The organism is Pseudomonas sp. Fl5BN2 (genome assembly GCF_009908205.1).
Taxonomy (GTDB): Bacteria; Pseudomonadota; Gammaproteobacteria; order Pseudomonadales; family Pseudomonadaceae; genus Aquipseudomonas.
Window position 1 is genome coordinate 112356 of sequence record NZ_JAAARL010000019.1, and the last position, 45734, is coordinate 158089.

A 45734-nucleotide genomic window follows, 5' to 3' on the forward strand; every position below is an offset into this window, starting at 1 on the left:
CAAGGGATGCCGACCGGTCACGCCCTTGCTCACCGGCCCACTGAGGTCGCGCTCCAGATCGGCGAAATGCGCCCCGGCAATATGCCCTTCGGCATAGCTGCGCTGTCCGTAATCCGGGTCCTCCAGGGCAAAGCGACAATCCAGAAGCACCAGGCCGGGTTGCTGTTTCTTCTGGTCCAGGGCTAGCGGGCTGATCAACTGCGCGAGGGGCATGGCGGGCTCCTGTGAATAAGTTGGAGGTTGATCCTACTGCACTTCTTCCAGGGCTTGGGCCAGGGGCACGTAAAACTCTTCGAACAGGCCATTGACTGCCTCCCGGGCCTGATCGGTAACAAACCCGGCCTCCAGCACCAACACCTGATAGACGCCGCGCTTGATCGCTTCCTCGCTCAAGTGCGTGGAGCTCTCACGAGTGGTGCACAGAAAGCGCACCCAGGATGTGAGGATGATCCAGGCGTTGAGGGTCAGGGATTCGATCTGCACCTTGTCCATGGCAACGATCCCGGCCTCGACGAAGCGCCCGTAGATGGCCATGCCCTGGATCAGGCAGCGCTGGGAAAAGCGCCGATAGCGCGCCGCCAGTTCGGCGTCACTGTCCAGCAGGTGTTCCAGGTCGCGGTGCAGGAAACGGTAGCGCCACATGGCCGCCAGCAGCGCCTGCAGGTAGTAGCGCTTGTCTTCGACGGTGACCGCGCGCCCGGGTGGCGGGCGCAGGAAGCTGTCCACCAGGCTTTCATATTCGGCAAACAGCACGGCGATAATCGCCTGCTTGTTGGGGAAGTGGTAATACAGGTTGCCCGGAGAAATCTCCATGTGCGCCGCAATATGGTTGGTGCTGACGTTGCGTTCACCCTGCTGGTTGAAGAGCTCGAGGCTGAACTGAACGATGCGTTCGCGGGTTTTTATGCGTGGGGCCATGGGCTTGGGCTTTAATCAGAAGGCTGGCGTGCATCTTACGGTCTATCCCCCTGGGGATAAATCACGAGCGGCACAGGATGGCAATTGACAATTTAGAGCATAAGCTCTAAAAACTAGCCAGCCAATAAAAACCGGAGCCCGTCCATGTCTGCCGACATCGCTTACCTGCAGGATTCCCTTCAGCAACAGGACGCGCTACTGGAGCTGTTCGAAGCTCAACGCCGGGCCTTTGCCGCCCATCCGATGCCGCCTGCCGCGCAACGCCTGCAATGGCTCAAGTCATTGCAGGACTTGCTGAACAGCGAACGCCAGGCGCTGATCGACGCCATCAGCCAGGACTTCAGCAACCGCAGCGCCGACGAAACCCTGCTGGCAGAACTGATGCCGAGCCTGCATGGCATCCACTACGCGCGCAAACACCTGAAGGGCTGGATGAAGCCGTCGCGCCGCGCCGTGGGCCTGGCCTTCCAGCCGGCCTCGGCCAAGGTGGTCTATCAACCGCTGGGGGTGGTGGGCGTCATCGTGCCGTGGAACTACCCGCTGTACCTGTGCATGGGCCCGCTGGTGGGTGCGCTTGCCGCTGGTAATCGGGTGATGCTCAAGCTCAGCGAATCGACCCCGGCCACCGGCCAACTGCTGAAGCAGCTGCTGGCCCGGGTGTTCCCCGAGGACTTGGTGTGCGTGGTGCTCGGCGAGGCCGAAGTCGGCATGGCCTTCTCCAAGCTGCGCTTCGATCACCTGCTGTTCACCGGCGCCACCAGCATCGGCAAGCACGTGATGCGCGCCGCGGCAGAGAACCTGACCCCGGTGACCCTGGAGCTGGGCGGCAAGTCCCCGGCCATTGTCTCCAACACCGTGCCCCTGAAGGACGCCGCCGAACGCATCGCCTTCGGCAAGACCATGAATGCCGGGCAAACCTGCGTTGCCCCGGACTACGTACTGGTGCCGGAAGAGCGCGTCGGTTCATTTGTCGAAGCCTATCGCCAGGCCGTGCGCAGCTTCTTCCCGACCCTGGCCGACAACCCCGACTACACCGCGATCATCAACCAGCGCCAGTTGGTACGACTCAACAGCTACCTGAGCGACGCCACCAGCAAGGGTGCGCTGCTGGTACCGCTGTTCGAGCAGAGCCAGGAACGGCGCCTGGGCCATAGCCTGCTGCTGAATGTCAGCGACGATATGACCGTGATGCAGGACGAGATCTTCGGCCCGATCCTGCCCATCGTGCCCTACAAGACCCTGGACCAGGCCTTTGCCTACATCACCCAGCGACCGCGGCCGCTGGCGCTGTACTACTTCGGTTATGACAAGGCCGAGCAACAAAGGGTGCTCGACGAAACCCACTCCGGCGGCGTGTGCCTCAACGACACCCTGCTGCACGTAGCCCAGGACGACCTGCCGTTTGGCGGGATCGGCCCTTCCGGCATGGGTCACTACCATGGTCACGAAGGTTTCCTGACCTTCAGCAAGGCCAAAGGGGTATTCATCAAGCAGCGCTTCAACGCCGCCCGCCTGATCTACCCGCCTTATGGAAAATCGATCCAGAAACTCATCCAGAAGCTGTTCATTCGTTAACCAGTACATCGCCGGGTAATAACAATAATGACCCCTAGCCTGTCTGAAACACCTGCGCTGTCACGGCGCGGCCTGCTGAAAATCGGCCTCTGCGCCAGCGCTTTCCTGGCCACCGCCGGGCTCGGCGCGAGCCTCAGCGGTTGCTCCGCCAGTACTCCTGCCAGCGGTTTTGCCCTGCTGCGCAGCAATGACCTGCCGTTCCTGAGGGCGCTGATCCCGGTGATGCTCGAAGGGTCGGTGGCCGCGGGCAAGATGCCCGCTGCCGTCGCCGGTACCCTGGCCAACCTCGACAACGCGCTCAATCACCTGTCGCCGGAAATGTTCAAGCTCACTCAGCAGTTGTTCGATGTGCTCGGCATGGCGGTGACTCGCGGCCCGCTGACGGGGATCTGGGGCAGTTGGGAAAACGCCAGCGCGGACGACATCCGCAACTTCCTCAGCCGCTGGGAAAACAGCTACCTGTCACTGCTGCGCATGGGCCATGCCTCATTGCTGCAACTGGTGATGATGGCCTGGTACACCCGCGCCGAATCCTGGGCCCATTGCGGCTATCCCGGGCCACCCAAGGTCTGATCCGTATAGCCACTGGCGCAGGTTCCAAGGACTGCAAGAGCCCTGCTCCTTCGCAGGCCATCGCAGCCTGCGGCGGCTACAGTGCATTTGCGCCATGCCATCAATAACAAGAGAGCACCGAATATGCCCGTACCTGATCTGTTCCGCGAAGGCCTGAACCGTGGCTGGAAAACCTACAACGGCTCGCAGCTGGAGCAGGACCTGACCCTGGAAGCCGATGTCGCCATCATCGGCAGCGGTGCCGGGGGTGGCACCACCGCCGAGATCCTCAGCGCCGCGGGCTACAAGGTGCTGCTGATCGAAGAAGGCCCGCTCAAGACCAGCGACGACTTCAAGATGCTCGAGGACCAGGCCTACACCAGCCTCTATCAGGAAGGCATCGGGCGCATGAGCAAGGACGGCGCCATCACCATCCTCCAAGGCCGCGCCGTGGGCGGCACCACCTTGATCAACTGGACCTCGAGCTTTCGTACCCCCGACCCGACGCTGCAACACTGGGCCCGGGAACACGGAGTGGTGGGCCACAGCTCGACCGAGATGGCACCCTGGTTCGAGAAAATGGAGCAACGCCTGGGGGTCGCACCTTGGGCCATGCCACCCAACGCCAACAACGATGTGATCCGCAGGGGCTGTGAAACCCTGGGCTACAGCTGGCACGTGATTCCACGCAATGTGCGCGGCTGCTGGAACCTGGGCTACTGCGGCCTGGGCTGCCCGACCAACGCCAAGCAGTCGATGCTGGTGACCACCATCCCGGCGACCCTGGAGAAAGGCGGCGAGCTGCTGTACCTGGCCCGGGCCGATCGCCTGCAGTTCAAGGACGACAAGATCACCAGCCTGCAATGCGTGGCCATGGACGCCCGTTGCGTAGCCCCTACCGGACGCACGATCACGGTCAAGGCCAAGCATTACGTGCTGGCAGGTGGCGGTATCAACAGCCCCGCCCTGCTATTGCGCTCCGATGCCCCGGACCCGCACTCGCGCCTGGGCAAGCGCACCTTCCTGCACTTGGTGAACTTCTCTGCCGGGCAGTTCGATGAGGTGATCAACCCCTTCTACGGCGCGCCGCAGTCGATCTACTCCGACCATTTCCAATGGCAGGACGGCACCACCGGCAAGATGTCCTACAAACTCGAAGTACCGCCGTTGCAACCGGCCCTGGCCAGCACCCTGCTGGGTGGTTTCGGGCCGCAGAGCGGGTTATCCATGGAACAACTGCCCCATACCCACGCCATGATCGCCCTGCTGCGAGACGGTTTTCATCCCGACAGCATCGGCGGCAGCGTCGAGCTGCGCGGCGACGGTACGCCGGTACTCGACTATCAGGTCTCGCCCTACGCCTGGGATGGCCTGCGCCGGGCGTTCCACAGCATGGCGGAGATCCAGTTCGCCGGCGGTGCCAAGGCAGTCAAGCCGCTGCACAGCGACACCCGTTTCGCCAAGACCCTCAGCGAAGTCCGCGCGCAGATCGACGGCCTGGACCTGGCGCTGTACCGCACCCGCCTGGGCAGCGCCCACGTGATGGGCGGCTGTGCCATGGGCGAAGATCCGAAAAACGCGGTGACCGACAGCCTCGGGCGCCATCATCAACTGCACAATCTGTCGATTCACGACGGCTCGCTGTTCCCCACCAGCATCGGCGCCAACCCGCAGCTGTCGGTGTACGGCCTGACGGCACAGCTGGCCACAGCCCTGGCAGAGCGCTTGAAAACAGTGTGAAAAAGCGGGGTATTTTCGTCGTCTATCGTGCTTTCTTCCCTAAAAGTCGACTTGGCCGACCGGGATGGCTGCGATACCATCCGACTCCCCAACGGATTCCCGCCAGGACGACGCGATGAACCGAGTGTTGTACCCAGGTACCTTCGACCCTATTACCAAGGGCCATGGCGATCTGGTCGAGCGCGCCTCGCGGCTGTTCGACCACGTGATCATCGCCGTTGCCGCCAGCCCCAAGAAAAACCCGCTATTCCCCCTGGAACAGCGTGTGGAACTGGCGCGAGAGGTGACCAAGCATCTGCCTAACGTTGAAGTCGTCGGCTTCTCCACGCTGCTGGCGCATTTCGCCAAGGAGCAGAACGCCAACGTCTTCCTGCGGGGTCTGCGAGCCGTTTCTGACTTCGAGTACGAGTTCCAGCTGGCCAACATGAACCGCCAGCTGGCCCCGGACGTGGAAAGCCTGTTCCTCACCCCGTCCGAGCGCTACTCGTTCATTTCCTCGACGCTGGTCCGTGAAATCGCGGCCCTGGGCGGTGATATCACCAAGTTCGTGCACCCGGCGGTCGCCGACGCACTGACCCTGCGCTTCAAGAAATAAGCCCGCTGGCCCCGTTCAGGGGCCATTGCCCGGCGTCAGCCATCGCGCCCGCGTGCACTGCGGGCGTCAATACGGCACAATTGCGCGCATTCGTTTTTACATGCCCGGGCCTGCCGCCCAGGCCGGAGTACCCCATGTCCCTGATCATCACCGACGATTGCATCAACTGCGACGTCTGCGAACCCGAGTGCCCCAACGCGGCCATTTCCCAAGGCGAAGAGATCTACGTCATCGATCCGAACCTGTGCACCCAGTGCGTCGGCCACTACGACGAACCGCAGTGCCAGCAGGTGTGTCCGGTGGACTGCATCCCTCTGGACGAAGCGCGTCCAGAGACGGAAGAAGAATTGATGGCCAAGTACCGGAAGATTACCGGTAAGGCTTGAGTAGAGAGGGAGCGCCTATTCCGGCGCTTTCGCCCGCAAGCCGGCTCCTATGGGGCAATCCGTTATAGGAGCGACCGGGCGGCGTGCTGCTTGCCGGCGAAGCTTTTCAGCTCTGGCAACGTGGGCAGAACACACTGGCACGCTGGCCCAGCTTGACCTCGCGCAGTTCCGTGCCGCAGACCTTGCAATGCTCATAGCCGCGGCCGTAGACAAACAGTTCCTGCTGGAAATAGCCTGGCTGACCATCACCCCCGATAAAATCGCGCAAGGTGGTGCCGCCGCGCTCGATGGCGGCCGCCAGAATCCGTTTGATCTCGATCGCCAGCTTCAGATAACGCGCCCGGGAAATGCCCTTGGCTTCGCGGCGCGGGTCGATGCCCGCAGCGAACAGCGCTTCGGTCGCATAGATGTTGCCCACCCCCACCACCACCGCGTTGTCCATGATGAACGGCTTGACCGCCATGGAGCGCCCCCGGGACAGCTGGAACAGGCGCTCGCCATCGAATAGGTCGGTCAGCGGTTCCGGCCCCAGGCGTATCAACAGCTCATGGTTCAGTGGGTCGTGGCTCCAGAGCATGGCGCCAAAGCGGCGCGGGTCCGTGTAGCGCAGGGCCAGCCCCGACTCCAGTTCGATGTCCACATGTTCGTGCTTGGCCGCCGGCAGGCCGGCCTCCACCAGGCGCAGATTGCCCGACATGCCCAAGTGGCTGATCAAGGTGCCAACTTCAGCGTTGATCAACAGGTACTTGGCCCGCCGGTCTACCTTCACGATGCGCTGCCCGGACAGGCGCACATCCAGATCCTCGGGGATCGGCCAGCGCAGGCGCCGCTCGCGGACGATGACCCGACTGACCTTCTGGCCTTCCAGGTGCGGCGCGATCCCGCGCCGGGTGGTTTCGACTTCCGGTAACTCAGGCATCTTCGCCCCTGGTACTCATCGCGACATGAACAATCAGTGTGCGCCCAATTCGCGCACGGTTTCCTTGAGGCTCTCGAAGTCGTAATCCGACAGGCCGACATAGTCGAGAATCAGATGGCCAATGCTGTTCCATTCATGGTCTTCGACCTGGTTGCCCAGCACCCGGTAGGAAGCACAGATGTGTTCGGCCATCTTCAGGATCGCCAGCAGGTTCTTCAACTGGCTGTTGCGCGACGACTCGTCGCTGAAGATCGCCAAGGCATTGTGGTGATTGGCAATGGCGTTGGTCACGTGCTCCGGCAAACGCCAGGACTTGGCCGTGTAGTAGCCGACCACCGCATGGTTGGTATTGAACGCATGGTTTTCCGTGTCCACCACCCGCCGCTCCGGCCCCGCGTCGCCGTAGGCCTCCTCCAGTACTGCCATGTAGTTGGGGAAGCGCTTGAGCATCAGCGGCACCCCACAATCGTGGAACAGCCCCAGCGCATAGGCTTCATCGACCGCCTGGGAGCCGGTGCGCTTGGCCAGAGTCAGACAGGTCATGGCCACGTCCTGGGCGGTGTCCCAGAAGCGGTTGAGGGTGACGATGGTTTCGTCGCTCATCTCGCCCTTGATCGACTGCGCGTTGATCAGGTTGATGATCGAACGGCTGCCCAGCAGGTTCACCGCACGCTGGATCGAGGCGATCTTGTTGCTCAGGCCGTAATACGGCGAGTTGACGATCTTCAGCAGTGCGCCGGACAGGCCGGGGTCCTGGGATATCAGCTTGGCAATCACTTCCAGGTCGGGGTCGGGCATGTACTGCTCCATCTGCAAATCCACCATGATTTGCGGTTGGGGCGGCACGCTGATGCCTTGCAAGGCCTGTTGAATCTGTTCGGCTGATAGCTCTTGGGACATAAGTACACACTCTGGGTCAGGCGGCGATTCTAACCTTTAATGCGCCGATGTTGGCCAGACGGACAGGAACTTTACCCTGCACTGCTGGCCGCAGGTCCATTGGCCATCGCTGAAGTCTCGCGACGGGGTATAATCGCGCCCTTTTTTCCGGAGCGACGTCATGTCCCTGCCAAGCCTGCGCCTCAAAGCCAACGCCGATCGCCGCCTGCGCGCCGGCCACCTGTGGGTCTACAGCAACGAAATCGATGTAGCCGCCACCCCTCTGCACGGCTTCAAGGCAGGCGACCAGGCGGTACTGGAAGCCGCCGGCGGCAAGCCCCTGGGCATCGTCGCGATGAGCCCGAACAACCTGATCTGCGCGCGCCTGCTGTCTCGCGACATCAAGCTGCCCCTGGACAAGTCACTGCTGGTGCACCGCCTGAACGTCGCCCTGTCCCTGCGCGAGCGCCTGTTCGACAAGCCGTTCTACCGCTTGGTGTACGGCGACTCCGACCTGCTGCCAGGCCTGGTTGTCGACCGTTTCGGTGACATCCTGGTGGTGCAGATCGCCTCGGCGACCATGGAAGCTCATAAAGAAGACGTGATCGCGGCCCTGACCCAGGTGCTCAAGCCCAGCGGCATCCTGTTCAAGAACGACTCCGCGGCGCGCGATGCCGAAGGCCTCAACCGCTACGTGGAAACCGTGTTCGGCCTGGTGCCGGAGTGGGTTGCCCTGGAAGAAAACGGCGTGAAGTTCGAAGCCCCGGTGATCCAAGGCCAGAAAACCGGCTGGTTCTACGACCACCGCATGAACCGCGCCCGCCTGGCCCCTTATGCCAAGGGCAAGCGCGTACTCGACCTGTACAGCTACATCGGCGGCTGGGGCGTACAAGCCGCGGCCTTCGGCGCCAGTGAAGTGTTCTGCGTCGACGCCTCGGCCTTCGCCCTCGATGGCGTAGAGCGTAACGCCGCGCTGAACGGCTTCGCGGAAAAAATGACCTGCATCGAAGGCGACGTCTTCGAAGCGCTGAAAGAGCTGAAGGCCAGCGAAGAGCGCTTCGACGTGATCGTTGCCGATCCACCGGCCTTCATCAAACGCAAAAAAGACATGAAGAACGGCGAAGGCGCCTACCGCCGCCTGAACGAGCAAGCCATGCGCCTGCTGAGCAAGGACGGGATCCTGGTCAGTGCTTCGTGCTCCATGCACCTGCCGGAAGACGACCTGCAGAACATCCTGCTGACCAGCGCCCGTCATCTGGACCGCAATATCCAGATGCTCGAGCGTGGCGGCCAGGGCCCGGACCACCCGGTGCACCCGGCCATCGCGGAAACCCGCTACATCAAGAGCATCACCTGCCGCCTGCTGCCGAACAGCTGAGTGCAGTGAACAGAAAAATCCCGGCCATGTGCCGGGATTTTTGTTTCAGCCAATCATGGGTGCCGGTAGGCCCGCTGGAAGTCCAGCTCCACACCGTCGACCTTGAACGTCTTGTAGTGCTGGCGCACTGGCTTGATCTTGCCCTCGCGGATCTGCGCGATCAGCCCCGCAGCATCGTTGATACCGTTGAACTTGCCCGTGTAACGCCAGAGGATCTCGCCTTGCCCATCACGGGCAAAGAGCATCGCCGAAGACTCCCAGGCGTGCTTGCCGATCAGCAGCACTTCGTTGACACCGTCGTCATCCAGGTCCACCGCCCAGGCGAAACAACCGGGCGGCGTGCAGTCACTCCTGGTCGTCAGTACCTCGACCAATTGCGCGCTGTCATCCACCTCCGGGCCTAGCCATTGCACCTTGGCGCTCAGGTAATCGACGGACTGGCCATCCCGGGAAACCGATTCCAGCAGCTCGCGCAAGGTGGTCCGGTCCGGCTCCTGCAGAACCTGCCCCTGGCGCACCTGTTCGAGCAACGCATTGAACTGCGCCCGACCGGGCTCGCCCAAATGCCGGCGCAAGGTCCTGGCATCGAAGTCGGCCACTGGCGTACGCCCGCTCAGCAGGCGCTGTACCTGGTTGCTGGCACTCAGGGCCTGCGGGTCCAGCACTGGGGTGAAGAGCAACAACAGCGCGACGAAACTCAACAGGGCCAGCCACGGGTTGCTGCGGCTCAGGCTGGCGAGCCACACCGAGCGCCTGGCCAACACCGCCCAAAGCGCCGCCAGGCTATAGACCAGGGCCAGGACCATCAGGAACAGCGCCAGGAAGCGTGACGGCGTCAGGCCGTATTGATCAATCCGCAGCCAGCTCGAATAACCCGCCATCAGCACCAGCAACGGTAGGCAGCAGAGGCTGGCGTTGACCAGCAGCTTGAGCAACCTGGCATAACCGACATCGTGCTGGCCGTCCTGGAATACGCCGTTGAGCAGGAACAGATTGCTCGCCGTCAGGCACAACAGGATCTGCGACGAGTAACCGGTACTCCAGATCGGCTGCAACCCGGTGAACATCAACGCCAAGGTGAAAATCAGGGTAATCAGCGCGCAGAGCGGAAGCAGGTAGCGGCACACCGTCAACAGGAGACCGCGCAGCAGGCCGATGACCTTTTCGTTTTCCCGGCCCATGCGCATGCCCAGGGAGAAGAACAGCGGCTGGCTGAAGCAGAGGAAGTAGGAAGACGTGAACAGATCGCCCAGCAGGGGCATGCCGAGCATGCTGAACAACTTGCCGCACAGCCACAGCAACAGGCTGAAGGCCAGGTTCACCAACAGCGCCAGAAGTACGATGAAGGCGTTGTTCCAGGCATGCCGGAACAGGTCCTGGTAGCGCGGGCGGTTACCCTCGCGAGTTGGCCAGCTCATGACAAATGCGGTACCGATATACGCCAGCACTACCGCCACGAACGGCCAGAACTTCCACAACCAGTCGTAGGTATCACGCATGAACACCCAGATGGAAAACCCCGCCAGCAGCACACTCAGGCCCAGGACCAGGGCCCAGGTGCCACGCTCGCGCACCGCACTGCCGAGCAATTGCAGGTTGATGCCCGCCACCAGGGCCAGAGTGCAGGAACCGGCGGCCAGCGCCGGCTGGGGATAGACCAGGCCACTGACCAGCAACACCCCTTGTACCAAGGCGATGACGATATAGAACAACAGCGAGCGACTCAGCGCAGGCATGGCAAATCCTTTTATGAAAGTGCGGGGGCAAGATGACGCGGGCAAGCAGGCATGAGGATCACCCCGACACCGGGCTTCTGCGCCGCTGTAGCGCAACCAGGCACAGGCTGATCAGGAACAGGCCGATGGACAATGCCAGGGTCGGCCCGGCAAAAAACACCAGGGACAGCCAGCCATCCTTGAACGGATCGAGATGCTGGCTGGACGTCCAACGCTTGAACGCCGCCTGAGCGATCCACGGCATAGGCAGCGCCAGCAGCACCCACAGCACGTAGGTGCAGAAACGCCGTCCAAGGTCGGCGCGCCCGTGCAGCGCGGCAGCGCAAAAGACCGTCAACAGGATCAAGCCTGTCGCCACCCCACCCAGCACCTGGGAGGTCAACGGCAGCCCTCGACAGGCCATGACCAGCCCAGCGGTGACCAGGGCCAGGATCATCAGCGCCCACCAGGTGCGCCATTCACTCCGCCGCTCGGGCACCAACTGCAGCATGCCGCCGCCCATCAGCACCGCCGCACAGGCAGCGCCGATGGCAAGGTCCGACAACGCGCCGGAAAGCACCACACCCAGCAGCAGCGCGCCCTGCACCAGGCCCACGCAGAGGTAAAACCTCAAGGTTCGAAGTGTCGTGGCCATTCCAGTTCCATTGGCGAGCGGTCGAAGGGCGCGCAGTCTACCTCAGCCCCCCGAGTCCGGGCAGCGGGTACCGGGTAAAGACACTCTTCACGCCGTAGAGCGGCCCCGGCATTCCTTCCTGACGCCAGCGGTGTAGAATCGGCAGATTCATCGCCAGTCATCCCCCGGCGGGTTTATGAGCTCAGGCTGAGTCTCGCGGCGATCCCGCGGGGTCATCGGCAGCTTCGGACACACGGCCATTTCTGAGTGTTCCCGAGGTCAGTAGAAGCTCACTCCCCATTTGTCACCTGATTAGCCGCCCGGAGTGCTTCATGCCTGATTACCGTTCGAAAACGTCCACCCATGGCCGCAACATGGCCGGCGCCCGTGCCCTGTGGCGCGCCACGGGGATGAAAGATGACGACTTCAAGAAGCCGATCATCGCCATTGCCAACTCCTTCACCCAGTTCGTCCCGGGCCACGTGCACCTGAAGGACCTGGGCCAACTGGTCGCCCGCGAGATCGAACGCGCCGGTGGCGTAGCCAAAGAGTTCAATACCATCGCCGTGGATGACGGCATCGCCATGGGCCATGACGGCATGCTGTATTCCCTGCCGAGCCGCGAGATCATCGCCGACTCCGTGGAGTACATGGTCAACGCCCACTGCGCCGACGCCATCGTCTGCATCTCCAACTGCGACAAGATCACCCCCGGCATGCTGATGGCCGCCCTGCGCCTGAACATCCCGGTGATCTTCGTCTCCGGCGGCCCGATGGAAGCCGGCAAGACCAAGCTCGCCGCTCACGGCCTGGACCTGGTAGACGCCATGGTCATCGCCGCCGACTCCAGCGCTTCTGACGAGAAAGTTGCCGAGTACGAGCGCAGCGCCTGCCCGACCTGCGGCTCGTGCTCCGGCATGTTCACCGCCAACTCGATGAACTGCCTGGTCGAAGCCCTGGGCCTGGCCCTGCCGGGCAACGGTTCGACCCTGGCCACCCACAGCGACCGCGAACAGCTGTTCCTGCAGGCCGGCCGCACCATCGTCGATCTGTGCAAGCGCTACTACGGCGACAACGACGAGTCGGTACTGCCGCGCAACATCGCCAACTTCAAGGCGTTCGAGAACGCCATGATGCTCGACATCGCCATGGGCGGTTCGACCAACACCATCCTGCACCTGCTGGCGGCCGCCCAGGAAGCCGAGATCGATTTCGACCTGCGCGATATCGATCGGCTGTCCCGCAGCGTTCCACAGCTGTGCAAAGTGGCGCCGAACATCCAGAAGTACCACATGGAAGACGTGCACCGCGCCGGCGGCATCTTCAGCATCCTCGGCTCGCTGGCTCGCGGTGGCCTGTTGCACACCGACCTGCCGACCGTGCACAGCCGTTCCATGAGCGATGCCATCGCCAAGTGGGACATCACCCAGACCAGCGACGAAGCAGTGCACCACTTCTTCAAGGCTGGCCCGGCGGGCATCCCGACCCAGACCGCCTTCAGCCAGTCGACCCGCTGGGACACCCTGGACGACGACCGTGAAAATGGCTGCATCCGCAGCTTCGAACACGCCTACTCGAAAGAAGGCGGCCTGGCCGTGCTGTACGGCAACATCGCCCAGGACGGCTGCGTGGTGAAGACCGCCGGCGTCGACGAGTCGATCCACGTCTTCGAAGGCAATGCAAAAATCTTTGAAAGCCAGGACAGCGCCGTGCGCGGCATCCTGGCCGACGAAGTGAAGGCCGGCGACATCGTGATCATTCGCTACGAAGGTCCGAAAGGCGGCCCGGGCATGCAGGAAATGCTCTACCCAACTTCGTACCTGAAGTCCAAGGGCTTGGGCAAAGCCTGTGCCCTGCTGACCGACGGCCGCTTCTCCGGCGGCACCTCGGGCCTGTCCATCGGCCACGCTTCGCCGGAAGCAGCGGCGGGTGGTGCAATTGGCCTGGTGCAGGATGGCGACAAGGTCTTGATCGACATTCCGAACCGCTCGATCAACCTGCTGGTCAGCGATGAAGAGCTGGCGGCCCGCCGGGTCGCACAGGACCAGAAAGGCTGGAAGCCCGTAGAGAAACGCCCACGCAAAGTGACTACCGCGCTGAAGGCTTATGCCCTACTGGCGACCAGTGCCGACAAGGGTGCAGTGCGCAACAAGGCGATGCTCGACGGCCTGTGATTGCCCTGACCCTGAAATGAAAATGCCCCGCCAAGTGCGGGGCATTTTTTTTGACCTTGGGTTGCCCTTGAGGGCCTCTTCGCTGGCAAGCCAGTTCCAACAGCTTGTAGGAGCCGGCTTGCCGGCGAATCGGCCTTCAGACTCTGCATCGCCCTTAAGGACGCCTTCGCTGGCAAGCCAGCTCCAACAGCTTGTAGGGGCCGGCTTGCCGGCGAATGGGCCTTCAGACCCTGCATCGCCCTTAAGGACGCCTTCGCTGGCAAGCCAGCTCCTACGGAGGCTCAAGGCATGCGTTCGCCCAGCTGCCCGCGCAAGAAGCGATACAGCCCATCGGCGCTCTTGCGATAGCCATCGGCGGTCAGGTGGACCAGATCATTGCGCGCCAGGTCATTGCCCTGCCACTGCCTGATCGAGCAATCGCCCCCCATGAAAGCCTGCCAGTCCCAGAACAGTGTGCGGCTGTTCTTCGCCACGTCCTTCTGGATCTGGATGATCTGCCGCAACGGCTGTGGCTGAGAGGCCGCACAACTCCCGGCATTGCGCCGCTTGATCGAATCAGGAGCCCCCACCAGCAGGATCACGGTCTTGGGCAGGTTCTTGCGCAGCAGCGCGACCTTCTCCTGCAACTGGCTGCGGTACAGCTGCAGATCCAGATCATCGTCGAAAGCTTCGTTGGTGCCATAGGCCAGCACCACCATGTCCGGGCGCAGGGCCTTGAGGGTTTCCAGCCAGCCGGGCTGCCACTTGTCCAGCACATCCAGGCGCGCGCCATTGATGCCCAGGGAGGAGTAGATCACCCCGGCGCTCTTCTGCCCTAGGATGTTCCAACCGCCCAGGGCCAGCCCCTGGTTGTTGGCGAAGCTCAAGTCCAGAGGCATGGTCAGGTTGTTGAACGGCGGGCTGAAGCGCCATTGCCCAGCCGTGACCGCGAGCATGCGGCTGCTCTTGTTGAGGTTGTCCCGGGCCGTCACGGTGTTGTTAGTGGCTGCCTGGTACAACGCCGAAATGCGGTACTGCTGATTGCTCGGCTGGCGCTCGGCGATATGCACCCTGGCACCCGGGGTCATCGGCAGCGACAGGTAACCGCCCAAGGGAAACTGGTTACTCTGTTGGTTACGTGCCGATACCAGCGACCACTGGCGCTTGGCGACACTGAGGATCACGCGCTCGTAACGGGTACCGGGCACCGGCGTCGCAGCCACGAAACCAATGCCGCCGTCACCATATTGCGCCTGCAACAGGCGGCGCACTTCACCGCTGAACAGGTCGGCGGCGGTGTGCGAATCCCCCAGTTGCACAATGCTGATGGGCGTACGGTTGGAGGTACTGAACTTGCGCGCCAACAACGCCAGGTTCGGGTCGGTGCCGGTAGTCACGACCTTTTTCGTGCCGTTCCCGGCCTTGGCCAGGGCCGAGGCAGGAGTGGCCTGGACCTCGGTGGTCGGGCTGCAACTGCTCAGCAAGGAGATGCCCAGCAATAGCGCAATGCCTTGCAGTCGCCCCATATCAGTGCTGCTCCGTCAATTGTTCACTGGGAAAGCTGATCAGCGAGATCACACGCTCAGCGATCAGTCTCTGTCCAGTGGGGGTGAAATGAATACCGTCGTCGACCCGGGTCTTGACCTTCTTGCCATCCCCGGTGGTGCGGTAATAGGAAAACTCGTCGTTCTGGTAACCGAGAATCTCGTTGGCCGAGACAAAATGCTGGTGGTACAGCTCGATCTGGCTCTTGTACAGCTCGCTCAGGTAGGCCATTGCCGTAGACAGCTTGGCCTTCTCCATGTTCGGCGGACCGACCCAGATCACTTGCACATTATGCGCCTGGGCGGTTTCGAGAATCGAATCGATGCGCCGGCGGTAGGCTTCCTCCCAGTCCGGCTTCTTGAAGCGCAGGAACGGCTTGCCCTTGACCTCAGGCATGTCCCACGGGTCGTTGGGGCCGAGGAAGATCACCATCAGGCGAATATTCGGATTGCCGGCCAGGGTGCTTTCAACGGTCTTGGGCCAGTTGAAGAAGCTTGGATAGGCCAGCCCGGTGCTCTGTTTGCTGAGGTTGAGGCTCTTGACGTTGTAGCGTTTGCGCAAGGTGTTGGCCATGTGCGGCGCCACGCCCTGCATCAAGGAGTCACCGACGAAGAACACCTCATCTCCGGCCGCCAGGCTGGCCATCAACGGCGTGCCAGTCCCCTGCTCGACCATCGGCGGGTGGTTGATCACAGGAGCCACCACCACAGGTTGCGGGTGGACCACAGCGGGATCCGGCGCGACTACCACTGCCGGATGAGACGCCGGTACAGCCGGTGGCTGCTCGGCCTGGACGGTGGGAGCCGAAACAACCTTCGGCAACGGCTCCGGCTCTTCATCTGCGGCCGCGTCAGACTGGGCCACCAAGTTCACGTCGGCCTGGTCGGTAAAATTGCCGACAAAAGCCACCCGGGCACTCTCAAGGTTCTGATTGAGTTGCGCGCCAAAGCGCCACTGCGGGTTCTGCGACAACCCTGGAATCTCGCAGCCTTCGTGGTATTTCTGCTGGCAGTAGAGGCTGATCGATTGCTGGTTGAACCACACCAGCAACAGGCTCGTCACCACCAGGGCATAGAGCACCTTGGCCGCACTACCGAGACTGGCCGACAACGGCGAACGGTTAGAAACTGGCATAGATGAACCCCGGCACGCCCGACGGTGAGGCGAAGATGACCAGACAGATAAACAGCCCCAGCGGCACTGGATACAGCAGCCACGGCAAGCCGGTGGCGGCGTCGAACACCCGGCGCAGCAGTGCCACGATCCGCGGGTAAAGAGCGACGAACAACAGGCAGCCCAGCAACGACGCGGCACTGCTGGCCAGCCCGGCGAAGGACAAGCCACCCAGGCCCGCGAGCATGTCCAGGGCATCGGGCAGGGTCGCGCAACGGAAGAAGATCCAGGCGAACGCCACATAGTGGAAGGTCAGCAAGCGGGCCGTAAGGTCCGCGCCGATCCAGCTGGGCCCCCGGGCCAGCAACGGACTGCACAGTTTGTACAGTGCCAGGCCGACGCCATGCAGCGCGCCCCAGATGATGAAGTTGGCGCTAGCACCGTGCCACAGCCCGGAAATCAGCATGGCCAGCAGCATGTTCAGATTGCCGCGCCAGACCGGACCCCGGTTGCCCCCCAGGGGGATGTACACGTAGTCGCGAATGAAGGTCGACAGACTGATGTGCCAGCGCCCCCAGAACTCCTTGAGGTTGCGCGCCGCATAGGGGTAGTTGAAGTTCAAGGGCAGGCGAAAGCCCAGCAGCAAGGCGATGCCGGTCACCAGATCGGTATAGCCGCTGAAGTTGAAGTAGATCAGGAACGAATAGCCGTAGACCGCCCGCAGGATCTGCTCGGCGGAAAACGCCACCGGGCTATCGAACACCGGATCGACCCACTCGTTGGCCAGCCACGAGCTGAGGAAGAACAGCTTGACCACCGCCACTGCGATCAAACCCAGCGCCCGTTGCGGCTCCAGCACCTGGCGCAACTGCGGCGGGTTGATCTGCGCCAGCATCGGTATCGCCCGGTTTACCGGACCAGCAATCAGGCTGGGGAAAAACGCCAGGTACAGCGCCAGGTCGAACGGCGAGCCGGGCGTCAGTTCACGACGATTGATCGACACCAGGTAGCTGACCGAGTGGAAGGCGTAGAACGACAGCCCCACCGGCAGTAGCACTTCCAGCAGCGGCAGCGACACTTCCACTCCAAACTGAGCGAAGGCGTTCTGCACCGTGCTGGTGAAGAAGTCCTGGTACTTGAACAGGTAGAAGGCCCCCAGCACCAACAGCAACATCAGGCCGTTGACCCAGCCTCGCCCGGGGTAACGCTGGCTCAACAGGCCGAGCAGGTACACCAGGGCCGTGTAGCCCAGCAGGATGTAGAGGAAGTTCAGGCTGAAACTGGCGAGGATCGCGTAGCTGGCGGCCAGCAACAGGCCATTCTGCAACCGCAGGCTGAAGCCCAGGCCCCAGTACAGAACGAAGAACAAGATGAAGCAGAGGCCGAATTCAATCGAGAGATAGCTCACAACGTAGTCCATTACGTGCAATCGGGGATGAACCCGGCACAGGGAGAGCAGGCGAGGGAAGAGAAACGGGCGCGATTATGGCAGAGGGGGTTTGCGAGTCACAAGTTGAAACATTCTCGGCATATTGCCGGTGCCTACACAGGGTGGCAGACGCCCTGTAGGAGCTGGCTTGCCAGCGAAGACGTCCGTGAATGCGCCTCAAGGAACAAGGGCCTCTTCGCCGGCAAGCCGGCTCCTACAAAGGGGGCAGACGTCCTGTAGGAGCTGGCTTGCCAGCGAAGGCGTCCGTAAGTGCGCCTCAAGGACCAAGGGCCTCTTCGCCGGCAAGCCGGCTCCTACAAAGGGGGGCAGGCGTTCTGTAGGAGCTGGCTTGCCAGCGAAGGCGTCCGGAAGTGCACCTCAAGGACCAAGGGCCTCTTCGCCGGCAAGCCGGCTCCTACGAAGGGGGCAGACGTCCTGTAGGAGCTGGCTTGCCAGCGAAGGCGTCCGTAAGTGCACCTCAAGGACCAAGGGCCTCTTCGCCGGCAAGCCGGCTCCTACAAAGGGGGGGCAGGCGTTCTGTAGGAGCTGGCTTGCCAGCGAAGGCGTCCGTAAGTGCACCTCCAGGCCCAAGGGGTGGGGCTACTGGATGTCCTCCGGCTTGACGATCACCCAGTTCTTGTCCGCAGTCACCGGCAGCCCTTCCTTGGCCTGGGCGGCGGCGTGCTTGGCAATCATGCCGTTGAGCTGGGTCATGTACTTGTCCTTGCGGTTGACCCACAGGTGAATGCCGCCCTTGGCCACGTCGACGCTGTGGAACAGCATGTAGCCGTCGCTGGTCGGAGTATCGCCGCCCACCAGTACCGGTTTCTTCCATTCATCGATGTAGGTCAGGATCGCCGCGTGCTTGCCCGCCATCCAGGTGGCCGGGGTCCACAGGTAGGGGGTCAGCTCCAGGCCGAGGTTGGCTTTCTCGTCATACTTGCCATCAGTGATCTGTTTGCGCGCAGTGGTCAGGGCGCCGGTCTTGCGGTCCTTGAGCAGCGTGCTCACGCCGATCACGTTCTGCGGCTTGACGTTGTAGCCGTACTTGGGATCGGCAGCGACCATGCGCACCAGCTCTTCGGAGGCGGCGGTCATCACATAGACCTCGATGCCGTTCTCCATCAGCTTGTTGTACAGCTCGGCCTGGCCGGTGAAGACCTTGGGCGGGTTGACCTCGATGGTCTTGACCACGTCACCGTCGTAATAGGTGCTCGGCACCGGCTTGCCGGACGCCATCAGTTCATCAACGTAGCCCTTGAGCTCCTTGAGGGTGAAACCCGAGAACACCTGGGCCACCCAGGGGTAGCAGACCATGTCGTCGACTTCGCAGAGGCGGTAGTAGTAGCTGAACAGGCTTTCCTTGTGGTCCGCGGTGTCCTTGAACGGGATCAGCTTCAACGACGGATCGAGGGTCTCGCGGGTGATCAGGCCCTTGTTCTCCATGTAGGGCAGCAGGGATTCTTCCAGGTCGTAGCGGTAACTGGTGTTGTCCATGTCGAACACCGCGTAGTTACCCTTGTTGGCGTTGGCCGCGATCATTGCGTCCAACTGCTTGGCCTGGTCTTGTGGCCAGTGCTTCAACTCGGTGGCAAAGGCCTGGCCGGCGAGGCCCAGGCAGAGTGCAACAGCTAAGAATTTCGGCGTGAACTTCATCTGCGGTTTCTCCCTGAGTGAAAACCATCGACGCTAACAAATCCCTGTGACAGTTCTCGTCTCTACACGACCGCCTGCGTCCCGTCAGCGCCAGTCACATACGCCAGAGCGTCAGCTGCTTATTCCAAAAACGACAGTTGCCATGCGATATCGTTATTAATTCAATAGATTTCAAGCTGTTAGGCTTGCCGGTTCGCAATCGCCCTGAGCCGCGATTGGCACTCGTCTTATCGGAGCCTCAATGAATCTGCCGCTGACCCTCAATCTGCTGGTGTTCCTGGCCTTGCTGTTCGGCCTGGCACAAACCCGCCACACCACCTGGAGCCTGGCCAAAAAAGTCCTCCTGGCCCTGGTGCTGGGCGTGGTCTTCGGCATCGCCCTGCACAGCATCTACGGCGCCGGCAACCCGGTGCTCAAGGCTTCCATCAGCTGGTTCGACCTGGTCGGCAACGGTTACGTGCAGTTGCTGCAGATGATCGTGATCCCGCTGGTGTTCGCCTCGATCCTCAGCGCCGTGGCACGCCTGCACAACGCCTCGTCCCTGGGCAAGATCAGCTTCCTGACCATCGGCACCCTGCTGTTCACCACCGCCATTGCGGCGCTGCTGGGCATCGGCCTGACCAACCTATTCGGCCTGACTGCCGAAGGGCTGGTGGCCGGCACCCAGGAATTGGCCCGCCTGCAAGTGATCCAGAGCGATTACGCAGGCAAGGTCGCCGACCTCAACGTGCCGCAACTGCTGCTGTCGTTCATCCCGCAGAACCCCTTCGCCGACCTGGCCCGGGCCAAGCCGACCTCGATCATCAGCGTGGTGATCTTCGCCGCCTTCCTCGGCGTCGCGGCGCTGCAATTGCTCAAGGATGATGCCGACAAGGGCCAGAAAGTGCTCAACGCCATCGACACCCTGCAAGCCTGGGTGATGCGCCTGGTGCGCCTGGTGATGAAGCTGACCCCGTACGGCGTGCTGGCCCTGATGACCAAGGTGGTGGCCGGCTCCAACCTGCAGGACATCATCAAGCTCGGCAGTTTCGTGGTGGTGTCGTACATCGGCCTGGGGCTGATGTTCGTGGTCCACGGCCTGCTGGTTGCCCTGGCCGGGATCAACCCGCTGCGCTTCTTCCGCAAGGTCTGGCCGGTGCTGACCTTCGCCTTCACCAGCCGCTCCAGCGCCGCCAGCATTCCCCTGAGCATCGAGGCCCAGACCCGGCGCCTGGGCATTCCCCAGTCCATCGCCAGCTTCGCGGCCTCGTTCGGCGCCACTATCGGCCAGAACGGCTGCGCCGGCCTGTACCCGGCCATGCTCGCGGTGATGGTGGCCCCGACCGTGGGCATCAACCCGCTGGACCCGCTGTGGATCGCCACCCTGGTGGCCATCGTGACCTTGAGTTCGGCCGGTGTCGCCGGGGTTGGCGGCGGCGCGACCTTCGCCGCGCTGATCGTGCTGCCGGCCATGGGCTTGCCGGTGTCGCTGGTGGCGCTGCTGATTTCCGTGGAGCCGCTGATCGACATGGGCCGCACGGCGCTGAACGTCAGCGGTTCGATGACTGCCGGCGCAATCACCAGCCAGGTGATGCAGCAGACCGACAAGGCGTTGCTCGATGCCGATGAGCATTCAGAGTTGGAACACGCGTAAAACAACAGCTGCACGCTGCAAGCAAGAGCCAGTCGGCTTTTACTTGCAGCTTGTGGCTTGAAGCGTTCAGCTTCTCTCCCACACCTCGAAGCTGTACGCCGGCTTGTCCCCTTCCGGCGGGTTCGGCACCTCTGACACCAGCGTCCACTGCTGCTCATCGAATTCCGGAAACCAGGCATCGCCTTGCGGATTCAACGCCACCCGCGTCAGGTACAGGCGATCCGCCTGCTCCAAGCCTTGGCTATAGAGCTGTGCGCCGCCAATCAGCATCAGCTCGCTGGCGCCCTGCTCCAGGGCCCATTCCTCGGCCCGGGCCACCGCGGCTTCCAGCGACGGATAGACCTCGGCACCTTCCAGCACCAGATCCGTCTGACGACTGACCACGATATTCAACCGCCCCGGCAAGGGCCGGCCGAGAGAATCCCAGGTCTTGCGCCCCATGATGATCGGTTTGCCCAGGGTGGTGGCCTTGAAAAATTTGAAATCCCCCGGCAAATGCCAGGGCATGCTGTTGTCGACGCCGATCACGCGGTTTTGTGCGAGGGCCGCGATCAGGCTGAGAGGGAGAGATTTTTTCATGCCGGCGAGGATACCAGAGGACCAGGACCTGGCAACGTACCCCGACCCGCGCTGCAGCAGTTATGCTCAGCGCACTTTTGAGCGATGGAATGACGCGTGACTGCACTGACTCCCCTGCAACGCCTATGGCTGACCGAAACCGTGCGCCTGCGCGAGGAACACGCCGGCCCGCTGGAGGATCAGGAAGCCAATCGCCTGGCCCGCAACCAGGGCGGCGACCTGGCGACCCGGATCCAGAACCGTGCCCTGTGGCTGGCCCAGCGTGATGGCCTGCACAGCGCCCTGCTGCACTGGCACCAGGGCGCACGCCTGGCACTGCTGGCGCTCTCGGTACTGGCGGTGATCAGCGGCGCCGGCCTGGCCTTCAGCGCCCTGGGCAGCACTCAGCAACCGGTGAACGTGTTCTGGGCCCTGGGCAGCCTGCTGGGCATCAACCTGATCCTGCTGCTGAGCTGGCTGGCCGGCCTGCTGTTCGCTGGCGAACACGGCGCCAGCCTGGGCCGCCTGTGGTTGTGGCTCAGCGAGAAATTCTCCCGGGATGCCAAGGCCGCGCAGTTGCCGCCGGCCCTGCTGCTGTTGCTGCAACGGCGCAAACTCAACCGCTGGGCCCTGGGCAGCCTGATCAACGGTCTGTGGTGCCTAGCCCTGTTCAGCGCCGTGGTCATGCTGCTGTTGCTGCTGACCACCCACCGCTACAGCTTTGTCTGGGAAAGCACCCTGCTGGGCAGCGATGCCTTCGTGGCCATTACCAACGTCCTCAGTGCCCTGCCGCGAGGCCTGGGCCTCGGCGCCCCCAGCGTGGCGACCATCCAGGCCAGCACCCGGGATGTCTACAACACCGAACTGATCCGTCAGTCCTGGGCCATCTGGCTGGTGGTCCTGGTGGTGATCTACGGCGTGCTCCCGCGCCTGCTGCTGATGCTGTTCTGTCGCTGGCGCTGGAAACACGGGCAGGCCCGCCTGCAACTGGACCTCAACCTGCCGGGATACGCCCAACTGCGGGAGCGCCTGATGCCCAGCAGCGAGCGCCTGGGGGTCAACGATGCGGCGCCGGAGCAATTGCACCGCGTCGAAGGCGGCGTCAGTGCCCAGGACAGCAGCGGCGCCGTGCTGGTGGCCATCGAACTGGACAACCAGCGCCCCTGGCCGCCGCAGCTGCCGGACAGCATCAAGGACGCCGGCATCCTCGACAGCCGCGAATCGCGCAACCGCCTGCTGGAACAGATGAGCCGCTTCCCCCCGGCCCGCCTGGTGATCGCCTGCGACCCCCGGCGCTCACCGGATCGCGGCAGTCTGGGGCTGATCGCCGAACTGGCGCGCAATGCCACGGCGACCCGGGTCTGGCTGCTCCAGGCACCGCCCGGCCAGGCCCTGGATGCTGACCGCCTGGGAGACTGGCACGCTGCCCTGCAACAGTTGGAACTGCCGTTCGCCGATTGCATCCCCCTCAACTGGTTGGAGACCGGTCATGACTGATGCCCGCCAGAAACCACTGAAACTGGCGGTGGTCGGCCACACCAACGTCGGCAAGACCTCCCTACTGCGCACCCTGACCCGGGACGTAGGCTTTGGCGAAGTCTCCCATCGCCCCAGCACCACCCGGCATGTGGAAGGTGCCCGCCTTTCGGTGGATGGCCAGCCGTTGCTGGAGCTGTACGACACCCCCGGTCTGGAGGACGCGATTGCCCTGTTGGACTATCTGGAACGCCTGGAACGTCCCGGTGAACGCCTGGACGGCCCGGCACGACTGGCACGCTTTCTCGACAGCAGCGAGGCCCGGCAACGTTTCGAACAGGAAGCCAAGGTCCTGCGCCAGCTCCTGGCCTCGGACGCCGGACTCTATGTGATCGATGCCCGGGAACCGGTGCTGGCCAAATATCGCGATGAACTGCAAGTGCTGACCGGCTGCGGCAAGCCGCTGCTGCCGGTACTGAATTTCGTCAGCAGCGCCGAGCAGCGCACAGACGACTGGCGCGAGGCCCTGGCCCGCCTGGGCCTGCACGCCCTGGTGCGCTTCGACAGCGTGGCCCCGCCGGAAGACGGCGAGCGTCGCCTGTATGAAAGCCTGGCCCTGCTGCTGGAGCACGCCCGCCCGGCCCTGCAACGGCTGATCGACGACCAGCAGGCCCAGCGCCTGGTGCGCCAGCAAGGCGCCGCGCGACTGATTGCCGAGTTGCTGGTGGACTGCGCCGCCTGCCGCCGCAGCGTGGCCAGCGACAAACAACAGGAACAACAGGCCATCGGCGAGTTGCGCCAGGCCATTCGCCAACGTGAACAACGCTGTGTCGAAGCCCTGCTCAAGCTCTACGCCTTCCGCCCCGAGGATGCTTCGGCCAGCGACTTGCCGTTACTGGACGGGCGCTGGGGCGATGACCTGTTCAACCCGGAAACCCTCAAGCAACTGGGCGTGCGGGTGGGCAGCGGCATTGCCGCCGGAGCCGCGGCCGGCGCGGGGGTGGACTTGCTGGTGGGCGGTTTGACCCTGGGGGCCGCTGCCCTGGCCGGGGCCATCGCCGGCGGCGCCCTGCAGACCGCCCGCAGCTACGGCAGCCGCTTGCTGGGCAAGCTCAAGGGCCAGCGTGAGCTGACGGTGGACGACAGCGTGCTGCGTCTGCTGGCCCTGCGTCAGCGCCAACTGGTGCAGGCCCTGAACCTGCGCGGGCATGCAGCCATGGACAGCATCCGGTTGGCCACGCCGGAGGACAAAAGCTGGCGCGAAGGCAAGTTGCCGGAGGCCCTGAACAAGGCCCGGGCGCACCCGCAGTGGTCGTCGCTCAACCCCCATGCGCGCCTGAACCAGGCCGAGCGCCAGGAGCAGATCGAGGCGCTGGCTGAGACGTTGCTGGTGTCTTAGATCGCCTTCGCCGGCAAGCCGGCTCCTACACTGCCCTGTAGAAGCGGGCTTGCCCGCGAAAGGGCCCTCAAGCCAACACAGCCAAGGCCTTGTCCTTGAGCACCTGCAGATCCATCACCGGCACCCACATGTCCTTGGCCTGCTCGTCCCAGTGGCGCATGCGCAGGCTTACTGCGCATAAGGGATCGAGCTCGAAGGCCGCCGCTTCCGCCGCGCTCATCACCCCGCCCTGGTACTCCAGGGTGCGCCGGCTGGCTTCACTCAGGCGCTGGTAATACCCCAGCTCCTTGAAGGTCAGGTAACGCTTGGCCTGAACGTGGTATTCCACCAGCCGCGCCAGGCGTTCGCTGAATCCGGCCCGGCGCAGATAGTCGGCCCCCAGGCGCTCATGGCTGACCACGCCAAAACCGCCCATGTTCTCGGCATCCTGCTGACAGATATGCCCGATATCGTGAAAGAACGCCGCCAGCACCACTTCATCGTCATAACCTTCCGCCAGGGCCAGCTGCGCCGCCTGAGACATGTGCTCGATCTGCGAAATCGCCTCGCCGATGTAGTCGCTGTCGCCGAAACGTTCGTACAAGCCGAAAACTTCGTCGATCACCTGCTGCTTTGGACTCATCACACCTCCTCCAGCAACCGGGCGATGTTGTTCTCGGCCATGGCCGGACCGACGCTCATGCCCACCCCGGTGTGCATCAGGGCCACGTTGACCCCAGGGGCCGCTTCCAGGAAGGAGAACGGCGCGGGGCCACGAGCACCATAGACGCCCTGCCAGCGCTCCAGTACCTGGACCTTGCAGCCCAGGGTCTGCTGCGCCAGCTCGATCAACCAGTTATCCACCTGCTCAGCGTTGAACGGTGAGGGATCGCAGCCGTAATCGTGGGAATCGCCGATGATCAGCTCGCCCGAGGGTGTCGGGCTGATCAGCAGGTGAATCCCGTGCTCATGCAGGTGTGGTGCCTCACGAAGGATCTGCGCCTGCACGGCGGCGGCCTCGGGCAGGTCGGCAAAGGCCCCGTAATGCACACAGCTCAGACCGGTGAGCACGGCGTGTTGTAGATCCAGATTGGCCTCGGGCCGGGCACGGAGCATCTGCAGACGGCAGATCTGTGGCTGCAACAGCGCAATCTGCTCGGCCAGCAGAGTCTGGTAGTCGTGTCCGGAGCACAGCAGGATGCGCGCGCCACGAAAGGTCCCGGCGGTGCTCTGCAGTTGGCCCGGTTCGATGTCCCGCACCAGGGTCGAAAAGTGAAACTCGACCCCCAGGTCCCGGCGCAGGTAGTCGATCAGCATCGGGATCGCCTCGCGGGAATACAGTTGCTGGTCGTCCAGGCCGTGCAGCGCGGCTCGGTGATGGCGGAATTGGCCGCCATACAGATCATTCAGGGCCGCGCCCTGAAGCAGTTCGACCCGGTAGCCATGCTCCCGCGCACGCCCGCTGCAGAAGGCTTCCAACAGGTGTTCTTCGGCCTCGCTGCGGGCGAACAGGTAGGAACCGTTGCGCTTGAGTTGCAGGCCGGCCAGTTGTTGCCAGTCGACCCAGATATCCCGGCTGGCCCTGGCCAGTTCAAGCATGGTGCCCGGCGGCTGGCCGGTGACCAGGGCCTGGCCGAAATTGCGCACCGAAGCCCCCAGGGGCGTGGCACTGCGCTCGAATACCTGTACCCGCAAACCGCGCTTGGCGGCTGCATAGGCATGGGACAGGCCCAGGATGCCGGCGCCGACGATCAGCAGATCGCTGTGATTGGTCATGAATAGTGTCCTGGAGGGAAAGCGCCTTCGCCGGCAAGCCGGCTCCTCCACACTCGGCAGGAGCCGGCTTGCCGGCGAAAACGATGGTTCGTTTACTGTGCCGCGACTTTTTCCGACTTGCCGTCATAGCGCTTGCGCCATTCGGCGAGGATGCTGTCGCGGTTCTTCGAGGCCCAGGCAAAGTCGTTCTTGATCAGGCGCTGCTCGTAGTCCGCCGGCAGTTCGGTCTGCGGCTTGGCGATGCCTGGCTGGGCCAGTACGGCGAAGTTCTCCTTGTACAGCTCCATGGCCGCCGGGCTGGCGGAGAAGTCGGCGAGTTTCTTCGCTGCCTCTTCATGTGGCGTGCCCTTGATCACCGCAGTGGCTTCGATTTCCCAGCCCAGGCCCTCTTTCGGCAGGACGATGTCCAGAGGCGCGCCCTGGCGCTTGAGCTGCACCGCCGGGTATTCGAAGGAAATGCCGATGCTGAATTCGCCCGCTGCCGCCAGCTTGCACGGCTTGGAACCGGAGTGAACGTACTGGCCGATGTTCTGGTGCAGTTCGTCCATGTACTGCCAGCCCTGCTTCTCGCCGAAGGTCTGCAGCCAGGCACTGACATCAAGGAAGCCGGTGCCCGAGGATGCCGGGTTAGGCATGACAATCTTGCCCTTGTACTCAGGCTTGGTCAGGTCCTGCCAGCTCACCGGTTTGGTCAGCCCCTGTTTCTGCGCTTCCACGGTGTTGAAGCAGATGGTTGCCGCCCACACGTCCATGCCAACCCAGGCCGGTGGATTGGCTGCGTCGCGGTAGTTGCCGCCGATCTTGCCCAGGTCTTTCGGTGCATAGCTTTGCAGCATGCCCTGCTGGTCAAGGATCGCCAGGCTGGACGCCGCCAGGCCCCAGACCGCGTCAGCCTGGGGACGGGCCTTTTCCGCCAGCAGCTTGGCGGTGATGATCCCGGTGGAATCACGCACCCACTTGATCTCGACATCCGGGTTGGCCGCTTCGAAGGCCTGCTTGTAGGACTTCAGCTGCTCGGCTTCGAGGGCGGTGTAGACCGTCAGCTCGGTTTTCGCAGCAAAGGCATTCAGGCTGACAGCAGAGAGGACGGCAGCGGCAAGAGCCAGGGGCTTGAACATGGTGCGGTTCCTTAATGAGTGCGGATCAGAGGGCGGGTGAACAAGGAATCAGTGGCCGGGCGCGTTCTGCCGCCAGGCCTGGGAGCGGCGCAGCAAGCCGCGTGAAGCCCAGGCCAGGAGCAGCGAGACGCCGGCCGAGGTGAACAGGATCAGGGTCGACATCGCCGCGGCGCCGCCGACATTGCCGGCGTCGTCCATGTTCAGCACGGCGACGGCAGCGAGGATGGTGTCGGGGCTGTAGAGGAAGATTGCCGCCGACACCGTGGTCATGGCCGAGACGAACAGGTAGCGCACGATGTCCAAAAGCGCCGGCAGGCAGATTGGCACCGTCACCCGCAGGTAGTGCCTGTACAGCGGTGCCTTGAGCGACAGGGCAGCGGCTTCGAACTCCGCGTCGAGTTGGCGCAGGGCGGTGGTGGCGGTCATCTGCGCGGTGGTCAGATAGTGAGCGATGGTGCACACCACCAGCAGGGTCATGGTTCCGTAGAACACATGCAGCGGATTGCCATTGAGGTTGAAGAAGAACACGTAGCCCAGACCGAGGACCAGCCCGGGAACCGCCATGGGCACAAAACTGAGCATGCGCAGCGCCAGGTTCAGGCCGCGTTGCCCCTGGGTTTTCTCCATCAGGTAGGCACCGGTGAAGATCAGCCCGCTACCGATCAGTGCCGTGCACAGGGCCATGGTCAGGCTGTTGCGATAGGCCAGCCAGCCACCGCCGGCGGTGTCGTTGAACTGGTAGTGGTTCAGTGACAGCGACAGGTTGTAGGGCCAGAATTTCACCAGCGACGAATACACCGCCATGCCGAACACCAGCAGCAGCGACGCGCAGATCAGCAGCACGATGGCCAGGTAGCAACCATCCCGCAGCCGCGACGGCGCCGGCTTGAACACCTGGGCACGACCGCTCATGGAGTCGCCATGCCGGCGGCGCAACCAGGCATCGACACCGAAGCTGAATAGCGCCGGAAGCAACAGCACCATGCCGATCAGCGCGCCGCGACCGAACTGCTGCTGGCCGACCACCGCCTTGTAGGCTTCCAGGGCCAGCACCTGATAGTCGCCGCCCACCACCACCGGCACCCCGAAGTCGGTGATGGTCAAGGTGAACACCAGGCAGAAAGCAGCGAACACCGCTTGCCGGGTAGCGGGCCAGGTGATGCTGCGAAAGGCCTTCGCCGGGCTGGCACCCATGCTCGATGCCGCGTCGAACAGCCGCGCATCCGCCAGGGACAGGGCCGAGAGCAGGATCATCAGGGCATGGGGAAAGGTGTAGATGACTTCACCGAGAACGATGCCCCAGAAGCCGTAGATGTTGTCGGCGAACAGGCCGCGGAGCAGGCCCTGGTTACCGAACAGGTAGACCAGGGCGATGCCCGGCAGCATCGATGGCGCCATCAACGGCAACAGTGAGAGTCCACGCCAGATGCCTTTGCCTGGAATCAACGTGCGTTGCAGGGCGTAGGCAAACAGATAAGCCAGGGGCACCACGATGGCGGCCACGCTGAGAGAGACTTTCAGGCTGTTGCCGAGCAGCCAGTGAAAATTGTCACTGCGGATCAGCTCCCGGGCCGCGACCAGGCCGCCGCCCTGCCCGTCCTCGGCACTGAAGCCGCGCCAGAAGATCGCCAGCAGCGGCAACAGCACGGCAATCCCCAGCAACAGCAGGAGCAGGAGCTTGCCGCCCACCACAAACAGACGATCGCCAAGCTCGGCACGGGAGGTCTGCCGCGCCCGCTTTGCAGGTAGCGGCAGGGACATTTGCCCGGTCATCTTAGACAAACACCTGCAGGCTGCGCGGCGGCAAGGCGACCCAGATGTCCTGGGCGCCCAGTCGCGGCATGGCTTCCGGTGCCAGTTCAGCCAGCAGCGGATGCCCTGGCAAATGGTTGAGCTCGAAGCTCATGCGGCAGCGGTTGCCGAGGAACGTGATCTCGCGGACCTTGGCCGGGAACAGGTTTTCCTCATGCACCGGCGGGTTGACGCTGATGGCTTCCGGACGACAGAACAAGCGACCCGCAGCGGCTTTGCCCGAATCGTCGGCCAGGCGCACATTCATCCCGCCGACCTGGGCGTGGCTATCGCTGTTGCGGCTGAAGGGCAGCCAGTTACCCTGGCCGACGAATTCGGCGACGAAGGGCGTAGCCGGACGGTCGTAGATTTCCTGCGGGGTGGCGTACTGCTCGACCTTGCCGTTGTTCATCACGGCGATGCGGTCGGCCATCAACATGGCCTCGTCCTGGTTATGGGTGACCATCAGGGTAGTGATCCCCAGGCGCCGTTGCAGTTGGCGCAACTCGGTGCACAGATGCTCGCGAACCCGGGCATCCAGGGCCGACATCGGCTCATCCAGAAGCAGCAACGACGGTGCCGGCGCCAGGGCACGGGCCAGTGCCACCCGCTGCTGCTGGCCCCCGGACAGTTGCCCGGGGTATTTTTTCTCGCTGCCGGTGAGGCCCACCAGTTCCAGCATCTGCGCCACGCGCTTGCGCACTTCCTCACGGCCACTGCCCGCCAGGCCGTAGGCGATGTTGGCTTCAACCGTCAGGTTGGGAAACAGCGCGTAGGACTGGAACAGAATCCCGTAGTCCCGTGCCTGGGGCGCCAACCGCGAGACGTCCCGATCCCCCAGGTACAACTCGCCCTGGTCCTGGCGCTCCAGGCCGGCGATGCAGCGCAGCAGTGTGGTCTTGCCGCAACCGGACGGCCCCAGCAGGCACACCAGCTCACCGGCGGCGACGTCCAGGGACACGTTATCCAGGGCGGTGAAGGCACCAAAACGCTTCTGGATACCGCGCACCTTCATTGGCGCGCCTGGGTTGCTCAGGGCTGTTGCAACGGAGTTGTTCATGGACGGACCTCATCAAGCAGATGCAGGCCATCCTAGGGAGCGAATGCGTAGGTCGTGTGGCAAACAGGCAAAAGCTGCCGATAGTGGTATTGGTGGATTTGGGTTGGGCGGCGATTCGCCGGCAAGCCGGCTCCTACGGGAGAAGGTGCTTCAGCAACCGGCCATTTCCTGGGCCAGGCCGAGGAACGCCGCCGGCAGGCGCGCATTCTTGCGCTCCTTGAGGCAATACAGGTACTCGGCGATCTGTGGCGCATTTTCGATGGTCAGCACCCGCAGCTGCGGGTCGTGGGGCACCTCCTGACGGGCAATGATGCTGATGCCGATGTTGCGCAGCACCGCCTCGCGGATCGATTCGCGACTGCCGATCTCCAGCAGCGGGCCGAAGCTGACGTTGGCGTTCTTCAACAACTCTTCGGTAAGACTGCGGGTAGTGGAACCAGGCTCGCGCATCAACAGGGTATGCCCGGCCAGGGCCTGGAGCGGCACATGTTCCAATGCCGCCAGGGGGTGATTGCGATGCACCGCCAGCACCAGCGGGTCGCTGCCCAGCACTCGGCGGATCAATCGCGCATCCTCCAACAGTTGCGAGGACGCGGCCACATCCACCCGGTATTCCTCCAGCGCCTCCAGCACCTGCTGGGAGTTGCCGATCTCCACCGAAACGTCCACTTGAGGCAGGCGCTGGCGGAAGGTTTTCACCAGGTCGAGGATGTAATACGGCGCAGTGGCGGCTATCCGCAGCGTGCCCTGTACCTGCCCGCTGTTGCGCAGGAAGAACTCGATATCGGCTTCTTTCTGCAACAGCTCCTTGACCATCGGCAACAGGCTCGTGCCCTCATCACTGAGACTCAGCCGACGACCGCCACGAAAGAACAGCTCAACCGAGTACTGGCTTTCCAGGTTGCGGATCTGCGTAGTCACCGTCGGCTGGCTGAGACCGAGCTTCTTCGCCGCCTGGGTGATACTGCCCAGGCGGGCGACCATGTAAAAAGCCTTCAGCTCGGCACTCAGCACAGTGTTCTCTCATCGTTTACTTGCGCAACAGGCGCAAACCGTTGAACACCACCAACAGGCTGACGCCCATGTCGGCGAACACGGCCATCCACATGGTGGCCAGTCCGGCAAAGGTTACCCCAAGAAAGATTGCCTTGATGACCAGGGCCAGGGCGATATTTTGCTTGAGGACTACCGAGGTCTGGCGAGACAGGCGAATAAACGCCGGAATCTTGCGCAGATCATCGTCCATCAGGGCAACATCCGCGGTCTCGATAGCGGTATCGGTACCCGCCGCCGCCATGGCAAAACCGATCTCGGCGCGGGCCAGGGCCGGGGCATCGTTGATGCCGTCCCCCACCATTCCCACCCGATGCCCTTGGGCGTACAGCTCCTCGATGGCTTGCAGCTTGTCGGTGGGCAGCAGGTCGCCCCGGGCCTGGTCGATCCCTACCTGGACCGCGATCGCCTGGGCCGTGTGGGGGTTGTCGCCAGTGAGCATCAGGGTCTTGATCCCCAGTTCGTGCAACTGCTGGATGGCTTCGCGGCTGGATTCCTTGACCGTGTCCGCCACGGCGAACAGCGCCAACGGGCCGTTGCGGTCCAGCAGCAGGACCACGGTCTTGCCTTGTTTCTCCAGGGCGAAGAGCTTTTCTTCCAGGGCTGGCGAGCACAGGCCCAGTTCCTCCACCAGACGGTGGTTGCCCAAGTGATACACCTGGCCGTTGATTTCACCCCGTACGCCACGCCCGGTCAGGGCCTCGAAGTTATCCACAAGGTGCAGCGCCAGCTGTTTATCCACAGCCGCCTGGGCGATAGCCAGGGACACCGGGTGGTCGGAGCGCCCCGCCAGACTGGCGGCCAGGGCCGGAGCACTGTCATTGGCCAGCGGGTCCAGGGACAGGAAGTCAGTCTGCACTGGCTTGCCGTGGGTGATGGTGCCGGTCTTGTCCAGGGCCAGGTAGTCAAGCTTGTAGCCGCCTTCCAGGTAGACCCCGCCCTTCACCAGGATCCCTTTGCGCGCCGCTGCGGCGAGGCCGCTGACGATGGTCACCGGGGTGGAGATCACCAGGGCGCAAGGACAGGCCACCACCAGCAACACCAAGGCGCGGTAGATCCAGTCGAACCAGGCGCCGGCCATGAACAGCGGTGGAATCAGCGCCACCGCCAGGGCAAAGGCGAACACCGCCGGGGTGTAGATTTTCGAAAAGGTATCGACGAAGCGCTGGGTTGGAGCCCGCGCGCCCTGGGCCTGCTCGACGGCGTGGATGATCCGCGCCAGGGTCGAGTTATTGGCCGCGGCGGTCACCCGGTACTCCAGGGAGCCGGCCTGGTTGATGGTGCCGGCGAATACCTTGTCACCCACGGTCTTTTCTATCGGCAGGCTTTCACCGGTGATCGGCGCCTGGTCGATGGTGGAACTGCCGGACACAACCTCGCCATCCAGGCCGATACGCTCGCCGGGACGCACCCGTACTCGGGCTCCGAGCTCAACGGTTTTTGCCTCCTGCTCGCTCCAACTGCCATCCGCCTGCTGCACCGTGACCTGTTCCGGGGTCATCTGCATCAGGCCGCTGATGGCATTGCGCGCACGGTCCAGGGAGCGGGCCTCAATCAGCTCGGCCACGGTGAACAGGAACATCACCATCGCCGCTTCCGGCCATTGGCCGATCAGCACCGCACCGGTGACGGCGATGCTCATCAGCGCGTTGATGTTGAGGTTGCGGTTCTTCAGGGCGATCCAGCCCTTCTTGTAAGTGCCCAGGCCGCCACTGAGGATCGATACCAGGGCCACCAGCGCCACCACCCAGGTCGGCGCGGCACTGGTGAAATGAATCACCTCCGCCGCCAACGCGCCCACCCCGGACAGGGCCAGCGGCCACCAGGCTTTCTTCACCGGCACTGCGGCCGCCGGCTCGGCACCTGGGCTCTGTTCCAGGGGCTCGGCGTGCATGCCGAGGGACTTCACCGCGGCGATGATGGGCGCCGTGTCCGGCAGATCATGGGTGACCCCCAGCACTCGGTTCATCAGGTTGAATTCCAGCGCCTGAACCCCGGCCAGCTTGCCCAGCTTGTTCTGGATCAGCGTCTGCTCGGTGGGGCAATCCATGGCCTCGATGCGGAAAGTGCTCAGGCGCGCCCCCGCGCTTGGCGTCTCGCTGAGGATAATCCGCGCCGGCGCCGCATCGCTGCTGCAGCAAGAGCCGGCATGGGCGGCATGATCATGGGCCTTGACCGGCTGCAATTTGCCCACCGGGGCATGGGAGTGGCCATGATCGTGATCGTGATCGTGATCGTGATCGTGATCGTGATCAGCATGACGCTGCTGAGCATCGGGCTTGCGCGGGCTGTGGAGAGAATCGCTCATAAGGGTCGCGTCCGAATAAAGGTGCTTGTTGCCAAGTGAACACCCTGTAGCCACTATAGGGTCAAGCACCCATTCGGAGATAACGGCAATGAAGATTGGCGAACTGGCGAAACTCACCGACTGTCAGGTCGAGACCATCCGTTACTACGAACGCGAAGGACTGCTGCCGGAGCCGGCTCGCAGCGAAGGCAACTACCGCCTGTACACCCAGGCCCACACCGAGCGCCTGACCTTTATCCGCAATTGCCGCAGCCTCGACATGACCCTCGAGGAAATCCGCAGCCTGCTAAATTTGCGGGACAGCCCTCAGGGACAATGCGCCAGCGTCAACGCGCTGATCGACGAGCACATCCACCACGTCAAGGCACGTATCGATGGCCTGCTGGCCCTGCAGGAGCAGCTGCTGGACCTGCGCCAGCGCTGCAGCGAGGAACCGGACCTGGATCACTGCGGGATCTTGCAGCGCCTGGAGGTCAGCGGCTCGGTGGCCCCCAGCGAGGCCGAGCCCTCCCATGTCGGTCGCAGCCACGGGCATTGAGCCCGCAGCCCGGGGTCGCGGTTTCAGGAACCGCGACGGCCCGTCGGTATCAGGCGCAGATACAACCCTTCGAGCCGATCCAGCAAACGCTGGTCCAGCTGCCGCCAGGCCATGCCCCGGCGCACCAGCCAGGCGCTGAACAGCCCCACTAGGCAACCGCCGAGGATATCGAAGGGGAAATGTACCCCCAGGTAGACGCGGGCCCAGCTCACTAGCAGCGCCAGCGCCAGCATCACCAATCCGGTCTTGCGCAGGGATGCTAGGATCAGAGCAAAGGCCATGGCGAACATGCCGCTGGCATGATCGCTGGGAAACGATGCCCCAGGCGCGTGAGCCAGGAAATTCTGCCCCAGGCCCAGCATGAAGGGCCGCGGGTGAAACCACAGGTCACGGATCAACAGGTTGCAGCCCAGGGCGACGACAATGCTCAGGGTTGCGATCAGCACGGTCATTCTCTGGCGGCGCTCCCCCAACACCCAAAGCACCAGGAGCAACAACGGCACACTCAGAACCAGCCCTTGTGCCAGGAAAACCGCCAGCCCACGCATTACCAATGAAGCTTCAGCGCTGGCATTGATGGCCAGGAACAGACTGCGATTGAACTCTTCCATTTAACGGCTCGTATTGACTAATCAGAAGGAAAACGCCCGGAGCGCTCCAGGGCCCGCTCCTGAGAGCGTAGCCGCCCGGCAGGCGCAGCAATGTCCGCAGTGACTCCCGGGCAAAGGTCGATAAAGCAACCGGGTGAATCGACAAGGGGCCACGCAGTCTCAACTGCGTGGCCCCCTGGTACCGCCAGTGAAACGCTTAAACCGCCATCGGCGCGGTCATCGGCGCGTGGTGTTGATAGCCTTCAAGGGAGAAGTCGCTCGGTTCGATCAGCTCCAGCCACTCTGGCTGGTACAGGCCGGTCTTGGCGAACTCCGGCACACGCTCGGAAATCACCAGTTTGGGCATCGGGAACGGCTCGCGCTTGAGCTGTTCGTTGAGCATGTCCAAGTGGTTTTCATAGACGTGGGCATCACCAATGAAATAGGTGAACCAGCGCGGCGTGTAGCCGGTCAGGCGGCCGATCAGGCTCAGCAACGCTGCACCCTCAGTCAGGTTGAACGGAGTTCCGAGCCCCAGATCGTTGGAACGGATGTAGAGAGTCAGGGAGATTTCCCGGGTCTCGACATTGGGGTGGAACTGATAGAGCAGGTGACATGGCGGCAGGGCCATTTCATCCAGCTGCGCGCAGTTCCAGCCGTGGAACAGGATCCGCCGGCTGCCTGGGTCGTTGATGATGGTGTCGACGCACTGACGAACCTGGTCGATGGCCTTGTACAGCACCACATAGCCCTGGCCTTCTTCCTCACCCGCAGCGATCTGCCGGTAGCCCTGGCTCAGCGCCAGGTCGATGGCCGCCTGGTTACTGGTGCTGATCTGCTTGTAGGCCGGCCATTTGCGCCACTGCACGCCATAGATTTCGCCCAGGTCGTCGTCGCCCTGACGGAAAGGGTTGGCCAACCATTGGGCGTTTTCGTTGGCGTTCTGATCCCAGACCTTACAGCCCAACGCGCGAAATTCAGCGGCGTTGTTCACGCCCCGCAGGAAGCCGACCATTTCGCCGATCGCCGACTTGAAGGCCATCTTGCGCGTGGTAATGGCTGGGAAACCTTCCTTGAGGTCGTAACGCAGCATCGCCCCGGGAAAGCTGATGGTGTTCACACCGGTGCGGTTGGCCTGCTTGGTGCCGTTGTTGATGACGTGGGCCACCAGATCAAGATATTGCTTCATGAATTACCTGCATCCTTGAACCCGGAGCTTGCGCCCCGGGGTTCGAATTTATTGCGCCGCGCTCTTGGCTGGAGCGCGATGATACGCCAGCCAGATCAGCCCCAGGCCGCCGAGAATCATCGGCACACAAAGAACCTGACCCATGGTCAACCAGTTCCACGCCAGGTAGCCGAGTTGCGCATCCGGCACCCGGACGAACTCGACGACAAAACGGAAGATCCCGTAGAACAGGGCGAACATACCGGAAACCGCCATGGTCGGCCGCGGTTTGCGCGAGAACAGCCACAGGATCAGGAACAGCGCCACGCCTTCCAGGGCAAACTGGTACAGCTGCGAAGGATGACGAGGCAACTGCGACGGATCGCTGAACGGCGGGAAAATCATTGCCCAGGGCACATCGGTGGGCTTGCCCCACAACTCGGCGTTGATGAAGTTGCCGATACGCCCGGCGCCCAGACCGATCGGCACCATCGGCGCGACGAAGTCCATCAGTTCGAAGAAGGTCTTGTTGTTGCGCTTGCCGAACCACCAGGCCGCCAGCATGACCCCGATGAAACCGCCATGGAACGACATGCCGCCCTTCCATACTTCGAAGATCAGGGTCGGATTGGCCAGGTAGGCACTCAGGTCGTAGAACAGCACGTAACCCAGGCGGCCACCGACGATCACGCCCATGGACATCCAGAACACCATGTCCGAGAGCTTTTCTTTGCTCCAGGTCGGATCGAAACGGTTCAGCCGGCGCGACGCCAGCAGCCAGGCGCCGCCGATGCCGATCAGGTACATCAGGCCGTACCAGTGGATTTTCAGCGGGCCGATGGCCAGGGCCACCGGATCAATCTGCGGGTAAGGCAGCATTGCGACTCCTCGTCAGGGTTAGATCTCTTGATTCCCGGGCGAAACTGTCACGCCAGGATTAAGCCAGGATTGCGTTACCACTCAGAACAGGAAGCTGATTCCCACACAGAACAGTAGCGCGGCAAACATGCGCTTCAACAGGCGCGGCGACAGCTTGTGCGCCAGGCGTGCGCCGATACGAGCAAACACCATGCTGGTCAGGGCAATGCCCAACAACGCCGGCAAATAAATGAAACCGAGACTATGGGCCGGGAGCAGCGGATCATGCCAGCCCAGAATCATGAAACTTAAGGCACTGACCAGGGCAATGGGCAAGCCACAGGCCGAGGATGTGGCCACCGCCTGCTGCATGGGCACGCTGCGCCACGTGAGGAACGGTACGGTCAGCGAGCCACCGCCAACGCCGAAAATCGCCGAGGCCCAGCCGATCACGCTGCCAACTGCTGCCAGGCCCAGTTTGCCGGGGACTTGGCGACTGGCCTTGGGCTTGAGCTCCAGGGTCATTTGCAGGGCTATTACCAGAGCGAAGACGCCGATGATCTTTTGCAGGTGCGGGCCGGAGATGGCCTCGGCGGTCAGTGCCCCGAAGCCGGCCCCCAGCAGAATGCCCACCGTCATCCAGACGAAGATCGGCCAGCGCACCGCACCGCGGCGATGGTGTTCACGAACCGCATTGACCGACGTGAAGATGATGCTGGCCAGGGAGGTGCCCACCGCCAGGTGAGTCAGCACCGAGGTATCGAAGCCCTGCAAGGTGAAACTGAACACCAGCACCGGAACGATGATGATCCCGCCGCCCACACCGAACAGCCCGGCCAGCACGCCCGCACAGGCGCCCAACAGCAGATAGAGCAGAAATTCCATGGGAGCATCCGAAAATAAGACCGGCATGGTAACGGATGCGCCACCCCGGACTCCACTGGATGGCGATGGATACCCATCGGTTCTGTGGGTAAAGTGGGCAAAAACACACAGGGGGCCACCTTAATGTGCTTGATCGTTTTCGCCTGGCGGCCAGGTCATTCGCAACCGTTGATCGTCGCGGCCAACCGTGACGAGTTCTATGCCCGGCCCAGCCTGCCGCTTGGGCAATGGCCAGAATCGCCACAGATCCACGCCGGGCGCGACCTGGAGGCTGGTGGCACCTGGCTCGGCGTCGGTGCCGACGGCCGCTTTGCCGCCCTGACCAATATCCGCAACCCCCATCAGCCTCCGGCGCGGCGCTCGCGAGGCGAGCTGGTAGCGCGTTTTCTTGCCGGCAACATTGACCTCGACGACTATTTGCAGGACGTGGTCGGCCGTTCGGTAGACTACGCCGGGTTCAACCTGCTGCTGGGTACCCCAGATCAGCTGTGGCACTACAATGCCCGGGAACCGCAACCGCAAAGGCTTGAAGCCGGTGTCTACGGCCTGTCCAATGCCGGGCTCGATACCCCCTGGCCCAAGCTGCTCAAGGCCAAGGCTGCACTGCAGGAAGCGCTGCACGATCCGCAGCCCCAGGCATTGCTGGCGCTTTTGAGCGACCCGCAAACCGCGCCTTTCGCGGAGCTGCCAGACACCGGAGTCGGATTGGCCACGGAAAGCCTGTTGTCCAGCGTGTTCATCGCCAGCCCCAGCTACGGCACTCGTGCCAGCACCGCATTGATCGTCAACGCCGACGGCTCGCGGCATCTGCTGGAGCGCAGCTTCGGCCCGTATGGCGGGCATCTGGGAGAGGTTGAGCTGAGGGTGTGAAGCGTTCGCCGGCAAGCCGGCTCCTACACAGGCCTGTGTAGGAGCCGGCTTGCCGGCGAAGAAAGCACCTCGATTAGAGGGTCTTGCTCGAAGCCGGGTTGATCATTCGTGCCAACCCGAGCTTCTTCAGCGCCAATTGCAGCGAGCTGTGGATAACTTGCGGGTTGTCGATGGTCATCATCTCGGCCAGGAGTTCCTTGGCCTTGCTCAGGTTGATCTGACGCAGCATCCACTTCACTTTCGGCAAGTTGGTGGCGTTCATCGACAGGCTGTCAAAACCCATGGCCATCAACAGCACCGCTGCCGCCGGATCACCGGCCATCTCGCCACAGATACTCACCGGCTTGCCCTCGGCATGGGCATCGCGCACCACGTTCTGCAGGGCTTGCAACACAGCCGGGTGCAGGTAGTCGTAGAGATCGGCGACCCGCGGGTTGTTGCGGTCCACCGCCAGCAGGTATTGGGTCAGGTCGTTGGAGCCCACTGAAAGGAAGTCCACCTGCCGTGCCAGTTCCTTGGTCTGGTACACCGCCGCCGGAATCTCGATCATCACCCCCACTGGAGGCATCGGCACGTCGGTGCCTTCATCGCGCACTTCGCCCCAGGCACGGTGGATCAGGTGCAGGGCCTCTTCCAGCTCATGGATACCGGAAATCATCGGCAGCAGGATGCGCAGGTTGTTCAGGCCTTCACTGGCCTTGAGCATGGCCCGGGCCTGCACCAGGAAGATCTCCGGGTGGTCGAGGGTTACGCGGATACCGCGCCAGCCCAGGAACGGGTTGTCTTCCTTGATCGGGAAATACGACAGCGACTTGTCGCCACCGATATCCAGGCTACGCATGGTCACTGGCTGCGGATGAAAAGCCGCCAGTTGTTCGCGATAGATCGCCAGCTGCTCTTTCTCGCTGGGGAAACGCTGGTTGATCATGAACGGCACTTCGGTGCGGTACAGCCCGACGCCCTCGGCCCCGCGCTTCTGCGCCCGAGCCACATCGGCCAGCAAGCCGGTGTTGACCCACAGCGGCATACGGTGGCCGTCCAGGGTCACGCAGGGCAGATCACGCAGCGCGTCCAGGCCCTGGGCCAGTTGCCGCTCTTCTTCCACCACATCGGCGAATTGCTTGCGCAGCACGTCGCTGGGGTTGGTGTAGACCTCGCCGTGGTAGCCATCGACGATCATCTGGATGCCGTCGACCTTGGAGTACGGCAGGTCGACCAGGCCCATGACCGTCGGGATGCCCATGGCCCGGGCCAGGATCGCCACGTGGGAGTTGCCCGAACCCAGTACCGAGACCAACCCCACCAGCTTGCCTTCCGGCACTTCGCCAAGCATGGCCGGGGTCAGCTCTTCACTGACCAGGATGGTGTTGTCGGGGTAGACCAGGGTCTGCTGGCGCTCTTCCTGCAGATAGGCCAGGAGCCGGCGCCCCAGGTCCTTGACGTCCGACGCACGCTCACGCAGGTAGGCGTCGTCCATCAGTTCAAAACGGTTGACGTGATCGGTGACCACCTGGCGCAACGCGCCCTGGGCCCATTGCCCGGTCTTGATCACGGTTTTCACTTCGCTGCCCAGGGAGGCGTCGTCGAGCATCATCAGGTAGACGTCGAACAGCGCGCGCTCTTCCGGGCGCAGTTGGGTAGCGAGTTTTTCCGACAGCGCCCGCATATCGGCGCGCACCCCTTCCAGGGCGGTCTTGAACAGCCCCAGCTCGGCGTCGATGTCGGTGATGTATTTGTCCGGCACCACGTCCAGGTCGGCCGGCGGCAACATCACCACCGCACTGCCTACCGCGGCACCGGGGGAGCCCGGCACACCAACGAACTTGGCCTCCTGGATACCCTTGCCCTGGCGCCCCAGGCCGCGGATCGAGCCGGTGGCCTCGGCATGGGCAATTACCCCGGCCAGTTGCGCGCTCATGGTCACCAGGAAGGCTTCTTCGCCCTCGTCGAACTGACGACGCTCCTTCTGCTGGATGACCAGAACGCCGACTACGCGGCGGTGGTGAATGATCGGGGCGCCGAGGAACGAGGCGTAGCGCTCTTCACCGGTTTCAGCAAAGTAGCGGTAGCGCGGGTGATCGGCAGCGTTTTCCAGGTTGAGGGGTTCTTCCCGGGTGCCCACCAGGCCTACCAGGCCTTCGTTGGGGGCCATGCTGACCTTGCCGATGGAGCGCTTGTTCAAGCCCTCGGTGGCCATCAGCACGAAGCGGTTGGTTTCCGGGTCCAGCAGATAGACCGAGCAGACCTGGCTGCCCATGGCCTCTTTGACGCGCAATACAATAATCCCCAACGCCGCCTTGAGATCCTTGGCGGAGTTAACTTCCTGGACGATCTTGCGCAGCGTATTGAGCATGGCTCGGGGTCGAACTCCGTCGTCAGTCGCGCACTAAAAGGCGCGGGGCAAGCTCTTTGAGAGCGCGGCGATACACTTCGCGCTTGAATGTCACCACCTGGCCCAACGGATACCAATAACTGACCCAGCGCCAGCCATCGAATTCCGGTTTACCGGTCAAATCCATCCGCACCCGCTGCTCGTTGGAGATCAGGCGCAGGAGAAACCATTTCTGTTTCTGGCCGATGCACAGCGGCTGGCTGTGGGTCCTGACCAGACGCTGCGGCAAACGATAGCGCAACCAGCCCCGGGTGCAGGCGAGAATTTGCACATCTTCGCGCTCCAGACCCACTTCTTCGTTCAACTCGCGGTACAAGGCGTCTTCCGGCGTCTCGTCGGGGTTGATGCCCCCTTGAGGAAACTGCCAAGCGTCTTGATTGATACGGCGAGCCCATAGCACCTGTCCGGCATCATTGGTCAGAATGATCCCGACATTGGGGCGGAAACCATCGGGGTCGATCACGGCTACAACCTCGCAAACGCATGTCGCCGCATTGTTCCACAAAGCTTGGGAATGCAGCAACGAGGCTGCTCAGCTTATGTGCACTCTTGTGAAAAGACCGTATTCTGGGCCCCTTTCTCCGTGACTTTTCAGCGAGTAACTGCAATGCGCCTGGCTTTATTCGACTTGGACAACACGCTTTTGGGCGGCGACAGCGACCACGCCTGGGGCGACTACCTGTGTGAACGGGGCTTCCTCGATCCCATCGCCTACAAGACCCGCAATGACGAGTTCTACCAGGACTACCTGGCCGGCAAGCTCGACAACGCTGCCTACCTGAACTTCTGCCTGGAAATCCTCGGCCGCACCGAAATGGCCGTGCTCGAACAATGGCACAGCGACTACATGCGCGACTGCATCGAGCCGATTGTCCTGCCCAAGGCCCTGGCACTGCTGGCCAAGCACCGTGATGCCGGCGACAAGCTGGTGATCATTACCGCTACCAACCGCTTCGTCACTGCACCGATTGCCGAGCGCCTGGGGGTCGAAACCCTGATCGCCACCGAATGCGAAATGCACGACGGCCGCTACACCGGGCGCAGCACCGACGTGCCGTGCTTTCGCGAAGGCAAGGTCACTCGTCTCAAGCGCTGGCTGGAGGAAACCGGACATAGCCTGGAGGACAGCTACTTCTACAGCGACTCGATGAACGACCTGCCGCTGCTGGAGCAAGTGACCACCGCGGTGGCCGTCGATCCTGACCCGAACCTGCAAGCTGAAGCACACAAGCGCGGCTGGCAGGTGATCACCCTGCGCAATTAAGCAGGTCTCCGGCAAGCTGGCTCCTACAGGTTGTTGCAGGAGCTGGCTTGTCAGCGAAGAGGCTGAGCCGACCCTAAGCCGGCTTGGCCACCATCAAATAGAAAATCGCCATGAAGGCCAGAAACGCCGGCCACCCCAAGGCGAACCACCAACGCATATACAGACCTGCCTGCAACGGCATCGGCGTCCCATCCCGCAACGCCTGCTCAGCCATCTTGTGCACGCGAATCTGCAACCAGACCACCGGCAACCAGCACAGCCCCGCCAGCACGTAGAGCCCCAGGCTCCACATCAGCCAGGCTTGCTGGATCGGCCAGCCCGCCAGATGCACCAGCCCCAGCCCGCTCAGCGGCTGGAACACCGCGGTGGTGGCAGTAAAAGCCCAATCGGCGAACACCAGGTGCTTGAAGGTCACGGCTATCACTTCCAGCTTGCCGCTGCGCCACGCCCGCAGCGCGTAGTAAGCCGAGCCCGCACCCAGACCGAAGAGAATGGTCGAGGACAGGATATGCAGGGTTTTCAACAGCAGATAAGCGCTCATCGGCGAGGTTCGGTCCACAACAGCCAAAGGGTCGCCACCATCAACACCAGGTTCTTGGCTACGGCGGCATAAGGGTCAAACCAGAAATGCGGCAGGATCAGGCTGATGATCAGGGTGTAGCCGAACATCAGCAGCAGTTGCGCCTGCAGGGCTCGCCGACGCCAACGCCGCAGCAGCAGGCCGATACCCAGAACGGCATCACACAGTGATCCACCGATCACCGCCAACACCGCCCAAACGCCTTGCACCCCGGCCTCGGCCATGATCCGCAGGCCCCAGTCGTAGCCAGGGCCGATGCACACCAGCGCGGTACCCAACCAGATCAGCACCATGACCGCCAGCAGCAATGGCCGCAGGGCCAATTGAACGCTTTGCGCTGCCTGCGGCCAGTCTTGCAGGCGTGTTGCCAGGGGCGCCGCGTGATATCCGCAGACTGCTGCCAGCACCTCGGGAGACGCCAGACTATCCCGCCGGGCCATGCTCAGGGTTTGGCAGTTCAGTGCTCTCCAACCCAAGCGATCACCCACCTCGCTCACCGACGTCAACAAGGCTGAGGGGAGCTGGAAATAACGCGCCGGGGCCCAGCCTTGAGCCGCGCGCAGGTGATCCAGTAACTGCGCCATGGTCATCCGCTCAGGCCCCACCAAAGGCAGCACCATGGATTCTTGCGGCCACTGCCTGAGCAGGGCCAATACGGCCGCACACAGATCATCCACATGCAAGGGCTGAATCTGCGCCTTGGAGGACAACAACGGGATCAGCGGCCAGGGCGACAGGCGTGCCAGCCAACGACTGCTGGCCCCGCCGGCGCCAAGCACCAGCGATGGACGCAACACCACCGCCGGGATATTCAGGCGCAGCAGGTAATCATCCGCAGCCGCCTTGCTCGCCAGGAATGGCACATCTGGCTGGGCCCCTGCGCCCAAGGCAGAAATCTGCAGCACTGGCACACCCCGGACCGCAGCCAGGTCGAACAGCGCACGAGTGCCCAGATCCTGAGTCAGGGTCAGCGATGGCGCGTCGCTGCTCAACAACCCGGCGGCGTTGATCAGCAGGTCGGTATCGGCAGGTAAGACAAAGGGCTGTGATTCAAGCCCCAGACGATCAAGATCCAGTGACAGCCATTCCACTCCCGGCAAGCTCCGGGACTGTGGATAACGACTGGTGGCGATCAACTGATGACCGGCGGCGTGCAACGCCGCCAGCAGATGGCGGCCGACAAACCCTGTGGCCCCCACCAGAACAACCTTCATGACAATCCTTAGAATTTACGCCGGGTCAGACCGGCTTGGCGCCCATGAGGCCGGCAATGGCCACAAAACACACGACGCTGAAGACGGCCAGCACCAGGGTGAAGGTCAAACCACTGGCGGCCTTGGCCACCCGCAGGCGATTGAGCCGCACCATGAGCCATAACCAAGCCAGGGCACCCAGGGTGTAAAGCACACTGGAAGCCAGGATCCAGGTCTGCCCCAGCGGCCAGCCCACCAGGTGCACCATCCACCAGCCAGTAAACGGCAGGCTCAGCAAGCCGAGCGCCAGCAGCAGCCAGCCGAACAGCCCCGGACGATGCAAGATCCGGCTGTATACCGTCGCATCACCCTGGCGGCGCAAGCGCCAAACCCAGATCGCCAGCCCCAACGCACTGCCTAGCAGCAGCACGGTGGCCAGCATATGAAGGGTCTTCAGCGTGGTCAGTGTTTCCATGTTTTCGCTTCCTTAAGGCTTCGATCCTCAGCGTAGTCGTTCAACCGAGGAACAACTGATACGCCGGGTTATCGCTTTCATCCCAGTATGGATAGCCGATCTGCTCCAGGGCCGCCGGCACCAGATGACGCTCATCGGCCGGCACTTGCAGGCCGGCGACCACCCGGCCATCTGCCGCGCCGTGGTTACGGTAATGGAACATCGAGATGTTCCAGCGCCCACCCAGCTTGTTGAGGAAGTTGAACAGGGCCCCCGGACGCTCCGGGAACTCGAAACGCAGCACCACTTCGTCGCTGACCTTCTCCGCGTGGCCGCCGACCATATAGCGGATGTGCAGCTTGGCCAACTCGTTGTCGGTCAGGTCGATCACCGGGAAACCCTGCTCGGTCAGACTGGCGATCAAGGCACTGCGCGGATCGTTTTCCGGGTGGGTCTGCACGCCAACGAAAATATGGGCCTCGCTACCGGTGTTGTAGCGGTAGTTGAACTCGGTAATCTGGCGCTTGCCCACGGCCTCGCAGAACGCCTTGAAGCTGCCGGGCTTCTCGGGAATGGTTACGGCGATGATGGCTTCACGGCCCTCACCCAACTCGGCGCGCTCGGCCACATGGCGCAGGCGATCGAAGTTGACGTTGGCGCCGGAGTCGATGGCCACCAGGGTCTGCCCGGTGATGCCGCGCTGCTCGACATACTTCTTGATCCCGGCCACACCCAAGGCGCCGGCAGGCTCGGTGATCGAGCGGGTATCGTCGTAGATATCCTTGATCGCCGCGCAGATCTCGTCGGTGCTGACGGTGATCACTTCATCGACGTAATCCTTGCAGATATCGAAGGTGTGCTGGCCGATCTGCGCCACCGCCACCCCGTCGGCGAAGATACCCACGGTCGGCAGCACCACTCGCTCGCCTGCGGCCATGGCCGCTTGCAGGCAGTTGGAGTCATCCGGCTCGACACCGATGATCTTGATCTCAGGACGCAGGTACTTCACGTAGGCGGCGATGCCAGCGATCAGCCCGCCGCCGCCCACCGGAACGAAAATCGCATCCAGCGGCCCCGGGTGCTGACGCAGAATCTCCATGGCCACCGTACCCTGCCCGGCAATGGTGTGAGGATCATCGTAGGGGTGGATATAGACGTAGCCTTTTTCGTCCACCAGCTTCAGCGAGTAGGCCAGCGCTTCCGGAAAAGTGTCGCCGTGCAGCAACACTTTGCCGCCACGCGAACGCACGCCTTCGACCTTGATCTCCGGAGTGGTCTTGGGCATCACGATAGTCGCCTTGACCCCCAACACCTTGGCCGCCAGGGCCAGGCCCTGGGCATGATTGCCCGCCGATGCAGTGACCACGCCACGGGCGCGCTCGGCCTCGGTGAGCTGGGTCAGTTTGTTGTAGGCGCCGCGAATCTTGAACGAGAACACCGGCTGCAAGTCTTCACGCTTGAGCCAGATCTGATTGCCCAGCCGCTCGGAGAGCTGGCGGGCAGTCTGCAATGGGGTTTCTACGGCAACGTCATAAACGCGCGAGGTGAGGATTTTCTTAACGTACTGTTCGAGCATCGGAAAGCATCACTGGGCGGGTTGGGCA

Annotated in this window: 41 protein-coding genes (1 of these 41 only partly in view); 13 read left to right on the forward strand and 28 right to left on the reverse strand. The window is 62.9% G+C overall.

The window, feature by feature from the left end; all coding sequences use genetic code 11:
• Both GV819_RS24610 and GV819_RS24615 read right to left on the reverse strand, forming a co-directional pair.
• On the reverse strand, positions 1–213 hold the 5' end (the start) of the coding sequence (locus tag GV819_RS24610; protein WP_161758647.1) for a sulfurtransferase. The gene continues 642 nt to the left of window position 1, outside the view; the window shows 213 of its 855 coding nt (coding positions 1–213); the start codon lies at positions 211–213; its stop codon lies off the left edge, out of view.
• A gap of 33 nt (positions 214–246) precedes the next feature.
• On the reverse strand, positions 247–918 hold the full coding sequence (locus tag GV819_RS24615) for a TetR/AcrR family transcriptional regulator (protein ID WP_161758648.1): 672 nt from the start codon (positions 916–918) through the stop codon (positions 247–249).
• Positions 919–1062: 144 nt separating this feature from the next.
• On the opposite strand from GV819_RS24615, the gene GV819_RS24620 reads away from it, so the two are divergent.
• The 5 genes from GV819_RS24620 to GV819_RS24640 all read left to right on the forward strand — a co-directional run bounded on the left by GV819_RS24620 (position 1063) and on the right by GV819_RS24640 (position 5766).
• The gene (locus tag GV819_RS24620; protein WP_161758649.1) at positions 1063–2493 is read left to right on the forward strand and encodes a coniferyl aldehyde dehydrogenase; all 1431 of its coding nucleotides are present in this window, start codon (positions 1063–1065) and stop codon (positions 2491–2493) included.
• A 27-nt stretch (positions 2494–2520) separates the two neighbouring features.
• Positions 2521–3066 (forward strand): twin-arginine translocation pathway signal protein, encoded by a 546-nt coding sequence (locus GV819_RS24625; protein WP_161758650.1) that lies wholly within the window; start codon positions 2521–2523, stop codon positions 3064–3066.
• 123 nt (positions 3067–3189) lie between these two features.
• Positions 3190–4785, forward strand: a complete 1596-nt coding sequence (locus GV819_RS24630; protein ID WP_161758651.1) for a GMC family oxidoreductase — start codon at positions 3190–3192, stop codon at positions 4783–4785.
• Between the two features lie 115 nt (positions 4786–4900).
• Positions 4901–5380 carry a pantetheine-phosphate adenylyltransferase gene (gene coaD / locus GV819_RS24635; protein WP_003176711.1) on the forward strand — a complete coding sequence of 160 codons (480 nt, stop codon included), beginning with the start codon at positions 4901–4903 and terminating at the stop codon, positions 5378–5380.
• Positions 5381–5514: 134 nt separating this feature from the next.
• A complete protein-coding gene (locus GV819_RS24640; protein ID WP_011064042.1) occupies positions 5515–5766 on the forward strand; it encodes a YfhL family 4Fe-4S dicluster ferredoxin in 252 nt (83 codons plus the stop codon).
• Positions 5767–5872: 106 nt separating this feature from the next.
• Here GV819_RS24640 and mutM read toward each other — a convergent pair whose 3' ends face one another.
• Both mutM and GV819_RS24650 read right to left on the reverse strand, forming a co-directional pair.
• A complete protein-coding gene (gene mutM, locus GV819_RS24645) occupies positions 5873–6685 on the reverse strand; it encodes a bifunctional DNA-formamidopyrimidine glycosylase/DNA-(apurinic or apyrimidinic site) lyase (protein WP_161758652.1) in 813 nt (270 codons plus the stop codon).
• A 33-nt stretch (positions 6686–6718) separates the two neighbouring features.
• Positions 6719–7531 (reverse strand): HDOD domain-containing protein, encoded by an 813-nt coding sequence (locus GV819_RS24650; protein WP_368668935.1) that lies wholly within the window; start codon positions 7529–7531, stop codon positions 6719–6721.
• A gap of 214 nt (positions 7532–7745) precedes the next feature.
• Between GV819_RS24650 and GV819_RS24655 the strand changes: the two genes are divergently transcribed.
• On the forward strand, positions 7746–8942 hold the full coding sequence (locus tag GV819_RS24655) for a class I SAM-dependent rRNA methyltransferase (RefSeq protein ID WP_161758654.1): 1197 nt from the start codon (positions 7746–7748) through the stop codon (positions 8940–8942).
• 53 nt (positions 8943–8995) lie between these two features.
• Here the strand turns inward: GV819_RS24655 and GV819_RS24660 are convergent, their stop codons facing one another.
• Both GV819_RS24660 and GV819_RS24665 read right to left on the reverse strand, forming a co-directional pair.
• Positions 8996–10678 (reverse strand): DUF4153 domain-containing protein, encoded by a 1683-nt coding sequence (locus GV819_RS24660; protein ID WP_161758655.1) that lies wholly within the window; start codon positions 10676–10678, stop codon positions 8996–8998.
• A gap of 58 nt (positions 10679–10736) precedes the next feature.
• On the reverse strand, positions 10737–11312 hold the full coding sequence (locus tag GV819_RS24665) for a hypothetical protein (RefSeq protein WP_161758656.1): 576 nt from the start codon (positions 11310–11312) through the stop codon (positions 10737–10739).
• A gap of 311 nt (positions 11313–11623) precedes the next feature.
• Here GV819_RS24665 and ilvD point away from each other — a divergent pair, with 311 nt between their 5' ends.
• A complete protein-coding gene (ilvD, locus tag GV819_RS24670; protein WP_161758657.1) occupies positions 11624–13465 on the forward strand; it encodes a dihydroxy-acid dehydratase in 1842 nt (613 codons plus the stop codon).
• Between the two features lie 281 nt (positions 13466–13746).
• Here ilvD and GV819_RS24675 read toward each other — a convergent pair whose 3' ends face one another.
• From GV819_RS24675 to GV819_RS24690, 4 genes are all read right to left on the reverse strand, one after another.
• Entirely contained in the window at positions 13747–14970 is a 1224-nt protein-coding gene (locus tag GV819_RS24675) for an SGNH/GDSL hydrolase family protein (RefSeq protein ID WP_161758658.1), read from the reverse strand.
• 1 nt (position 14971) lies between these two features.
• Positions 14972–16123, reverse strand: coding sequence for an SGNH/GDSL hydrolase family protein (locus tag GV819_RS24680; RefSeq protein WP_161758659.1), 1152 nt, complete (start codon positions 16121–16123; stop codon positions 14972–14974).
• A complete protein-coding gene (locus GV819_RS24685; protein ID WP_368668932.1) occupies positions 16110–17510 on the reverse strand; it encodes an MBOAT family O-acyltransferase in 1401 nt (466 codons plus the stop codon). Before GV819_RS24685 ends, GV819_RS24680 begins: the two co-directional genes overlap by 14 nt.
• 621 nt (positions 17511–18131) lie before the next feature.
• On the reverse strand, positions 18132–19187 hold the full coding sequence (locus GV819_RS24690; protein WP_161758661.1) for a haloacid dehalogenase-like hydrolase: 1056 nt from the start codon (positions 19185–19187) through the stop codon (positions 18132–18134).
• Between the two features lie 241 nt (positions 19188–19428).
• On the opposite strand from GV819_RS24690, the gene GV819_RS24695 reads away from it, so the two are divergent.
• Positions 19429–20820, forward strand: coding sequence for an L-cystine transporter (locus tag GV819_RS24695; RefSeq protein WP_161758662.1), 1392 nt, complete (start codon positions 19429–19431; stop codon positions 20818–20820).
• A gap of 66 nt (positions 20821–20886) precedes the next feature.
• Here the strand turns inward: GV819_RS24695 and GV819_RS24700 are convergent, their stop codons facing one another.
• Positions 20887–21399: a dihydrofolate reductase gene (locus tag GV819_RS24700; RefSeq protein WP_161758663.1), complete on the reverse strand. Its 513-nt coding sequence runs from the start codon at positions 21397–21399 to the stop codon at positions 20887–20889.
• 96 nt (positions 21400–21495) lie between these two features.
• Here GV819_RS24700 and GV819_RS24705 point away from each other — a divergent pair, with 96 nt between their 5' ends.
• Both GV819_RS24705 and GV819_RS24710 read left to right on the forward strand, forming a co-directional pair.
• Positions 21496–22875: a DUF2868 domain-containing protein gene (locus GV819_RS24705; RefSeq protein ID WP_161758664.1), complete on the forward strand. Its 1380-nt coding sequence runs from the start codon at positions 21496–21498 to the stop codon at positions 22873–22875.
• Positions 22868–24253, forward strand: a complete 1386-nt coding sequence (locus GV819_RS24710; protein WP_161758665.1) for a GTPase/DUF3482 domain-containing protein — start codon at positions 22868–22870, stop codon at positions 24251–24253. Before GV819_RS24705 ends, GV819_RS24710 begins: the two co-directional genes overlap by 8 nt.
• 67 nt (positions 24254–24320) lie before the next feature.
• Here GV819_RS24710 and GV819_RS24715 read toward each other — a convergent pair whose 3' ends face one another.
• The 7 genes from GV819_RS24715 to GV819_RS24745 all read right to left on the reverse strand — a co-directional run bounded on the left by GV819_RS24715 (position 24321) and on the right by GV819_RS24745 (position 33338).
• Complete coding sequence (locus GV819_RS24715) at positions 24321–24875, reverse strand: phosphonate degradation HD-domain oxygenase (protein WP_161758666.1); 555 nt, start codon at positions 24873–24875, stop codon at positions 24321–24323.
• A complete protein-coding gene (locus tag GV819_RS24720; protein ID WP_161758667.1) occupies positions 24875–26008 on the reverse strand; it encodes a TIGR03364 family FAD-dependent oxidoreductase in 1134 nt (377 codons plus the stop codon). The genes GV819_RS24715 and GV819_RS24720 overlap by 1 nt, the downstream gene beginning before the upstream one ends.
• 92 nt (positions 26009–26100) lie before the next feature.
• A complete protein-coding gene (locus GV819_RS24725) occupies positions 26101–27126 on the reverse strand; it encodes a putative 2-aminoethylphosphonate ABC transporter substrate-binding protein (RefSeq protein ID WP_161758668.1) in 1026 nt (341 codons plus the stop codon).
• 48 nt (positions 27127–27174) lie between these two features.
• On the reverse strand, positions 27175–28899 hold the full coding sequence (locus tag GV819_RS24730) for a putative 2-aminoethylphosphonate ABC transporter permease subunit (RefSeq protein WP_161758669.1): 1725 nt from the start codon (positions 28897–28899) through the stop codon (positions 27175–27177).
• Between the two features lies 1 nt (position 28900).
• A complete protein-coding gene (locus GV819_RS24735; protein WP_161758670.1) occupies positions 28901–29977 on the reverse strand; it encodes a putative 2-aminoethylphosphonate ABC transporter ATP-binding protein in 1077 nt (358 codons plus the stop codon).
• 150 nt (positions 29978–30127) lie between these two features.
• A complete protein-coding gene (locus GV819_RS24740; RefSeq protein WP_161758671.1) occupies positions 30128–30991 on the reverse strand; it encodes a LysR family transcriptional regulator in 864 nt (287 codons plus the stop codon).
• A gap of 16 nt (positions 30992–31007) precedes the next feature.
• Positions 31008–33338 carry a heavy metal translocating P-type ATPase gene (locus GV819_RS24745; protein ID WP_161758672.1) on the reverse strand — a complete coding sequence of 777 codons (2331 nt, stop codon included), beginning with the start codon at positions 33336–33338 and terminating at the stop codon, positions 31008–31010.
• An 88-nt stretch (positions 33339–33426) separates the two neighbouring features.
• Here GV819_RS24745 and cadR point away from each other — a divergent pair, with 88 nt between their 5' ends.
• On the forward strand, positions 33427–33876 hold the full coding sequence (cadR, locus tag GV819_RS24750; protein WP_161758673.1) for a Cd(II)/Pb(II)-responsive transcriptional regulator: 450 nt from the start codon (positions 33427–33429) through the stop codon (positions 33874–33876).
• Positions 33877–33899: 23 nt separating this feature from the next.
• Here the strand turns inward: cadR and GV819_RS24755 are convergent, their stop codons facing one another.
• The 4 genes from GV819_RS24755 to GV819_RS24770 all read right to left on the reverse strand — a co-directional run bounded on the left by GV819_RS24755 (position 33900) and on the right by GV819_RS24770 (position 37377).
• Complete coding sequence (locus GV819_RS24755) at positions 33900–34487, reverse strand: undecaprenyl-diphosphatase (RefSeq protein ID WP_161758674.1); 588 nt, start codon at positions 34485–34487, stop codon at positions 33900–33902.
• Between the two features lie 196 nt (positions 34488–34683).
• The gene (locus GV819_RS24760; protein WP_161758675.1) at positions 34684–35655 is read right to left on the reverse strand and encodes a thymidylate synthase; all 972 of its coding nucleotides are present in this window, start codon (positions 35653–35655) and stop codon (positions 34684–34686) included.
• 48 nt (positions 35656–35703) lie between these two features.
• On the reverse strand, positions 35704–36513 hold the full coding sequence (gene lgt, locus GV819_RS24765) for a prolipoprotein diacylglyceryl transferase (protein ID WP_161758676.1): 810 nt from the start codon (positions 36511–36513) through the stop codon (positions 35704–35706).
• An 81-nt stretch (positions 36514–36594) separates the two neighbouring features.
• A complete protein-coding gene (locus tag GV819_RS24770; RefSeq protein WP_161758677.1) occupies positions 36595–37377 on the reverse strand; it encodes a sulfite exporter TauE/SafE family protein in 783 nt (260 codons plus the stop codon).
• Positions 37378–37500: 123 nt separating this feature from the next.
• Between GV819_RS24770 and GV819_RS24775 the strand changes: the two genes are divergently transcribed.
• The gene (locus GV819_RS24775; protein ID WP_161758678.1) at positions 37501–38247 is read left to right on the forward strand and encodes an NRDE family protein; all 747 of its coding nucleotides are present in this window, start codon (positions 37501–37503) and stop codon (positions 38245–38247) included.
• A gap of 73 nt (positions 38248–38320) precedes the next feature.
• On the opposite strand, the gene ptsP is transcribed toward GV819_RS24775, so the two are convergent.
• The gene (gene ptsP, locus GV819_RS24780) at positions 38321–40600 is read right to left on the reverse strand and encodes a phosphoenolpyruvate--protein phosphotransferase (protein WP_161758679.1); all 2280 of its coding nucleotides are present in this window, start codon (positions 40598–40600) and stop codon (positions 38321–38323) included.
• Between the two features lie 22 nt (positions 40601–40622).
• Positions 40623–41102 (reverse strand): RNA pyrophosphohydrolase, encoded by a 480-nt coding sequence (locus GV819_RS24785; protein WP_011064073.1) that lies wholly within the window; start codon positions 41100–41102, stop codon positions 40623–40625.
• 144 nt (positions 41103–41246) lie between these two features.
• On the opposite strand from GV819_RS24785, the gene GV819_RS24790 reads away from it, so the two are divergent.
• Positions 41247–41903 (forward strand): HAD family hydrolase, encoded by a 657-nt coding sequence (locus tag GV819_RS24790; protein ID WP_161758680.1) that lies wholly within the window; start codon positions 41247–41249, stop codon positions 41901–41903.
• A gap of 73 nt (positions 41904–41976) precedes the next feature.
• Here the strand turns inward: GV819_RS24790 and GV819_RS24795 are convergent, their stop codons facing one another.
• The 4 genes from GV819_RS24795 to ilvA are packed head-to-tail and all read right to left on the reverse strand — an operon-like array spanning position 41977 to position 45706.
• Positions 41977–42444 (reverse strand): DUF2269 family protein, encoded by a 468-nt coding sequence (locus GV819_RS24795; protein WP_161758681.1) that lies wholly within the window; start codon positions 42442–42444, stop codon positions 41977–41979.
• Positions 42441–43697 (reverse strand): SDR family oxidoreductase, encoded by a 1257-nt coding sequence (locus tag GV819_RS24800; RefSeq protein WP_161758682.1) that lies wholly within the window; start codon positions 43695–43697, stop codon positions 42441–42443. Before GV819_RS24800 ends, GV819_RS24795 begins: the two co-directional genes overlap by 4 nt.
• A 25-nt stretch (positions 43698–43722) precedes the next feature.
• On the reverse strand, positions 43723–44151 hold the full coding sequence (locus GV819_RS24805; protein WP_161758683.1) for a DUF2269 family protein: 429 nt from the start codon (positions 44149–44151) through the stop codon (positions 43723–43725).
• A gap of 40 nt (positions 44152–44191) precedes the next feature.
• Positions 44192–45706: a threonine ammonia-lyase, biosynthetic gene (gene ilvA, locus GV819_RS24810; protein WP_161758684.1), complete on the reverse strand. Its 1515-nt coding sequence runs from the start codon at positions 45704–45706 to the stop codon at positions 44192–44194.
• Positions 45707–45734: the final 28 nt, after the last annotated feature.

Bases quoted from the DNA above. Each gene is read 5' to 3' on its own strand.
- GV819_RS24615 (WP_161758648.1), bottom strand. From the start codon at position 918: ATGGCCCCACGCATAAAAACCCGCGAACGCATCGTTCAGTTCAGCCTC.
- GV819_RS24620 (WP_161758649.1), top strand. From the start codon at position 1,063: ATGTCTGCCGACATCGCTTACCTGCAGGATTCCCTTCAGCAACAGGAC.
- GV819_RS24625 (WP_161758650.1), top strand. From the start codon at position 2,521: ATGACCCCTAGCCTGTCTGAAACACCTGCGCTGTCACGGCGCGGCCTG.
- GV819_RS24630 (WP_161758651.1), top strand. From the start codon at position 3,190: ATGCCCGTACCTGATCTGTTCCGCGAAGGCCTGAACCGTGGCTGGAAA.
- coaD (WP_003176711.1), top strand. From the start codon at position 4,901: ATGAACCGAGTGTTGTACCCAGGTACCTTCGACCCTATTACCAAGGGC.
- GV819_RS24640 (WP_011064042.1), top strand. From the start codon at position 5,515: ATGTCCCTGATCATCACCGACGATTGCATCAACTGCGACGTCTGCGAA.
- mutM (WP_161758652.1), bottom strand. From the start codon at position 6,685: ATGCCTGAGTTACCGGAAGTCGAAACCACCCGGCGCGGGATCGCGCCG.
- GV819_RS24655 (WP_161758654.1), top strand. From the start codon at position 7,746: ATGTCCCTGCCAAGCCTGCGCCTCAAAGCCAACGCCGATCGCCGCCTG.
- GV819_RS24660 (WP_161758655.1), bottom strand. From the start codon at position 10,678: ATGCCTGCGCTGAGTCGCTCGCTGTTGTTCTATATCGTCATCGCCTTG.
- GV819_RS24665 (WP_161758656.1), bottom strand. From the start codon at position 11,312: ATGGCCACGACACTTCGAACCTTGAGGTTTTACCTCTGCGTGGGCCTG.
- ilvD (WP_161758657.1), top strand. From the start codon at position 11,624: ATGCCTGATTACCGTTCGAAAACGTCCACCCATGGCCGCAACATGGCC.
- GV819_RS24675 (WP_161758658.1), bottom strand. From the start codon at position 14,970: ATGGGGCGACTGCAAGGCATTGCGCTATTGCTGGGCATCTCCTTGCTG.
- GV819_RS24680 (WP_161758659.1), bottom strand. From the start codon at position 16,123: ATGCCAGTTTCTAACCGTTCGCCGTTGTCGGCCAGTCTCGGTAGTGCG.
- GV819_RS24690 (WP_161758661.1), bottom strand. From the start codon at position 19,187: ATGAAGTTCACGCCGAAATTCTTAGCTGTTGCACTCTGCCTGGGCCTC.
- GV819_RS24695 (WP_161758662.1), top strand. From the start codon at position 19,429: ATGAATCTGCCGCTGACCCTCAATCTGCTGGTGTTCCTGGCCTTGCTG.
- GV819_RS24700 (WP_161758663.1), bottom strand. From the start codon at position 21,399: ATGAAAAAATCTCTCCCTCTCAGCCTGATCGCGGCCCTCGCACAAAAC.
- GV819_RS24710 (WP_161758665.1), top strand. From the start codon at position 22,868: ATGACTGATGCCCGCCAGAAACCACTGAAACTGGCGGTGGTCGGCCAC.
- GV819_RS24715 (WP_161758666.1), bottom strand. From the start codon at position 24,875: ATGAGTCCAAAGCAGCAGGTGATCGACGAAGTTTTCGGCTTGTACGAA.
- GV819_RS24720 (WP_161758667.1), bottom strand. From the start codon at position 26,008: ATGACCAATCACAGCGATCTGCTGATCGTCGGCGCCGGCATCCTGGGC.
- GV819_RS24725 (WP_161758668.1), bottom strand. From the start codon at position 27,126: ATGTTCAAGCCCCTGGCTCTTGCCGCTGCCGTCCTCTCTGCTGTCAGC.
- GV819_RS24730 (WP_161758669.1), bottom strand. From the start codon at position 28,899: ATGACCGGGCAAATGTCCCTGCCGCTACCTGCAAAGCGGGCGCGGCAG.
- GV819_RS24735 (WP_161758670.1), bottom strand. From the start codon at position 29,977: ATGAACAACTCCGTTGCAACAGCCCTGAGCAACCCAGGCGCGCCAATG.
- GV819_RS24745 (WP_161758672.1), bottom strand. From the start codon at position 33,338: ATGAGCGATTCTCTCCACAGCCCGCGCAAGCCCGATGCTCAGCAGCGT.
- cadR (WP_161758673.1), top strand. From the start codon at position 33,427: ATGAAGATTGGCGAACTGGCGAAACTCACCGACTGTCAGGTCGAGACC.
- GV819_RS24755 (WP_161758674.1), bottom strand. From the start codon at position 34,487: ATGGAAGAGTTCAATCGCAGTCTGTTCCTGGCCATCAATGCCAGCGCT.
- GV819_RS24760 (WP_161758675.1), bottom strand. From the start codon at position 35,655: ATGAAGCAATATCTTGATCTGGTGGCCCACGTCATCAACAACGGCACC.
- lgt (WP_161758676.1), bottom strand. From the start codon at position 36,513: ATGCTGCCTTACCCGCAGATTGATCCGGTGGCCCTGGCCATCGGCCCG.
- GV819_RS24770 (WP_161758677.1), bottom strand. From the start codon at position 37,377: ATGGAATTTCTGCTCTATCTGCTGTTGGGCGCCTGTGCGGGCGTGCTG.
- GV819_RS24775 (WP_161758678.1), top strand. From the start codon at position 37,501: ATGTGCTTGATCGTTTTCGCCTGGCGGCCAGGTCATTCGCAACCGTTG.
- ptsP (WP_161758679.1), bottom strand. From the start codon at position 40,600: ATGCTCAATACGCTGCGCAAGATCGTCCAGGAAGTTAACTCCGCCAAG.
- GV819_RS24790 (WP_161758680.1), top strand. From the start codon at position 41,247: ATGCGCCTGGCTTTATTCGACTTGGACAACACGCTTTTGGGCGGCGAC.
- GV819_RS24795 (WP_161758681.1), bottom strand. From the start codon at position 42,444: ATGAGCGCTTATCTGCTGTTGAAAACCCTGCATATCCTGTCCTCGACC.
- GV819_RS24800 (WP_161758682.1), bottom strand. From the start codon at position 43,697: ATGAAGGTTGTTCTGGTGGGGGCCACAGGGTTTGTCGGCCGCCATCTG.
- GV819_RS24805 (WP_161758683.1), bottom strand. From the start codon at position 44,151: ATGGAAACACTGACCACGCTGAAGACCCTTCATATGCTGGCCACCGTG.
- ilvA (WP_161758684.1), bottom strand. From the start codon at position 45,706: ATGCTCGAACAGTACGTTAAGAAAATCCTCACCTCGCGCGTTTATGAC.